49 protein-coding genes, 3 tRNA genes and 1 other annotated feature (1 of these 53 running past the window's edge) are annotated in these 57,671 nt (G+C 45.2%); of the genes, 29 read left to right on the top strand and 23 right to left on the bottom strand.

The features are described 5' to 3' along the window. The 6 genes from VJL_RS19045 to uvrY form a co-directional block, all read right to left on the bottom strand. Positions 1-87: transfer RNA gene (locus VJL_RS19045), tRNA-Leu, on the bottom strand. An 80-nt stretch (positions 88-167) separates the two neighbouring features. Beyond that, positions 168-243: transfer RNA gene (locus VJL_RS19050), tRNA-Gly, on the bottom strand. A gap of 21 nt (positions 244-264) precedes the next feature. Next, positions 265-338, bottom strand: a tRNA-Cys gene (locus VJL_RS19055). 399 nt (positions 339-737) lie between these two features. Next, positions 738-1,295: a CDP-diacylglycerol--glycerol-3-phosphate 3-phosphatidyltransferase gene (gene pgsA, locus VJL_RS19060; RefSeq protein ID WP_005530466.1), complete on the bottom strand. Its 558-nt coding sequence runs from the start codon at positions 1,293-1,295 to the stop codon at positions 738-740. Positions 1,296-1,341: 46 nt separating this feature from the next. Beyond that, a complete protein-coding gene (uvrC, locus tag VJL_RS19065) occupies positions 1,342-3,204 on the bottom strand; it encodes an excinuclease ABC subunit UvrC (protein WP_081094937.1) in 1,863 nt (620 codons plus the stop codon). Next, entirely contained in the window at positions 3,176-3,820 is a 645-nt protein-coding gene (gene uvrY / locus VJL_RS19070; RefSeq protein ID WP_005434947.1) for a UvrY/SirA/GacA family response regulator transcription factor, read from the bottom strand. Before uvrY ends, uvrC begins: the two co-directional genes overlap by 29 nt. A gap of 429 nt (positions 3,821-4,249) precedes the next feature. On the opposite strand from uvrY, the gene VJL_RS19075 reads away from it, so the two are divergent. Next, on the top strand, positions 4,250-6,613 hold the full coding sequence (locus VJL_RS19075) for a DNA polymerase II (protein WP_038880497.1): 2,364 nt from the start codon (positions 4,250-4,252) through the stop codon (positions 6,611-6,613). Positions 6,614-6,639: 26 nt separating this feature from the next. Here VJL_RS19075 and VJL_RS19080 read toward each other — a convergent pair whose 3' ends face one another. Then, entirely contained in the window at positions 6,640-7,407 is a 768-nt protein-coding gene (locus VJL_RS19080; protein WP_038880500.1) for a nucleotidyltransferase family protein, read from the bottom strand. Positions 7,408-7,594: 187 nt separating this feature from the next. Here VJL_RS19080 and efpL point away from each other — a divergent pair, with 187 nt between their 5' ends. Both efpL and VJL_RS19090 read left to right on the top strand, forming a co-directional pair. Further along, on the top strand, positions 7,595-8,161 hold the full coding sequence (gene efpL, locus VJL_RS19085) for an elongation factor P-like protein EfpL (RefSeq protein WP_005431209.1): 567 nt from the start codon (positions 7,595-7,597) through the stop codon (positions 8,159-8,161). Positions 8,162-8,163: 2 nt separating this feature from the next. Beyond that, positions 8,164-8,484 carry an HI1450 family dsDNA-mimic protein gene (locus VJL_RS19090; protein ID WP_005431208.1) on the top strand — a complete coding sequence of 107 codons (321 nt, stop codon included), beginning with the start codon at positions 8,164-8,166 and terminating at the stop codon, positions 8,482-8,484. Between the two features lie 164 nt (positions 8,485-8,648). Here the strand turns inward: VJL_RS19090 and rluB are convergent, their stop codons facing one another. Beyond that, positions 8,649-9,587: a 23S rRNA pseudouridine(2605) synthase RluB gene (gene rluB, locus VJL_RS19095; RefSeq protein ID WP_038871854.1), complete on the bottom strand. Its 939-nt coding sequence runs from the start codon at positions 9,585-9,587 to the stop codon at positions 8,649-8,651. Positions 9,588-9,932: 345 nt separating this feature from the next. Here rluB and VJL_RS19100 point away from each other — a divergent pair, with 345 nt between their 5' ends. After that, positions 9,933-10,643 carry a calcium-binding protein gene (locus VJL_RS19100; protein WP_038871856.1) on the top strand — a complete coding sequence of 237 codons (711 nt, stop codon included), beginning with the start codon at positions 9,933-9,935 and terminating at the stop codon, positions 10,641-10,643. Between the two features lie 112 nt (positions 10,644-10,755). Here the strand turns inward: VJL_RS19100 and VJL_RS19105 are convergent, their stop codons facing one another. Together VJL_RS19105 and rnm are read right to left on the bottom strand one after the other, a co-directional pair. Beyond that, complete coding sequence (locus VJL_RS19105) at positions 10,756-11,376, bottom strand: L-threonylcarbamoyladenylate synthase (protein ID WP_038871858.1); 621 nt, start codon at positions 11,374-11,376, stop codon at positions 10,756-10,758. A gap of 39 nt (positions 11,377-11,415) precedes the next feature. Next, positions 11,416-12,291, bottom strand: coding sequence for an RNase RNM (gene rnm, locus VJL_RS19110; RefSeq protein WP_038880503.1), 876 nt, complete (start codon positions 12,289-12,291; stop codon positions 11,416-11,418). Between the two features lie 94 nt (positions 12,292-12,385). Between rnm and trpL2 the strand changes: the two genes are divergently transcribed. From trpL2 to VJL_RS19185, 15 genes are all read left to right on the top strand, one after another. Beyond that, the gene (trpL2, locus tag VJL_RS19115; protein ID WP_038880506.1) at positions 12,386-12,511 is read left to right on the top strand and encodes a tryptophan operon leader peptide; all 126 of its coding nucleotides are present in this window, start codon (positions 12,386-12,388) and stop codon (positions 12,509-12,511) included. After that, positions 12,458-12,561: a sequence feature (Trp leader region), on the top strand. (Overlaps the previous gene by 54 nt.) Before the next feature lie 125 nt (positions 12,562-12,686). Further along, complete coding sequence (locus tag VJL_RS19120; protein WP_038880509.1) at positions 12,687-14,252, top strand: anthranilate synthase component 1; 1,566 nt, start codon at positions 12,687-12,689, stop codon at positions 14,250-14,252. 16 nt (positions 14,253-14,268) lie between these two features. Continuing rightward, positions 14,269-14,877 carry an aminodeoxychorismate/anthranilate synthase component II gene (locus VJL_RS19125; RefSeq protein WP_038880512.1) on the top strand — a complete coding sequence of 203 codons (609 nt, stop codon included), beginning with the start codon at positions 14,269-14,271 and terminating at the stop codon, positions 14,875-14,877. 37 nt (positions 14,878-14,914) lie between these two features. Beyond that, on the top strand, positions 14,915-15,925 hold the full coding sequence (gene trpD / locus VJL_RS19130; protein ID WP_038880515.1) for an anthranilate phosphoribosyltransferase: 1,011 nt from the start codon (positions 14,915-14,917) through the stop codon (positions 15,923-15,925). A gap of 13 nt (positions 15,926-15,938) precedes the next feature. Further along, a complete protein-coding gene (trpCF, locus tag VJL_RS19135) occupies positions 15,939-17,378 on the top strand; it encodes a bifunctional indole-3-glycerol-phosphate synthase TrpC/phosphoribosylanthranilate isomerase TrpF (protein ID WP_038880518.1) in 1,440 nt (479 codons plus the stop codon). Positions 17,379-17,442: 64 nt separating this feature from the next. Continuing rightward, positions 17,443-18,633 (top strand): tryptophan synthase subunit beta, encoded by a 1,191-nt coding sequence (gene trpB, locus VJL_RS19140; protein ID WP_005376781.1) that lies wholly within the window; start codon positions 17,443-17,445, stop codon positions 18,631-18,633. Further along, positions 18,633-19,439 carry a tryptophan synthase subunit alpha gene (trpA, locus tag VJL_RS19145; protein ID WP_038880521.1) on the top strand — a complete coding sequence of 269 codons (807 nt, stop codon included), beginning with the start codon at positions 18,633-18,635 and terminating at the stop codon, positions 19,437-19,439. The genes trpB and trpA overlap by 1 nt, the downstream gene beginning before the upstream one ends. Positions 19,440-19,776: 337 nt before the next feature. Continuing rightward, the gene (locus tag VJL_RS19150; RefSeq protein ID WP_038871875.1) at positions 19,777-21,036 is read left to right on the top strand and encodes a dicarboxylate/amino acid:cation symporter; all 1,260 of its coding nucleotides are present in this window, start codon (positions 19,777-19,779) and stop codon (positions 21,034-21,036) included. Between the two features lie 158 nt (positions 21,037-21,194). Then, positions 21,195-22,394, top strand: a complete 1,200-nt coding sequence (locus tag VJL_RS19155; RefSeq protein ID WP_038880524.1) for an acyl-homoserine-lactone synthase — start codon at positions 21,195-21,197, stop codon at positions 22,392-22,394. Further along, positions 22,387-24,930 (top strand): quorum-sensing autoinducer 1 sensor kinase/phosphatase LuxN, encoded by a 2,544-nt coding sequence (gene luxN / locus VJL_RS19160; RefSeq protein WP_038880527.1) that lies wholly within the window; start codon positions 22,387-22,389, stop codon positions 24,928-24,930. Before VJL_RS19155 ends, luxN begins: the two co-directional genes overlap by 8 nt. 94 nt (positions 24,931-25,024) lie before the next feature. After that, complete coding sequence (locus VJL_RS19165) at positions 25,025-25,267, top strand: hypothetical protein (protein WP_038871884.1); 243 nt, start codon at positions 25,025-25,027, stop codon at positions 25,265-25,267. Positions 25,268-25,399: 132 nt separating this feature from the next. After that, positions 25,400-25,972 carry a septation protein A gene (locus tag VJL_RS19170; protein WP_038880529.1) on the top strand — a complete coding sequence of 191 codons (573 nt, stop codon included), beginning with the start codon at positions 25,400-25,402 and terminating at the stop codon, positions 25,970-25,972. A gap of 137 nt (positions 25,973-26,109) precedes the next feature. Then, positions 26,110-26,505, top strand: a complete 396-nt coding sequence (gene yciA, locus VJL_RS19175; protein WP_038871890.1) for an acyl-CoA thioester hydrolase YciA — start codon at positions 26,110-26,112, stop codon at positions 26,503-26,505. A 120-nt stretch (positions 26,506-26,625) separates the two neighbouring features. Continuing rightward, positions 26,626-26,922 carry a YciI family protein gene (locus tag VJL_RS19180; protein WP_038871892.1) on the top strand — a complete coding sequence of 99 codons (297 nt, stop codon included), beginning with the start codon at positions 26,626-26,628 and terminating at the stop codon, positions 26,920-26,922. A 3-nt stretch (positions 26,923-26,925) separates the two neighbouring features. Continuing rightward, positions 26,926-27,327: a GspS/AspS pilotin family protein gene (locus tag VJL_RS19185; RefSeq protein WP_038880531.1), complete on the top strand. Its 402-nt coding sequence runs from the start codon at positions 26,926-26,928 to the stop codon at positions 27,325-27,327. A 103-nt stretch (positions 27,328-27,430) separates the two neighbouring features. Here the strand turns inward: VJL_RS19185 and metE are convergent, their stop codons facing one another. Beyond that, positions 27,431-29,713, bottom strand: coding sequence for a 5-methyltetrahydropteroyltriglutamate--homocysteine S-methyltransferase (metE, locus tag VJL_RS19190; RefSeq protein ID WP_038880533.1), 2,283 nt, complete (start codon positions 29,711-29,713; stop codon positions 27,431-27,433). Positions 29,714-29,976: 263 nt separating this feature from the next. On the opposite strand from metE, the gene metR reads away from it, so the two are divergent. Continuing rightward, the gene (metR, locus tag VJL_RS19195; RefSeq protein ID WP_038871949.1) at positions 29,977-30,888 is read left to right on the top strand and encodes an HTH-type transcriptional regulator MetR; all 912 of its coding nucleotides are present in this window, start codon (positions 29,977-29,979) and stop codon (positions 30,886-30,888) included. Positions 30,889-30,909: 21 nt separating this feature from the next. On the opposite strand, the gene VJL_RS19200 is transcribed toward metR, so the two are convergent. From VJL_RS19200 to VJL_RS19210, 3 genes are all read right to left on the bottom strand, one after another. Further along, positions 30,910-31,110, bottom strand: a complete 201-nt coding sequence (locus VJL_RS19200; protein ID WP_005445023.1) for a DUF4250 domain-containing protein — start codon at positions 31,108-31,110, stop codon at positions 30,910-30,912. 183 nt (positions 31,111-31,293) lie between these two features. Beyond that, the gene (locus tag VJL_RS19205) at positions 31,294-32,004 is read right to left on the bottom strand and encodes an HI_1241 family integral membrane domain (protein ID WP_038871898.1); all 711 of its coding nucleotides are present in this window, start codon (positions 32,002-32,004) and stop codon (positions 31,294-31,296) included. Between the two features lie 75 nt (positions 32,005-32,079). Continuing rightward, positions 32,080-34,536, bottom strand: a complete 2,457-nt coding sequence (locus VJL_RS19210; RefSeq protein ID WP_038880535.1) for an EAL domain-containing protein — start codon at positions 34,534-34,536, stop codon at positions 32,080-32,082. A gap of 409 nt (positions 34,537-34,945) precedes the next feature. On the opposite strand from VJL_RS19210, the gene VJL_RS19215 reads away from it, so the two are divergent. The 4 genes from VJL_RS19215 (at position 34,946) to VJL_RS19230 (ending at position 40,074) form a co-directional block, all read left to right on the top strand. Next, positions 34,946-37,309 (top strand): YgiQ family radical SAM protein, encoded by a 2,364-nt coding sequence (locus VJL_RS19215; protein ID WP_038880538.1) that lies wholly within the window; start codon positions 34,946-34,948, stop codon positions 37,307-37,309. Between the two features lie 309 nt (positions 37,310-37,618). After that, positions 37,619-38,101 (top strand): hypothetical protein, encoded by a 483-nt coding sequence (locus VJL_RS19220; protein WP_038880541.1) that lies wholly within the window; start codon positions 37,619-37,621, stop codon positions 38,099-38,101. Positions 38,102-38,416: 315 nt separating this feature from the next. Beyond that, positions 38,417-39,628, top strand: a complete 1,212-nt coding sequence (locus tag VJL_RS19225) for a hypothetical protein (protein ID WP_173400280.1) — start codon at positions 38,417-38,419, stop codon at positions 39,626-39,628. Beyond that, complete coding sequence (locus VJL_RS19230; protein ID WP_020197898.1) at positions 39,625-40,074, top strand: DUF1240 domain-containing protein; 450 nt, start codon at positions 39,625-39,627, stop codon at positions 40,072-40,074. Before VJL_RS19225 ends, VJL_RS19230 begins: the two co-directional genes overlap by 4 nt. 116 nt (positions 40,075-40,190) lie before the next feature. Here VJL_RS19230 and VJL_RS19235 read toward each other — a convergent pair whose 3' ends face one another. The 8 genes from VJL_RS19235 to VJL_RS19270 form a co-directional block, all read right to left on the bottom strand. Further along, positions 40,191-41,513, bottom strand: coding sequence for a CoA-disulfide reductase (locus VJL_RS19235; protein WP_038880544.1), 1,323 nt, complete (start codon positions 41,511-41,513; stop codon positions 40,191-40,193). 76 nt (positions 41,514-41,589) lie between these two features. Beyond that, positions 41,590-42,996, bottom strand: coding sequence for a cation:dicarboxylate symporter family transporter (locus VJL_RS19240; protein WP_038880547.1), 1,407 nt, complete (start codon positions 42,994-42,996; stop codon positions 41,590-41,592). Between the two features lie 40 nt (positions 42,997-43,036). Continuing rightward, a complete protein-coding gene (locus VJL_RS19245) occupies positions 43,037-43,420 on the bottom strand; it encodes a RidA family protein (RefSeq protein WP_038880550.1) in 384 nt (127 codons plus the stop codon). Between the two features lie 27 nt (positions 43,421-43,447). Then, the gene (locus VJL_RS19250; RefSeq protein WP_038880553.1) at positions 43,448-44,113 is read right to left on the bottom strand and encodes a helix-turn-helix transcriptional regulator; all 666 of its coding nucleotides are present in this window, start codon (positions 44,111-44,113) and stop codon (positions 43,448-43,450) included. A gap of 554 nt (positions 44,114-44,667) precedes the next feature. After that, on the bottom strand, positions 44,668-46,764 hold the full coding sequence (locus tag VJL_RS19255) for a methyl-accepting chemotaxis protein (protein WP_038880556.1): 2,097 nt from the start codon (positions 46,762-46,764) through the stop codon (positions 44,668-44,670). A gap of 389 nt (positions 46,765-47,153) precedes the next feature. Next, entirely contained in the window at positions 47,154-47,540 is a 387-nt protein-coding gene (locus tag VJL_RS19260) for a GtrA family protein (RefSeq protein WP_038880558.1), read from the bottom strand. A gap of 4 nt (positions 47,541-47,544) precedes the next feature. Further along, entirely contained in the window at positions 47,545-48,951 is a 1,407-nt protein-coding gene (locus VJL_RS19265; RefSeq protein WP_038880561.1) for an ArnT family glycosyltransferase, read from the bottom strand. Positions 48,952-48,953: 2 nt separating this feature from the next. Further along, positions 48,954-49,994 carry a glycosyltransferase family 2 protein gene (locus tag VJL_RS19270; RefSeq protein ID WP_081635011.1) on the bottom strand — a complete coding sequence of 347 codons (1,041 nt, stop codon included), beginning with the start codon at positions 49,992-49,994 and terminating at the stop codon, positions 48,954-48,956. Positions 49,995-50,146: 152 nt separating this feature from the next. Here VJL_RS19270 and VJL_RS19275 point away from each other — a divergent pair, with 152 nt between their 5' ends. Both VJL_RS19275 and VJL_RS19280 read left to right on the top strand, forming a co-directional pair. Then, positions 50,147-50,824, top strand: coding sequence for a response regulator transcription factor (locus VJL_RS19275; protein WP_038880564.1), 678 nt, complete (start codon positions 50,147-50,149; stop codon positions 50,822-50,824). Next, entirely contained in the window at positions 50,821-52,119 is a 1,299-nt protein-coding gene (locus VJL_RS19280; protein ID WP_038880569.1) for a sensor histidine kinase, read from the top strand. The genes VJL_RS19275 and VJL_RS19280 overlap by 4 nt, the downstream gene beginning before the upstream one ends. A 110-nt stretch (positions 52,120-52,229) precedes the next feature. On the opposite strand, the gene VJL_RS19285 is transcribed toward VJL_RS19280, so the two are convergent. Then, positions 52,230-53,468, bottom strand: coding sequence for a leucine-rich repeat-containing protein kinase family protein (locus tag VJL_RS19285; protein WP_038880571.1), 1,239 nt, complete (start codon positions 53,466-53,468; stop codon positions 52,230-52,232). 264 nt (positions 53,469-53,732) lie between these two features. Here VJL_RS19285 and VJL_RS19290 point away from each other — a divergent pair, with 264 nt between their 5' ends. From VJL_RS19290 to VJL_RS19300, 3 genes are all read left to right on the top strand, one after another. Beyond that, complete coding sequence (locus VJL_RS19290; protein ID WP_038871923.1) at positions 53,733-54,629, top strand: 1-aminocyclopropane-1-carboxylate deaminase/D-cysteine desulfhydrase; 897 nt, start codon at positions 53,733-53,735, stop codon at positions 54,627-54,629. A gap of 330 nt (positions 54,630-54,959) precedes the next feature. Beyond that, entirely contained in the window at positions 54,960-56,294 is a 1,335-nt protein-coding gene (locus tag VJL_RS19295) for a hypothetical protein (protein ID WP_038880574.1), read from the top strand. 96 nt (positions 56,295-56,390) lie between these two features. Further along, on the top strand, positions 56,391-57,671 hold the 5' portion of the coding sequence (locus VJL_RS19300; RefSeq protein ID WP_038880576.1) for a hypothetical protein. It continues 162 nt past the right edge of the window; 1,281 of the gene's 1,443 nt are visible here — the first part of the coding sequence; the start codon lies at positions 56,391-56,393; its stop codon lies off the right edge, out of view.

Genomic DNA, 57,671 nt, shown 5'->3' on the forward strand with positions numbered 1-57,671 from the left:
TGGTGCCCCGGGCCGGACTTGAACCGGCACAACGCGAACGTCGAGGGATTTTAAATCCCTTGTGTCTACCAATTCCACCACCAGGGCACACAAATTTCTTTGTGATGCCTTTACAGAAAAGTAAAACACCATCATCTGATACCGCTTAACGCCATATCATTTTTATTTGGAGCGACACACGAGGTTCGAACTCGTGACCTCAACCTTGGCAAGGTTGCGCTCTACCAACTGAGCTAGTGTCGCATTCATTCTCAAAGAGAATAATGGAGGCGCCTCCCGGAGTCGAACCGAGGTCCACGGATTTGCAATCCGCTGCATAGCCACTCTGCCAAGGCGCCTCATTTGTGAAGGAAGGTCAACTTCTTTCACCACCCTTTCGATCAATGCTCTCTTGGGTACGGGATGCATTCTACGGATTCGAGCGATCGAGTCAACACTATTTTTATTTTTTTAAATCGTTTGACCAGATTTTGTGCGAAAGACGGTAAATTGATTAGTTTTAATACTGATAATCTCCCAAATACACTTGTTTATCATGAATTTTGGGCTACTTTCCTTCCCTTTATCATGTATTCCGCTAGCCCCCAACAGTAGAGAAATTCGTACTTGAGTATCCGACCACGCCCCAGCGAGTAAAAACCAGACTTAGATCACAGTTATTATTTAAGGCAGCTTTCCCTCAAGCAATAAAAAAGCAGGCTAATAGCCTGCTTTCTAAATTCATCTGTTTCGATTACTTAGTGATGTTCTTCATTAAGTAAATCATCTTTCGCCGCAGCTAGGTATTGAACCATAGACCAGTATGTTAAGAACGTGGCAACGTAAAGCGCTCCAAAGCCAAGCCATACCATCCAGTCGTCGTAACGCCAGATCAGAACCCAAAGGGCGAACATCTGAGATACGGTTTTGACTTTGCCGACCCAAGAAACCGCAACACTCGCACGTTTACCGATTTCTGCCATCCATTCACGCAATGCAGAGATGATGATTTCACGAGCAATCATTGTGACGGCTGGAATCGTTACCCAAATCGAGTGGTAATGCTCAGTAATCAAAATCAGCGCTGTCGCCACCAGTACCTTGTCTGCTACTGGGTCAATGAAAGCACCGAATCGAGAGGTTTGGCCTAACTTACGGGCTAACATGCCATCTAACCAATCGGTAAAACCCGCAACCCAGAAAACCATTGCCGCAGCAAAAGGAGCCCAAGAGTAAGGTAGATAGAAAACAACCACGAAAACTGGGATTAGGAACAGTCTAAGTAGAGACAGAATGTTCGGGATATTCAAACGCATTTTATTATTCTCTTACACATTGCGTGTTAATGTTGCGGGATTTTCCTTATTGTTTCAATGCTTGGAAAATAATTTCTGCCAAAGAGTGACTAATTCCTGGCACTTTGGCGATTTCTTCGACACTTGCCCGCTTGAGTTCTTGTAAACCGCCCATGTATTTCAGCAAAGCTTGACGACGTTTGGGACCAACGCCTTCAATCCCTTCTAACGCACTGGTACGTCTGGTTTTTCCGCGTTTAGCTCTATGACCTGCAATAGCATGATTATGGCTTTCATCGCGAATATGTTGAATGAGGTGCAGTGCTGGCGCATCACTTGGCAAGTTAAACTCCTCACCATCTACGGTAATTAAGGTTTCAAGCCCCGGCTTACGGGTTACCCCTTTTGCGATACCGATCATCGTTGGACGCTTTGGCCAGTCTCCCCAATATTGCGAAATGATCTCATGAGCTCTATTTAGCTGACCTTTACCACCATCGATAAAGATGATGTCTGGGATCTTTTCTACGTCCAACTGCTTTGAATAACGACGCTCTAACGCCTGCCCCATCGCAGCATAGTCATCACCACCTGTAATGCCCGTGATGTTGTAACGGCGATATTCTTGTTTTACCGGGCCTTCACCATTAAATACCACACACGACGCAATCGTACTTTCGCCCATCGTGTGCGAGATATCGAAACATTCCATACGACTTATCGACTCCATTCCCAACACCTCACGCAGCGCTTTGAAGCGTTGGTTAATGGTCATCTTATGGTTAATCTTAGTCGTAATCGCCGTCAATGCATTGGTGTTGGACAGTTTGAGGTAACGAGCACGAGAGCCTGTCGGTGAAGTATGAAATTGCACCTTACGCCCTGCTACGTCACTTAACGCTTGCTGTATAGACAACACATCCTCACCTAGCTCTTGGTTCAAAATAATGCGAGAAGGGATGGTACGCGCCTCGTTATGACTCAAATAGTACTGAGTAAGAAAGCTATCGAAGACTTCTTGTTGACTGGTATTGTGCGGGATCTTAGGGAAATGACTGCGACTGCCTAGCACCTTACCCTGACGGATCATCAGGATATGGATACAAGCGATGCCGTTTTCTTGTGCAAAACCGAGTACATCCATATCGTCCATGCTGTCTTCAGAAACATATTGCTGCTCCTGAACACGGCGAATAGCTTGAATTTGGTCTCGGAACTTAGCCGCGTCTTCAAAGCGGAGCTGCTGACTGGCCAACTCCATCTTTTCGATGAGTTGCTCTAGCACTTGCTTATCTTTGCCTTGCAAGAACAACCGGACCAAACCCACCAGTTCAGCATATTCTTCGTCGGAAATAATGGTGCTGACACAAGGTCCTGCACAGCGACCAATTTGATACATCAAGCACGGTCGAGTTCGGTTAGAGTAAACCGTATCTTCACACTGTCGAACGGGTAAGATTTTTTGCAATAAATGCAACGTCTCGCGCACTGCACCAGAATCAGGATATGGACCAAAGTACTCACCTTTACGTTTTTTAGCACCACGATGCATAGATAATCGAGGATGTTTATGTCCACTAATAAAAATGTAAGGATAGGATTTATCGTCACGTAGTAGGACATTGTACTTGGGTAAATACTGCTTGATGTAGTTATGCTCAAGAATGAGCGCTTCCGTCTCTGTATGAGTTACTGTGACATCAATCTTGGCGATATTGCTAACGAGGGCGCGGGTCTTTTCACTGTCTACTTTTTTACGAAAGTAACTGGAAAGACGCTTTTGAAGATCTTTGGCTTTGCCTACGTAAATAACAACAGCCTCGGCGTTGTACATTCTGTAAACGCCGGGCTGATGAGTTACTGTCTTGAGAAAGGAAGCCGAATCGAAGGGAGGATTCACACTAAAGGGTCTCGGTGTCCAGCATTCCATGGCGAATCGCTAAGTGTGTTAACTCAACGTCACCGTTAATGTCCAGTTTGCTAAACAGACGGTAGCGGTAGCTGTTGACTGTTTTTGGACTTAAATTCAATTGTTCAGAAATATCCGTAACTTTCTGACCTTTGGTGATCATCATCATGATCTGTAATTCGCGTTCTGAAAGGTCTTTAAATGGGTTTTCAGAGGCTGGTGAGAATTGACTCAACGCCATTTGTTGCGCGATCTCTGGGGAGATATAACGCTGCCCACTATTAACAACACGAATTGCATTAACCATTTCATCAGGACCTGCGCCTTTGGTCAAATAACCAGAAGCCCCTGCCTGCATCACCTTAGTAGGGAACGGATTTTCCGTATGAACGGTTAGTACGATGATTTTTACATCAGGATTCACGCGAAGAATTTTTTTCGTGGCTTCCAAGCCGCCAATTCCTGGCATGTTCATATCCATTAAAACAACGTCGGCATGATTACTGCGACACCATTTTACTGCTTCTTCACCGCTGTCAGCTTCTCCTGCTACGTTCATTCCACGGACGTCTTCAATAATACGTCGTATCCCTGTGCGAACCAGCTCGTGATCATCTACAAGGAAAACATTTATCAAACTTGTATCTCCACACTTTTATTGGCTCTGCACCCACATAACTTGGTTAAATGTGGATATCAGTATGAGTGCCTATATAATAACGCATTAGGCAAAAAATTGCTTTCTATGAATATGTGCTCAAACGCAAAATTTGGCAAGAACTTATTCATAAACCACTCTATTATTTGAGTGAAAGACCTGCAAAGCCGAAATTTAAGACAAGCTAATTAACAACAGAAATTCCCATAAATCAAGCAACTAGGTTTCATATTGTTTAGCAGTGCGCAATATCAACCCTAAATGGTTATTCCATAAGCGAGCAAACGTGGCCTAACAAGCGAAAACATGGGCTCTTCTTCCCCCATACCGACTCAGGGTTTTACTGGTTATTTTTACAGTTCTTAATGTTAGAATAGTGAACTCAAAGAATTATAAGGTTTCTCTCTTTTGAATATCCAACAAGGCTTCCTACTCACTCGTCAAGCACGAGACATCAAAGGCCAAACGCAAATTGAACTTTGGCTTTCGACAGAGGACGGACCAACTCAATTGCTGATTCATGGGGAAAAACCGGTGTTCTTTGTTGAACAAGCGCACCTTGAACAAGTCAATATGCTGGCTGCTTCAAAACAGCTCGAGGTGTCAGTAAAACCACTCCAACTCAAAAACTTCCAACACTCAGCTCTCGCGGCTTGCTACACCCACAACACCAAAGACGCTTTCGCTTTGCAAGATGCTCTGACACAAAATGACATCATTCATTATGAAGGGGATGTGCGCTTAGCTGATCGCTACCTTATGGAACGTTTTATCAAAGGTAGTATTGAGTTTACGGGCAACCGACAGTTCCTTAATGGCTTCCAACGTGTCCAAAATGCGAAATGCCGTAGTGGCGAATATGAACCAAATCTGCACGTTGTTTCCCTTGATTTGGAATGTTCAGAGAAAGGCATTCTTTATTCAATTGGTTTAGACAGCCCTGTAGATTCTCGCGTAATCATGATTGGTGAACCGGAGCCCGCAGAAACAAAAATCCAATGGGTTAAAGACGAGAGAGCATTACTTGAAGCTATGATTGATTGGTTTAAGCAGTTCGACCCGGATGTCATTGTTGGCTGGAACGTCATTGACTTCGACTTCCGCCTCTTACACAAACGTGCAGAATGGCACAGTATGAAGCTAATGATTGGTCGAGCGGATCAAGCCAGCTTTTTCCGGAGTTCAGCGCAAAGCCAGCAAGGGTTTATCTCGATTCCCGGCCGTGTGGTTCTCGATGGTATCGATACCTTAAAGACAGCAACATATCATTTCCGTTCATGGTCACTTGAGTCTGTATCTCAAGAGTTGCTTGGCGAAGGTAAAGAAATTCATAACGTGCATGACCGAATGGACGAGATCAATCGCATGTACCGATTGGATAAGCCCTCTCTTGCAAAATATAACCTGCAAGATTGCGTTTTGGTAAATAAGATTTTCGACCATACCCACCTCCTCGACTTCGCTATTGAACGATCACGTTTAACGGGAGTGGAACTGGATCGCGTAGGGGGCTCAGTGGCAGCGTTTACTAACTTGTATTTGCCACAGATTCACCGTGCAGGTTATGTCGCACCTAACCTACACCCCGAGAACTGGATCGCTAGCCCAGGCGGTTATGTGATGGATTCTATTCCGAATCTGTATGACTCAGTGTTGGTATTGGATTTTAAAAGCCTATATCCATCGATCATTCGTTCTTTCTTGATTGACCCAATGGGCTTAGTCGAAGGTTTACAGCTTGAAATCGGCAAGGCAGATGATGAAGCCGTCCCGGGATTCCGTGGCGGTCAGTTCCATCGCTCGAAACACTTCCTACCGGAGATGATTGAGAAGCTGTGGGCCGCGCGTGATGTCGCCAAAAAGAATAACGAGAAAGCCTTTTCGCAAGCAATTAAGATCATCATGAACTCATTCTATGGTGTGCTAGGTTCGTCTGGCTGCCGTTTCTTTGATACCCGCCTTGCTTCAAGCATCACCATGCGTGGCCACGAGATCATGAAGCAAACCAAAGTGCTGATTGAAGACAAAGGCTATCAAGTGATTTATGGCGATACCGATTCCACCTTCGTATCTTTAAATGGCGCTTATAGCCAAGAAGAGGCGGATGAGGTTGGGAATACGCTGGTCGACTACATCAACCACTGGTGGACGGAACACTTACGGAGTGAATACAACTTAACGTCTATTCTCGAAATTGAATACGAGACCCATTACCGCAAGTTCTTAATGCCGACAATTCGTGGGGCAGAGACAGGCTCTAAGAAACGTTACGCCGGGCTGATTGGCGAAGGCGAACAAGAGCGCATTATCTTCAAAGGATTAGAAAGCGCTCGGACTGACTGGACGCCTCTGGCACAGAAGTTCCAGAACACCTTGTATCAAATGGTTTTTCACGGTGAAGATCCAAGTGACTACGTGCGAGAAATGGTCGAGAAAACCAACAGCGGCGAATTCGATGATCAATTGGTGTATCAGAAACGCCTACGTCGAAAGCTGCACGAATACCAAAAGAACATTCCACCACAGGTGCGAGCCGCACGCTTAGCAGATGACATCAATGCTAAACTTGGGAGACCGTTACAGTATCAAAACCGTGGTCGAATCGAATACCTGATTACCATAAATGGACCAGAGCCACACGAATACCTAAACAGTCCTATCGATTACCAACATTACATTGATAAACAACTAAAGCCGGTCGCCGATGCTATTCTGCCGTTTATCGGCACTGACTTTGAGCAACTGTCAGCGCCTCAAATGGGATTATTTTAGAAGATACTGCGCATAGATGGCGTGGCTTAACCTATTCGGAACTCGGTTTTTTGATACTGCTTTACAAGCCAACTTCCAAAGCCATCCATCAAACCAAGTACAGAGCGTTTGGGAATTGCTCGACCAGCCAGCAAGATACCCAAACGTTCGATCTCCAATTGCTTTTCAGGGTGATACTTCAAAAATACCTCACCGCATTCAACAGGATCATCAAACCAACGTTTATCTCGATACATCACCAACGAATAAGACGCTCGCAGTAATTTCTTCGCAATCACGATTTGTGCAGCTACCTGCTCTTTTACGCTGCTGGCTTGGCTAATCTTACTTCGATAGACTGAGATCCAATCTTCCACATCCATATTCCAGTGTTTAGCAATTTCCCAACTTGGAACATAATCGCCAAAACAATCGCCTAAGCTCTCACCATACACACAAACGCAACAATGCTTGAGCATAAACCCCCAAGTAAAAATACTGTCTAGGTTTGCTACCTCACTCACCAGCGCGGTACGAATAGAAACACCTTGAACTTGTGGGTGTCCCTGCTGCGCTCGCCATTTGATGGTGTTGAGTATTGTTGCTCGGTTGTTTTCAAAACTGGACTTCGTTACCACCACCAGATCAAGATTTGATTTACCTGCAATGGCACTTTTTCGCGCAACACTGCCATACACGTAAACACTATGCAGGTTAGCACCGAGGCCGCCTTTTAGGCACGCTAGCACCTCTCGAATAAGAGGTTCAAATTCTGGTTGGAAAGGTTGTTTTGGATTGATAACAGAGAGAGACATTGATTGAAACGCGATCTCGAGTTTTTAGCGAACGATGGTCAATATGATCCACTAGCTATGGTTTTGAATCAAGCCCATTCAGCCGTTTCATTAGGATTAAACAACAACGATTAATTTTGGTGCCAGACAAACAAGTTAGCGCTATAATCACCAAGTTTTGCTTAATAAGTGTAAATAGGAAAATACAATGCCAAAGGCAAGTGAAATCAAAAAAGGCTTCGCAATCGAGTCTAATGGTAAAACTCTTCTAGTTAAAGACATCGAAGTTACGACTCCTGGTGGTCGTGGCGGCGCTAAGATCTACAAAATGCGTTGTACAGATCTAAACACTGGCGCTCGTGTAGATGAGCGTTACAAATCTGATGATGTGGTTGAAACGGTAGAAATGAACAAACGTGCAGTTGTTTACTCATACGCTGATGGCGATGAGCACATCTTCATGGATAACGAAGACTACTCACAATACACATTCAAACACAACGAAGTTGAAGATGAGCTTCTGTTCATCAACGAAGACACTCAAGGTATCCACCTTATTCTAATCAACGGCTCTGCTGTTGGTATCGAGCTTCCTTCTTCTGTTGAGCTAGTGATTGAAGAAACTGACCCTTCAATTAAAGGTGCATCTGCATCTGCACGTACTAAACCAGCACGCTTTGCTTCAGGCCTTGTAATTCAAGTTCCTGAGTACATCGCGACTGGTGACCGCGTGATCATCAACACGACTGAACGTAAATACATGAGCCGAGCATAAGCATGTCTGATTTGATTTCTTACGACGACGTTATCGACGCTGCGTACGACATCTTCCTTGAAATGGCTCCAGATAACCTAGAGCCAGCTGATGTCATTCTGTTTACCGCGCAATTTGAAGATCGTGGTGCCGCAGAACTTGTTGAAACCGGTGATGACTGGGTTGAACATGTTGGCTTCGACATCGACAAAGAAGTGTATGCAGAAGTTCGAATCGGCTTAGTAAACGAGGAAAATGACGTACTTGATGACGTGTTTGCTCGTATGCTAATCAGTCGAGACCCAGAACATAAGTTCTGCCATATGCTTTGGAAACGTGATTAACGATTTCCTCATCATGATCAAAAACACCAGCCTCTCACTGGTGTTTTTTTATGTCAGTAAGTTAAAGTTACGTGTGATTGGCAAACACGAAAGATTACGGACGCGAAACGCTAGATAAGAAAAAGGCTTGCCAAGTGGCAAGCCTTTCTAATTTTCGCTATCGATTAACGATGCTTGTTGCGTGCACCCTGATCACCTGCGCTCTTCTTTGGCTTACGGCGAGAAGGGTTGTTGCTGCGGCCTTTAGGCGTATTTACGCGCTCTTCGTGACGCTTAACAGCGCGACGGATTTTTTGGCTACGAGCACGTTCACGTTTACGTGAGGTGTTGTCTTTGTTCAGATCAAGCATGGTTTCTTTTTCTGGACGAAGCTCTACCAATTCGCGTAGGTAGTTTACTTCTTTAAGATCAAGTTCCATCCAACCACCACGAGGCAGTTTCTTATCCAGATAGATATCACCGTAACGAACACGTTTTAGGCGGCTAACCGTCGTATCTTGCGATTCCCACAGACGGCGAACTTCACGGTTACGACCTTCGTTGATAGCAACATAAAACGTGTGGTTCATACCTTCACCACCCGCATATACCACATCTTCGAAACGTGCCATACCATCTTCAAGTTCAACACCACGAACTAAGTTTTTCACTTTCTGTTCAGTTACTTCGCCGAAAACACGAACAAGGTATTCACGCTCAACCTGACGGCTTGGGTGCATAAGGCGGTTCGCCAGTTCCCCATCTGTTGTAAACAGCAGCAAACCTGATGTGTTAGCATCAAGACGACCTACTGAAATCCAACGAGAACCACGGATCTTTGGCAGACGATCGAAAACAGTGCGACGACCTTCTGGGTCGTGACGAGTACACAGTTCACCTTCTGGCTTGTAATAAGCCAAAACACGACAGATCACTTCTTCTTGTACCTTCGCAGACACAACGTGACCATCGATACGAACTACGCTGTTCTCATCTTCTAGTCTTTCACCAAGTTTAGCTACGACTCCGTTCACGCTAACGCGACCAGATTTAATTAACGATTCAATCTCGCGACGAGAACCGTGACCTGCGCGTGCTAATACTTTTTGTAACTTTTCGCTCATTTATCTACCTATGTGTCGTCTTCACAGACGTCGAGACCAGAATTGGTCTTCATTTTGCAAGTTACCCATGTAAATGGGATTTTTTCGGTCGGACATTATACGAGATTCTCCCATTTAATGTAAGTGAAATCGTCCAGATTCTCTCGTTAAAATCTCGCTCTAAAACTCACACTTAACTCATCATCTTCTCCAACTTAGTACTAAGCCGCACTAGGGTAGAACCGCACTATTATGGGTCTGTCCACACCTCTGAATTTTTGGTGCACCTGATAAAATTATCAAGGTTATAAGAAAGATAACTGTTCAGCTTGCTAGCTCCCTTAATCAGATGAAAAGGAATAATAAATGTCTCATACAAATCTTGACCTAAATTGGATATTTGGCACCTCAGAAGACGACAACATGACCGGAACAAAAGGCTCAGATACCAACGACGTTTTCGTCGGTTTTGGTGGCGATGATAAGTTTGTTGGTTTCGACGGAAATGACTATGTCTTTGGTTGCCGTGGTGACGACACTCTATTAGGCGGCAGAGGTGATGACTTACTGGCTGGTGGTTCAGGCGACGATTACTTGTCTGGCGGCTTGGGTAATGACTCTCTATTTGGTGGTTGTGGTGACGATACGATTTTCGACTACTCTGGCAACAACTTCATCAATGCCGGTTGGGGTGATGATACGGTCGTCGTTGGTGATGGCAACTCTGTGATTGCTGGTGGATGTGGTGATGACACGTTCGTAATGACAAACCGTCTTGCGGTTGGCGTTCCAGATCAGCCAGTTTCCTCAAACGACATTGAAGTGAAAGCAGAGATCCTAGACTTCAACATTTGCCACGATAAGCTTGTATTTGATATGGGTCTCGATACCAACGACGATGGTATTCGCGACACGTTCCTCGATTCCGCAGATGACCTAACGCTGTCATACAACGACTTTGGTTGGGCTGTGTTCTCTAGCGACGAGTTTAATGTGGAAGTAACGTTGAAAGGTATTGATGCGGGTTACATGAACTACATTGAGCACCACAATATCGATATCTTTGACTTCGCATAATCCACGAATGTGAACTTCTACTCATTGATTCAAAAATTAAAGGGAGGCGTCTTCGCCTCCCTTTCTTATTTAGCTTTGTGCTAGTTTCGTATTTGCTTTTGAGTTGACGAGCTTACTCAAATGGCGCTGGGTCACCAGAACCTACGCGCGCTATCACTTGCTCACCATCACTAAAGTCAATCACTGTTGTCGGTTGCTCACCCAGATACCCACCATTAAGGATGACATCAACCGCGTGCTCTAATTTGTCACGAATATCCTCAGGGTCCGATTCCGTCACGTCACTACCTGGCAAAATTAGCGATGTTGACATCAACGGCTCGCCAAGCGCTTCTAATAAGTCCAATGCGATACGGTTATCTGGAACACGGATACCAATCGTTTTGCGTTTTGCGTTCATCAAACGACGCGGCACTTCTTTTGTGCCTTTGAAGATAAAAGTGTAAGGACCCGGTGTGTTGTTTTTTAGTAGTCGGAATGCCGAGTTATCCACTCGTGCGTACAGAGAAAGCTCCGACAAATCGCGGCACAACAACGTAAAGTTATGCTTGTCATCCAGACGACGGATCTGACAAATTCGTTCCAGCGCCTGCTTGTTCTCCAATTGACAGCCTAGTGCGTAACCTGAATCGGTTGGGTAAACCACCACACCGCCGTTACGAATGATTGCTACTGCTTGATTGATCAAGCGAGCCTGTGGGTTTTCTGGATGAACGTAAAAAAACTGGCTCATTGTAATTCCTCATTATCGAACCTCTCGGCTCTATATTTTTTATGGCGTTTCGACTTCGTCAGGTTGAGCATTCAACGAAGGATCAATACCCCAATCTTTCCAAACTGGTTCTACACCCGCAGGCAACCAGAGGTTTCTTCCCAACTCCATCCACGGTGACGGATAGTGAAAATCACTGCCTTGAGAAGCTAATAGTTTGTATTGTATAGCATAATCAGCCAAGTTGCGTCTTTCTTGTTGTGCTTGTTGGGGCTGAGCCACTTCCATAGCATCACCACCCGCCTCCACAAACGCAGCCAGCATTCGCTTCACCCATTTGGCGGTAAGTTGATATCGCCCTGGATGTGCTAAAACCGCTTGTCCACCAGCAGCATGAATCGCGTCGACAGCGTCTTTCATCGAACACCAGTTTGGTGGGACATAACCTGGATTGTTACGCGTCAAAAACTTCTTGAACACCATCTGCATGTTCTTTGCGTAGCCATTGTCCACAAGCCATTTAGCAAAGTGAGCTCGTGTGATTGGCGCATCACCGGCAATTAACTGAACTTCTTCGAGCACCCCATCGCGAGTGGCTTTCTGTAGACGCTCTGCAATCAGCTGCGCCCTTGCTACGCGATGCGTTTTCTGTTGCTGAATTAACTCAACCAATGCTGGGCTTTCCGGATCAATATTCAAACCCACAATATGGATGTCTTTGTTCTGCCAAACAGTCGAGATCTCGATACCGTTAATGATTTTGAGCGGCAGATTATTTTCTTCAACGTATTGCTTGGCCGGAGCTAAGCCGTCAACCGTATCATGATCCGTGATCGCCAAAACCTCGATATCAAAACTTAGTGCCCGATCCACCAAATCACTCGGTGCAAATCGACCATCCGAGGCTGTAGTGTGGCTGTGTAAATCAATTCTCATCTTTTTGTCGTTTTAATGCTGTTTTGGGGTTGACTTTTTATCTCTGCACTAGTTAACTAGTACACAAATACGAAGTACCTATTTAAGGCTCACCATGTTACAAGAATTTAACCAAAACCAGAAAGCGAAAGTTTCGGTTCGTCTGAATAAGATGAATTCCGTAGACGTTGCTTGGTGGCGCACTTGGACAAGTTCTTGGTGGGCGAACGTGTACTTCTAGTTTAGAGAATTAAATGTCACAAAGCCCGCTACTTCAGCGGGCTTTTTGTTTTGTCGTCCATCTCACATTCAACTGCTTAAACATTCATCGAATATGACCAAAACTTGATTGGGTGAACGTTTGCTTTATGCGACTATGTACGGCAGGAAGATGTAAACAGCTATAAGGAGGTCTTGTGAACAAGGCCATTGAAATTAAGAAACTTGGACAGCTTGAAGTGCTAACGGCTTCCGTCCCTTATACTCAAGACCCGACTCGCTTGTTCCACACGCTATGTGAGAACAAAACTGACAGCCTATTGCTGGAATCTGCTGAAATCGATTCAAAGCAAGACTTGAAATCCCTGTTACTGGTTGATTCGGCAGTTCGTATCGTCTGCTTTGGTCACACTGTCACCATGCAAGCTCTCACGGATAACGGCAAAAACCTACTAGCACACTTAAACCAAAATGTCCGTGGTGATGTCTCTCGTCAATTTGACGTTGACACATTAACGCTAGAATTTACACAACCATGCGACACACTGGATGAAGATTCTCGTCTACGTGAAGCGTCATCTTTTGATGCACTTCGCTTGGTTCAGCACAGCTTCGATATCTCAGAGCAAGACAAACATGCAATTTTCCTTGGTGGTCTATTTGCCTACGACTTAGTTGCGAACTTCGAACCGTTGGGCAATGCAGAAGCAACTAACCAATGCCCAGACTACGTGTTTTACGTAGCAGAAACGCTATTGGTTGTGGATCATCAGACAGAGTCTTGCCATTTGCAGGCAACTTTGTTTGTCGATGATTCTCAAAAGTCAGCGTTAAAAGCAAGAATCGAAGAAATCAGTACTCAATGTACTTCTCCTAAGCTGCTACCTAGTGCCGCCCAACTTGAGAATGTTCACGCCCAACCTAGCATCGAAGATAAAGACTTCTGCCAAATCGTTCGTGACCTTAAAGAGTACGTAGTGAAAGGCGATGTATTCCAAGTCGTACCATCTCGTCGATTCACGCTACCTTGCCCTTCTCCATTGGCAGCCTACAAAGAACTTAAACAAAGCAACCCAAGCCCTTACATGTTCTACATGCAAGATGAGCTATTCACTTTGTTTGGCGCATCACCAGAAAGCGCGCTTAAGTACGAAACCGATACCAACCAAATTGAAATCTACCCAATCGCAGGCACTCGTCGCCGTGGCAAGCGCCCTAACGGCGAGATTGATTTCGACCTAGATAGCCGCATCGAACTTGAACTGCGCACCGACAAGAAAGAAAACGCAGAACACATGATGTTGGTTGACTTGGCACGTAACGACGTCGCTCGTATTGCTCAAGCTGGCACTCGCCACGTAGCAGACCTTCTAAAAGTCGACCGCTACAGCCACGTAATGCACTTGGTATCTCGTGTGGTCGGTCAACTACGTGAAGACCTAGACGCACTGCACGCATACCAAGCGTGTATGAACATGGGCACGTTGACAGGCGCACCTAAGATTCGCGCAATGCAGTTGATTCGCGATGTAGAAGGCGCACGTCGCGGTAGCTACGGTGGTGCTGTGGGTTACCTAACTGGTGAAGGCACACTCGACACCTGTATCGTGATCCGCTCAGCGTACGTTGAGAACGGCATTGCTCAAGTTCAAGCTGGTGCTGGCGTGGTATTCGATTCTGATCCACAAGCGGAAGCAGACGAAACGCGCGGCAAAGCACAAGCAGTAATCTCTGCTATCCAAGCAGCGCATAAGTCACAATAAGGAATAGGGTTCAGAGATGGCTAATATCATTTTTATCGACAACTTTGACTCGTTCACCTACAACCTTGTGGATCAATTCCGCTCGCTAGGTCACTCAGTCAAGATTTACCGAAATAACATCCCAGCACAAACCATTGAACAAGCGGTGAACGAGCTTGAAAACCCAGTGGTTCTGCTATCGCCTGGTCCTGGTGCACCGTCAGAAGCAGGCTCAATGCCAGAACTGATTCAACTGATGAAAGGCAAAGTTCCAATGATCGGCATTTGTCTTGGTCACCAAGCGATTGTTGAAGCGTACGGCGGTACCGTTGCTGGTGCAGGCGAAATCATTCACGGTAAGGTCTCCATGATGGAGCACCAAAACCATGCGATTTACCAAAACCTACCATCACCACTTGCGATTGCGCGTTACCACTCGCTAGTTGCGACCAAGGTTCCTGAGAGCCTAGCCATCACAGCAGAAGTGGATGACTTGGTAATGTCTGTTGTACATGAAGAAGATAAAGTTTGCGGGTTCCAGTTCCACCCGGAATCTATTATGACGACCTACGGAGCAACACTGTTGGCCAATGCCATTGAATGGGCACTTGAAGAACAAACTTCAGCGAACCCACTCACTGCTTAAAAAGCACTTGGCACATAAGAAATTTAGGAGAGGAAATATGGAAGCAATCATCAACCCTATTATTACTAAACTGTACGAGCAAGAATCGCTTACTCAGAAAGAGAGCCAACAGCTATTCGACATCATTATCCGTGGTGAACTAGGCCCAATTTTGATGGCGTCAGCACTGACTGCACTAAAAATCAAAGGCGAAACACCAGATGAAATTGCAGGCGCGGCGAAAGCACTTCTGGCAAACGCAAACCCATTCCCTCGCCCAGATTACGATTTCGCAGATATCGTAGGTACTGGCGGCGACGGTCACAACACCATCAACATTTCAACCACTGCGGCGTTTGTTGCTGCAGCATGTGGTCTAAAAGTAGCGAAACACGGTAACCGCAGCGTCTCCAGCAAATCAGGCTCTTCTGACCTTCTTGATTCATTTGGTATCAATCTAGCAATGAGCGCAGAAGATACGCGCAAAGCGGTAGACGATATCGGTGTTGCTTTCCTATTTGCACCTCAATACCACGGTGGTGTGCGCCATGCGATGCCAGTGCGCCAAACCATGAAAACACGTACCATCTTTAACATTCTTGGCCCACTGATTAACCCAGCTCGTCCAAACATCGAATTGATGGGTGTTTACAGTGAAGAACTGGTTCGTCCTATCGCAGAAACCATGCTACAAATGGGTATGAAGCGCGCCGCGGTGGTACACGGCAGTGGCTTGGACGAAGTAGCAATTCACGGTGAAACAACCGTTGCCGAAATCAAAGACGGTAAGATCACAGAATACAAACTAACGCCTGAAGACTTCGGTCTAGAAGCACACCCACTAGAAGCGATCAAAGGTGGCGATCCTGAAGAAAACAAAGCGATCATTACCAATATTCTGACGGGTAAAGGTACAGACGCACAATTGGGTGCAGTGGCAGTAAACGTTGCTCTGCTAATGCGTCTATTCGGCCACGAAGATTTAAAAGCCAACACGCAACAAGCGATTGAGGCAATGAATTCAGGCAAGGCGTACCAATTGGTACAACAACTTGCCGCACACGCTTAAGGAATTGAAGAAGATGACTGACTTCAACACTCAGCAAGCTGACAACCTGTCTGAACACGTTTCTAAGAAAGAAGCAGAAATGGCAGAAGTACTGGCGAAAATTGTCCGCGACAAATATCAGTGGGTAGCAGACCGTAAGGTGTCTCAACCGCTAAGCACATTTCAGTCTGATTTGCTGCCATCGGACCGCAGCTTCTACGATGCTCTGAGTGGCGAAAAGACGGCATTCATCACCGAATGTAAGAAGGCATCTCCTTCTAAAGGTTTGATTCGTGATCACTTCGACTTGGATTACATCGCATCGGTTTACAACAACCATGCAGATGCCATTTCAGTCTTAACAGACGAAAAGTACTTCCAAGGTAACTTTGACTTTCTTCCTCAAGTGCGTGGTCAAGTCAAACAACCAGTTATTTGTAAAGACTTCATGGTAGATACCTACCAAGTTTACCTAGCGCGTCATTACAGTGCTGATGCTGTCTTGCTAATGCTGTCTGTCCTCAATGACGAAGAGTACAAAGCGCTAGAAGAAGCAGCACACAGCCTGAACATGGGCATCCTGACCGAAGTCAGCAACGAAGAAGAGCTTCATCGTGCCGTTAAGCTAGGCGCACGCGTTATCGGCATCAATAACCGTAACTTGCGCGACCTAAGTACTGATTTGAATCGTACTAAAGAACTGGCGCCGACAATTCGCGAATTAGCACCAAATGCGACCGTGATTTCAGAGTCTGGCATTTATACGCATCAACAAGTTCGTGATTTAGCGGAATACGCAGACGGATTCTTGATTGGTAGCTCGCTGATGGCAGAAGACAACCTTGAACTTGCAGTACGCAAAGTCACGTTGGGTGAAAACAAAGTCTGTGGCTTAACGCACCCAGATGACGCAGCAAAAGCGTATCAATCTGGTGCAGTATTTGGTGGCCTGATTTTTGTCGAGAAGTCGAAGCGTGCGGTTGACCTTGAGGGTGCTCGCTTAACCATGAGCGGTGCTCCACTGAATTACGTTGGCGTTTTCCAAAATCACGATATCGATTTTGTTGCTTCTGTCGTGACCTCTTTGGGTTTAAAAGCAGTGCAACTGCACGGCCAAGAAGACCAAGTTTACGTAAACCAACTCAAAGCCGAACTGCCAACAACAGTAGAAATTTGGAAAGCTTACGGTGTGACAGATGCGAAGCCAGAACTGCTTGCAGACAACATTGACCGCCATCTACTAGATGCGCAAGTCGGCACTCAAACAGGCGGAACCGGCCAAGTGTTCGACTGGTCACTGATTGGCGACCCAAGTCAAATTATGCTAGCAGGCGGACTGTCGCCAGAAAATGCTCAACAAGCAGCGACACTAGGTTGCTTGGGATTAGATTTAAACTCTGGTGTAGAAAGCGCACCAGGCAAAAAAGATTCACAGAAGTTGCTCGCGGCATTCACCGCTATTCGCAACTACTAAAGCTGGATATCAGCTAAAAAATTTAAAGCTATTCGTAGCGAAAAATACGAGAAGGAATATAACGATGGCAAAACTGAATGCCTACTTTGGCGAATACGGCGGTCAGTACGTTCCGCAAATTCTAGTTCCAGCACTGGAGCAACTAGAGCAAGCGTTTATCGACGCGCAAGAAGATCCAGAATTCCGCAGCGAATTCATGACGCTTCTTCAAGAGTATGCGGGCCGTCCAACGGCTTTGACTCTAACTCGTAACCTAACCAAAGGTACGAAAACTAAACTGTACCTAAAACGTGAAGACCTACTTCACGGTGGCGCGCACAAGACCAACCAAGTGTTAGGTCAAGCTCTGCTTGCGAAACGCATGGGTAAAAACGAAATCATCGCTGAAACGGGCGCAGGTCAACACGGTGTTGCAACGGCACTTGCGTGTGCACTGCTTGGCCTTAAGTGTCGCGTTTACATGGGTGCAAAAGACGTTGAGCGTCAGAGCCCGAACGTATTCCGTATGAAGCTAATGGGCGCAGAAGTCATTCCTGTTCACTCGGGTTCAGCAACACTTAAAGACGCATGTAATGAAGCGCTACGCGACTGGTCTGCAACTTATGAAGACGCGCACTACCTACTAGGTACAGCGGCAGGTCCTCACCCATTCCCAACCATCGTGCGTGACTTCCAACGCATGATTGGTGAAGAAACGAAGAATCAGATTTTGGCTCGTGAAGGTCGTCTTCCTGATGCGGTTATCGCATGTGTGGGCGGTGGTTCAAATGCGATTGGTATGTTTGCTGACTTCATCGAAGAAGAAAGCGTTCGCCTAATTGGTGTTGAGCCAGCAGGTAAAGGCATCGATACAGACCAGCACGGTGCACCACTTAAACATGGCAAAACGGGCATCTTTTTTGGTATGAAAGCACCGTTAATGCAAGATCCTAACGGCCAAGTTGAAGAGTCTTACTCTGTATCTGCGGGTCTTGATTTCCCTTCAGTTGGTCCTCAGCACGCGCACCTAAACGCAATTGGTCGTGCAGAATACGACAACGTGACAGACGATGAAGCGTTAGAAGCATTCCAAGAGATTGCACGCCATGAAGGCATTATCCCTGCCCTAGAATCTTCTCACGCAGTGGCACACGCACTGCGTATGGCTCGTGAGAATCCTGAGAAAGAACAATTGCTGGTAGTCAACCTATCTGGTCGTGGTGATAAAGATATCTTCACTGTGCATGCCATCCTAGAAGAAAAAGGAGCGATCTAATGAGCCGTTATGAAAAGATGTTCTCGCGTCTAAACGAGAAAAACCAAGGCGCATTTGTACCGTTCGTAACGGTTTGCGATCCAAACGCAGAGCAGTCTTACAAAATCATGGAAACACTGGTTGAATCTGGCGCAGATGCCCTTGAACTTGGTATTCCATTCTCAGATCCGCTAGCCGATGGCCCAACCATCCAAGGCGCTAACATTCGCGCGTTAGATTCAGGTGCAACACCAGATATCTGCTTCGAGCAAATTGGTAAGATCCGAGCTAAGTACCCAGAGCTGCCTATTGGTCTTCTGATGTACGCGAACCTTGTTTACTCTCGTGGTATCGAGAACTTCTATGAGCGTTGTGCAAAAGCAGGCATCGATTCTGTTTTGATTGCAGATGTACCAACTAATGAAAGTGCCGAATTTGTTGCTGCTGCAGAAAAGTTTGGTATTCACCCAATCTTCATCGCACCACCAACGGCAAGTGATGAAACACTGAAGCAAGTATCGAAGCTGGGTGGCGGCTACACTTACCTACTATCTCGTGCAGGTGTTACTGGCGCAGAAACCAAAGCAAACATGCCTGTAGGTCACATGCTGGATAGACTGAACCAATTTGATGCGCCACCAGCATTACTTGGTTTTGGCATCTCTGAGCCAGCACAGGTGAAACAAGCACTAGAATCTGGTGCCGCTGGTGCGATTTCTGGCTCAGCCGTGGTGAAGATCATTGAAGCGCACGTTGAGCAACCACAAATCATGCTAGATAAGCTAAGTGAATTCGTTTCTGCTATGAAAGCAGCAACACAAAAATAACGTATTACTACTCGCATGAATATGAGATCGATTCCTTATTTACCATTCGGAATCGATCTTTTTTTTAACATCCATTCTCTAAATTTCCCTCTTTCTTACCATATATTTTATAAACATCACCTAGTAAAAATATCAGCACGATCGATGGCAATCGTTTGCTTGTGATTAAAAAACTACCATTCATCAATGAATTCCCGATCAGTTGATAAGTTTGTACGGAAATTGTATTGCTAATTGTGAATGATAAGTGTAAAAAGCAAGGCGATATAATTATCCAAATAACAACTTTATATTGGTGGGTAATTTTAGGATTTTACATTTTATTAGCACAGAGGTTATGGAAGTGTTAAACAAAAAGAGTTTGCTAAACAACATTGGCGTACAAGTCGTCATTGCAATGATCGTAGGTACTGCCGTTGGTGCCTTCATGGGTCAAAGCGCGACAGTATTTGCACCACTAGGTGCTATCTTCATCAACCTGATCAAGATGCTTGTGATCCCTCTGGTCGCAGTAGCGCTTATCTCAGGTGCAGCAGGTCTAGGCAACAGCCAATCTGCAGGTAAAGTGGGCTTGGTAACGCTAGGTTACTTTGGTCTAACGTCTGCCCTAGCTGTCGCACTAGCACTGTTTATGGGTGAAGTATTCCAACCAGGCATGGGCATCGACGTTTCTGGCGTTGAAGGTATGTTCTCAGCTGAATACGCTTCAAAAGGTGAATTACCTACTTTCTGGGCAACCATCACTGGTATGATCCCAACTAACGTTTTCCAATCACTAAACGAAGCGAACATCCTTCAGATCCTTGTGTTCTGTATGTTCTTCGGTATCGCGATTTCAAAACAAGAAAAATCACGTCGCGAGCCAATCATCAATGGTGTCAACTGCATCGTTGACGCTATGGTTTGGATGATCAACAAAGTGATGATCATTGCGCCTATCGGTGTATTTGGTCTGATGGCTGAAGCGGTAGGTACGTTCGGTTTTGGTGCCCTAATGGTGGTCTTCAAACTGTTCGTCGTTTACGTAGCGGCAATCCTAGTGTTCGGCTTCGTGGTTTACCCAGCAATGGTACATATCTTCACTAAGACATCGGCGAAGAAATTCGTATCAGCAATGAAGAAGCCACAAGCAGTTGCCCTTTCTACCGCCTCTTCAATGGCAACGCTGCCTGTAACAATGGATACGTGTGAGAAAGAGTTGGGCGTAAGAAACTCAACCGCTTCATTTGTTTTACCGCTTGGCGCAACCATCAACATGTCAGGTAACGCGATTTACTACGGCCTAGTGGCAATCTTCTTTGCGCAACTGTTCAACATCGACCTAGGCATGGGCGCTTACGTTGCGATCATCGTCACTTCGACACTGGGCGCAGTAGGCCAAGCAGGTGTTCCTGGTCCTTCATTCCTAGTAGTCGCGGTACTGCTTGCTGCTGGTATTCCAATCGAAGGTCTCCCACTATTGTTTGCGCTTGACCGTATCTTCGACATGATTCGTACCGCACTAAACATCACAGGTGATGCAGCATGTGCCGTTATCGTGGATGCACTTATTGAAGAAGAAGCACAACAAACTGAGCTTCAAAAGCAAGAAGCATAATTTAAATTAACGCTCATTCAAGCCGCTCCATCGAGCGGCTTTTTTTACGATAAACCTGCCTTAGGTAACCGTTTAAATAGAAACTAATGGCATATTTTGTTTTAAATGATATAAGAGCGGCATAAATAAAAAACCATAAACCTTGGCTAGGTTATCTCATGAATTTTACGTCGTCTTTAGGGGTGCTATCTGCGAGCAGCATGCCTATTGAAAAAAAGCAGCTCGCGCTGATCAATGCGGTTCTTAGTGGTTTCGATACGCAAGAACGTCAAGTTATATTCCAATCCGTTACTGACTACCGAAGAAATCAACTCATTGCACTCTTCCCAGAACATAAGGCTAAGAGCTTTTCAGTGCTGTTTGAATCGATGGACTATCGTGATTTAGTACAACGTTACCCTTCCACCTTATCGCCTTACATTACGGCGTTAGAGCTTGTCGCATCTCAGTGCTTTACGCACTGGCTGGAGTTTTGGTGTGAATGTGAAATTGCAGCAATCAAGACGAAGCCTCCTGTACAGGAAATCTCTACAATAAGTACCAAACTGCCCTTTGAAGATAGCGCTTATTACGGTGCCATGATTGAACGCATAGAAGATGCTCAACTTATGGTAAAAACACCCTCTCACTCTCAAGCGATATCACTGAGTGATGCAGTCACGTTAAGTAATCTTGAGCTTTTTATACAAGGTGAAAAGTGGTACGAAATGCTGCCGTTACTGTCGCTGTCGCAAACAGGGAAGCACTTTATATTACTAAAACATCCAGACAATGAAGCGGTCCCTACCCTTGTTGCCTCTGCTTTGGTTCAGGATTGGGCTATTCACAACCGTTGGTTGAGCTACGCACCACAATTTAGCAACGAACAATGGCACTACTGTTTACCAAACCATGGGTACGAAGAACTAACGCGATTACAGCTTTTTACATCATCTACACTGTTAAAATGTTACTCTCTCCCAGAATTTGATCGCGAATTCAAGTTACTATTATCCGATACACAATCCGTGTGTGAAGTCCTGCGCTTGACAGTAAGTGGAAATGCCCAGCAGAAACTCTACTTTCTCTACCTTGCACAAAAAGAGCTAATGAACGTACTGTATCAAGCTGGTTATAAAGTAGGCTTCACCATCATTGAGCAACCTTTCATGCTCAACTTTTATCAGTCGATCGATAAGAAAGCGTATTTCCATTCTGGATATTGCGATCTCAATAATGACGGCAAAGAAACTTACCGGGGATTCTGGAATTTCGAAATGATGGTCAAAGCATTCAATCAAACCGATTTCCGCGCCTACAAACGCGCAGTGAGAGCCAACCGAAAACGAGCGTCATCCGAAAGGGATGAATATGTTTGATTTCGGTTTAGAGACAATCATCTACGCAAAAGCCATTACGCTACTTGCCACGGTAGCAGTGGTTTTTATGTGGCTGATTTACTACTGCTTTCGCTTAAAACAAAAAAACGAGGTTATCTTTGGGACGCATCACGCGCCTTACATTGCTTACTCTGTTTGCATCATTGCTTGGATAAGCAGCAATGCGTATTTCCATACTGAGCTCTTGCCTGATTTGGGGCCGGATGTCGGCATCTTTATGGCAAAGTTTGCTAACCTTGCGTCCTTCTTCGCATTTGCGTTCGCCTATTACTTTTCTTGCCAACTCTCTGCCGAGCAAAGAAAGGGCAAAGTACACCCTTGGCAACAACTGATCTTCGTCACCCTGACGGTCTACTCATTATTTATCAACTTACAACCGAACTTAACGGTAGAGCATGTCGAAATCGTTGGGCCTAGTGAGTTTGTCATTGAGTTTGGCCCACAGACCTCCTACTTCTTCATAGGTTTGGTAAGTTTCGTTGTGCTCACTTTGGTCAACTTAGTCGCCATGCGCGCTAACAGCAGCAGACTAACGCTAGCCAAAACCAACTACATGATCGCAGGCATCTTGGTGTTCATGCTATCAACGGCAACCATACACCTTGGCATGACTTACTTCATGGGTGACTTTTCACTGACTTGGCTACCACCAGCGTTGTCTATCAGTGAAATGTTATTCGTAGGTTATGCGCTACTCACCTCACGTTTTTATAGCGTCAAATACCTCGCATACATGTCACTCAGCGCATTGCTCGTATGCGCGATATTCGTTTTGCCTTTAGGTGCAATCTTCATCCCAATGACAGATAGCAAACAATGGTTAATCGCCACACCAATCTGCGCCCTAATCGGCATTACTTGGCATCTACTTTATAAACGAGTAAGCCGTTATTCATCGTTTTTGATTTACGGCAATAAGAAAACACCCGTGCAACAAATCTTAGCGCTTGAGGATGAGTTCAAACTGTCGATTGATGATGCGATGAGACGTTTGGGAATATTACTGCAAATCCCGAACGACAAGCTCCGCTTGGTGACCAGTAATTACACTGAGACATTTTACGAAGACTACTTGTCGTCAAACAAATCTGTCTTAGTGTTAGACGAACTCTCTGACGAGATTGACTATGCAAGCTCATCAAAGGGCTCCGTAAAAGCCTTGTACGAAAAAATGAGTTCAAACAATACGGCTTTGGTTATGCCACTCTTCGGGCAAGGCAAATCCGTGACGCACCTATTGGTCTCACCACATAAGATCAACAATCAGTTGTTCTCAAATGAAGAGATCTCTGCGTTGCAAACCTTGCTTACACGTGTTCAAAGCACCATTGAGGCCGATCGACGTATTCGTCAAAGCCGTGCGCTGGCTAACTCAATTGCCCACGAAATGCGTAATCCTCTCGCTCAAGTTCAATTGCAATTTGAGGCTCTGAAGCAGCATATTGAAAACCAAGCACCAATTGAGCAGATAAAAATTGACATCGAAAATGGTCAGGCGGCCATCCAACGTGGCCGTCAGTTGATTGATATCATTCTTCGGGAGGTCAGCGACAGCGCCCCTGAACATGAGCCCATTGCCCTCTCTTCAATTCATAAAGCGGTCGATCAAGCGGTCAGCCACTACGGTTTTGAAAATGAGAAGATAATTGAGAGAATTCGTTTACCACAACATACTGATTTTGTGGCCAAGCTAAATGAGACCTTATTTAACTTCGTTATTTTTAACCTCATTCGTAACGCAATTTACTATTTTGATTCCTATCCAGATAGTCAAATTGAAATCAGCACCAGTACGGGGGCTTATGAAAACGTGCTTGTGTTCCGCGATACCGGTCCTGGTATCGACGAAACCATCTCTCACAAAATCTTTGACGACTTCTTCTCTTACCAGAAAAGTGGTGGTAGCGGCTTGGGGCTTGGTTATTGCCAACGCGTAATGCGTTCATTTGGCGGGAGAATTGAGTGCCACTCAAAACTGGAAGAGTTCACCGAGTTTCACCTTTATTTCCCTGTTGTCCCCAATGCGCCAAAAGCTGAAACCTTACGCACGCCTTATTTCACGGATTGGAAGAATAGTCACACTGAACAAAAAGCCAAATCGAACGTAAAAATAGATAAGAACGCACCAACCGTACTCATCGTTGATGATAAAGAAGTGCAACGAGCATTAGTGCAAATGTATTTAAACCAACTTGGTGTGAATAGCTTGCAAGCCAAGAACGGAGAGAATGCGGTCGAACTGTTTGAAGCTAACCACATCGATTTGATATTAATGGATGTGCAAATGCCTGTAATGAATGGATTTGAAGCCAGTGAAAAGATAAAAGCGCTATCGCCTAACACGCCGATCATTGCGCTCTCAGGAGAGTCTGGAGAACGCGAGCTTGAAATGATTGCCAAGCTCATGGATGGGCGTTTGGAAAAGCCGACGACTTTAAATGCCCTCAGGCATGTCCTGAACAATTGGCTCAACAAAGACACCGCGTCGAATTCTTTCGAAATTGAGAACGAATAATTGGCATCTGATATGCATTACTGAAGTACAAACGAATTATCCATAGATTCAAGCCCTCTCTTTATTAGCGGGGAAACTTGATAAGGAGATGACCATGATGCTTCATCGACATACTTATTACGGCTTGATTCACCACGGTATTAAAACCTTACTTTTAGACCGTGTTGGACACTATACAGAAGAAGAATACCATCAGTACCTCAACCTGATGACGGGAAAATCAACCTGCTTCACCATGTCCCATGACGAACTAGAAGCAACTGTCGATAACCTGTTACGCGAAGGCTATTTGGAAGATGTGAAAAACCTCATCACTCGTTACCAAAACGTTGCCTGAATCTCTTCCTTCTGTCCAACAAAATAGCCGCTGAATGCGGCTATTTCTTTCCTCTATATTCTATAAATATTCACATTGCCTCAGATTCCGCTAGACTGTCCTCAACTCAATAACTAGGTAGTTTTTTGCATCATGAAGCAAATCCTTGATTTTATTCCACTCATTGTCTTCTTTGTCCTATACAAGATGCACGATATCTATGTTGCGACAGGCGCGCTTATCATCGCAACGGCTATTCAAATCGTGTTGACGTTTGCTCTATACAAGAAAGTAGAAAAGATGCAATTGGTTACTTTCGCAATGGTGGCTATCTTCGGTGGCATGACCATATTTTTCCACGATGACAACTTCATCAAATGGAAAGTAACCATCATCTATGCACTGTTCGCTGTTGGCTTAGCCGTAAGTCATGCTATGGGCAAGTCCGCGATCAAAGGCATGCTTGGTAAAGAAATCACTTTGCCTGAAGAGATCTGGACCAAAATCAACTGGGCATGGGTTGGCTTTTTCTCGTTCTGTGCCGGCCTAAACGTATACGTAGCGTTTAAGCTCCCACTCGATGTGTGGGTTAACTTCAAAGTGTTCGGTTTACTGATCGCGACATTCGCTTACATGATCGCTACGGGCTTCTACATCTACAAGCACATGCCAAAAGATCAAAAAGAGAAGAAAGAAAACTCATCCGATGTTTCGGTTGATGATTAAAAGCTCAATTTTGCTATAATCTTCTTACATTGATTATTTACAGCGACCTCAGGGTCGCTGTTTTGTTGTTTGCGCCAGAAATCTTGGTGCATTATTTGCTCCATTTTTGAGCTTAATAAAGATTGTAGGATGTCATCATGAATCAAGAAGGTCATACACCAAAAGGCCAATTATTGCTTCGCACCCTTGCTATGCCCGCTGATACTAATGCCAATGGCGATATCTTCGGCGGCTGGATCATGTCCCAACTCGACTTAGCTGGTGCGATTCTGGCTAAAGAAATCTCCTTAGGCCGAGTTGTTACTGTCTCGGTTTCTAGCATCACATTTAAAAAACCTGTCAGCGTCGGCGATGTTGTCTGTTGTTACGGAGTATGCTCAAAGATCGGCAGAACTTCGATGAGTGTAGACCTAGAAGTATGGGTGAAGCCTGTTAAAGTCGACGGTGTAGAAGAGCGCTTCATGGTTTGTGATGCCACATTCAACTATGTTGCGATCGATAGCGAAGGTAAACCACGCCCAGTTCAAAAGTAATAACTTGGTTTAATATAACGAATTGCTAGGAACAACCTCACAAATTCCATTGTTGACTTGTGAGTGGCACAAAAAAGGCGTTAAATTAGGACTTTACCCTACCAATTAAGGAAATATGCTATGTGGTACGTCATTTTTTCTCAGGACATCGAGAACTCATTAGAAAAACGTCTGAGTGTTCGCCCTCAACATCTTGAGCGCTTGCAGCAACTTCAAGACGAAGGACGTCTACTCACTGCAGGTCCAATGCCAGCCATTGATTCCGATAATCCGGGTGAAGCAGGCTTTACTGGCTCGACAGTCATAGCAGAATTTTCCTCTTTGGAAGAAGCTCAAACATGGGCTGATGCCGATCCATACATTGCAGCGGGCGTTTACGAAAATGTCATCGTAAAACCGTTCAAGAAAGTGTTTTAAGTTATGAAAAAATTACTGTGTCTTTTCCTCGTATTCGGTGCACTAGCAGGTTGTTCATCAAGTGATGACAAGCAACATCAACTTGAGTTGATGGCTTCTAACCGCGCTGGTGTTCTTTCTGCAGGTTTACCGCTTGAATACGGTCCATTAAAAATCTTACGCATTTCTTCCAACAAAAATGTGGTTGAGATGATGATGATTTATAACGATGATGCGCTTGGTGCCAAGCCGTTAAATCAAGTAGTGAACACCAGTATATACACTTACTGCAATACACCAGCGGTGCGTGAGCAAATTGATATGGGCTTGATGTACCGAATCAAAGTACGCAACTCCCGCGGCCAATTAATGGCGGATGAGTTGGTGTCAGCGCAAACATGCAGCGCAGGTCAAAAAGTACAGTAATACGCGACTCAATCTTCTTGAGTTAGACGCTCGATAAAATAAAAAAGCGAGGATAGATATCCTCGCTTTTTTGTTTCTGCGGCCAGTTTGAAAAACTAAGCGCTTATACGAGTTCAGCTCTGAGCTTCTTAGCAGCAGAGACAAGGTTACCTAATGCGGCTTCAGTTTCTGCCCAATTACGCGTTTTAAGTCCACAATCAGGGTTCACCCACAAGCGTTGCGCCGGTATTTTTTCAGCTGCTTTCTTGAGTAAGCCTTCAATCCACTCCTCCGTTGGAATGTTCGGAGAATGGATGTCGTACACACCCGGACCAATTTCATTCGGATAATTAAAGTCTTCGAACGCTTTCAGCAATTCCATATTGGATCGCGATGTCTCGATAGTAATCACGTCGGCATCAAGCGCGGCAACTGAATCAATGATTTCGTTAAACTCGCTGTAGCACATGTGAGTATGAATTTGCGTTTCTGGTTTTGCGCTAGCCGCAGAGATCTTAAACGCATCGACGGCCCAATTTAGATATTCTTTATGGTCACGCTTCTTCAATGGTAAGCCTTCACGAATCGCTGGCTCATCGATTTGAATAATGTTGATACCCGCCTCTTGCAAGTCAGAGACCTCATCACGAAGTGCAAAGGCCAACTGGTCTGCAATTTGTTTGCGAGTAATGTCTTCACGTGGGAATGTCCAACACAGAATCGTCACTGGACCGGTCAACATGCCCTTCATTTGCTTGCTGGTCAACGATTGTGCATACGTCGACCATTCCACCGTAATCGGTTTTATGCGCTCAATATCTGCGACCACAATCGCTGGTTTGACACAACGAGAACCATAGCTCTGTACCCAACCAAATTGAGTGGTTTGGAAGCCCGCCAGGTTTTCAGCAAAATACTCCACCATGTCATTACGCTCAGCCTCACCATGCACAAGAACATCAAGATCGAGCGCTTCTTGGCGTTTCACCGCATCAGCGATGTGTCCTTTCAATGCCTGTTTATAATCTGATTCTGAAAGTTGACCACTGCGGAACGCACTTCTCTGAACCCGAATTTCTCCCGTTTGTGGGAAAGACCCGATAGTCGTAGTCGGCAAGATTGGCAAGCCAAGCACTTCAGCTTGGTGTACGGCACGCTCTTCATAAGGTGCACTGCGCTGACTGAGCGCCGCCGTGATTTGGTTCAAACGAGACTGAACGTGTGGTTTGTTAACATGTGAAGCGGCTTTACGATCTTTAATGGGTTGACTATACGTATCACAAGCTAAAATCGCATTTTGGTCTCCATCAAGCGCACGGCCAAGCAAGGCAACTTCCGTTACTTTTTGTTTGGCGAAAGAAAACCAACTTTTTACTTCGTCACTTAACTCCGTTTCTAACTCTAGGTCTACCGGGCTGTGTAGCAATGAACACGAACTGGCTACCCATAAATTGTCGCCAAGTTTTTCTTTAACGGGCTGTAAGCGCTCTAATTGAGCACTTAAATCCGATCGCCACACATTACGTCCATTCACCACGCCCGCAGACAATACCCAGCCACTAGGCAGTTTTGCTACCACTTCTTCGAACTGCTCAGGCGATGCAGATAAATCGACATGAAGTCCATCAACACTAAGCTCGATGATTTTATCCAACGTGTCCGTGACCGAATCAAAATAAGTGGTTAGCAACACTTTTACGTCACTACGAATGACCTGATAAGCTAGCTTGAACGCATCCAACCATTTACTTTCCAGCTCAAGCGAGAGAATCGGTTCGTCAATTTGTACCCATTCCACACCTTGACTAGCAAGTTTAGAAAGAATGGCTTGATACGCGGTGAGTAGCCTTGGCAATAAAGTCAAACGATCAAAATCTTCTTCCACTTCCTTACCTAGATAGAGGTAACTGAGCGGCCCAAGCAAAACAGGTTTTACTTTGTGGCCGGCTTTGACTGCCTCATTCACTTCTTCAAAAAGCTGTGGCCAACTGACTTCAAACGTATCGTCCTTGCTGAACTCAGGCACAATGTAATGGTAATTGGTATTAAACCACTTCGTCATATCAGAGGCTGCCGCCGCCCCACAGTCGCAAGCAGATTGAGATTGACCACGACCGACTTTAAATAGTGTGTCTAAATCTGGAAACCCGCTTGCGTGTCGCTTTGGTACATGGCCCAATAGCAATGTTGTGGTTAAGACATGATCGTACCAAGCAAAATCACCCGCAGTTGTGAAGCTCAAACCCGCCTCTGTTTGTGTGTTCCAGTTTTGTGCTCGCAAGCTTGCCCCTGCTCGCTTAAGCTCCGCCTGATCGATTTCACCACGCCAGTATTTTTCCTGAGCAAACTTAAGTTCTCGTTTTTCACCAATGCGTGGGTAACCAAGAATATGCGTTGTCGTTGCCATGTCCGTATTCCTTATTCAGTGTCTGATGTTGAGGTCAGAGCATCGAGAGAAAACCCATCAAGATGTCTGGATGGCTAAAACTATCGCTCTGGCAACCGCATTGAACAACATCCAATTATTCAACTTGTTTATTAAAAAATTTCATATTGAGCGATCTCACTCGCACTAGACTAAAACAAATGGACGTCTAGACGTTTACATATCCATTTTTTATGGGTAAGTTAATAAAGCTCATGGCAGACATAAAAGGATGAATGGGATTCATGATAGAGTTGAAACACTTACGCACACTCACTTCACTGAGGGATACTGGTTCATTAACGGCAACCGCAACCGCTTTACACCTGACGCAATCTGCCCTTTCTCATCAAATCAAAGATCTTGAATCTCGTATTGGTGGGCAGCTTTTTTTGCGCAAAACCCGCCCCGTTAAATTCACTTCAGAAGGTGAAATTTTGCTTCGTCTCGCTGATGAAATCTTGCCAAAACTCGCCAAAGCAGAAAACGAGCTTGCAAGCCTGAAAGAGGACGTGAACGGTCGTTTGCACATGGCGATTGAGTGCCACTCTTGCTTCCAATGGTTAATGCCAGCACTGAAGGAATACCAATTAACTTGGCCAAGTGTGACGCTCGATTTCTCTTCCGGCTTCGGTTTTGAACCTCTACCAGCCCTGTTGGCTGGCGAGCTTGATTTGGTCATTACATCAGACATTCAGCCACGCTCCGAAGTCCATTATGAACCGTTGTTTGACTTCGAAATGCGCTTGATTACTTCGACTAGCCACCCATTAGCGAACAAAAACGTCATTGAGCCTGAAGATCTTGCTGATCAAACCATGCTTTCTTATCCAGTACAGAAACAAAGATTGGATGTGGTCAAACACTTCTTACACCCTGCGGGAGTTGAGCCAGCCAAGTGGAAACAAGCGGACAACACGTTAATGCTCGTACAAATGGTGTCAGCAGGATTGGGGGTAGCAGCATTACCAAATTGGGCGATTTCTGAGTTCTCGCGCCAAGGTTTGATTACCAGCATGCCTTTTGGAGAGGGGTTATGGCGTAGATTGTTCGCAGCAACACGTAACTCAGAAAAAGAGAAGCGTTACTTACAGGCTTTCTTTGCAACAGCTCGCCAGCAATGTAAAAGCCACCTTGATGGGATCAAGATGGCTTAAAGATCGACCATTGAAACGAAACTAACGTTCGTAAGATTTAAATTGATTGGTCAGTGGGTCATATTGATAGCCAAGCATATCGAGCTTGCCCACTACCGATTCCACATCCATCTCGTACATCGATACCAACTCTTCAAAGCTATCACATTCTAAGCGCAGCTTTTCATTAACGATACCCAACAAGATAATGCTGTCCCAGTTACTTACGTTGCTTAAATCCATCGCGATACTCCTCTAAGACAAGGTATTTGACCCCAATTCCGTTGAGCACGTGCGTCAAGACTCTCTTGAAATGAATGAGGCTATAACTAAAGCGTAGACTTAATCGAATGTTTTGAAAGTGAGCTCGATCTAAATCCCGAGCTCACAAAAAGAAAAGAAGACAGAAGTGTTAGTTCGTTCGGTCTATGCCCCCAATAGGAACAGCCCCTGTAAGCTTGTCATTGAAGCCAAAGCAAGAAGCAACGCTGCCGCCAATTGCACTTTGTTTGGCGCTTTATGAGTGAAGATATGCCAGCACCAAACCACGATTGCCATAATCAGCATCGCCAGTGACGCTAGAATATGTTGTGTCACGCCATTCAATGTCGCTTCATCCAACTGATAAGCAGAAAACAACGTCATCACGACCAACAGCATGCCCGAAACAACACCCGTAACCGGTAAGATTCGGTGAAATGCTTGCAAGCGGCTACGTGCGATAACCAGAAGTAACTGCGCAAACACGGCACCTAAGAAGAAGATCATCAATGCCACTGAAGCGCTTGCCGCCCAATGCGGTTGCTCAAATAGTTGAATGCTCACGTACGCGAACGCCAAACCGTTCGCTAGATGCAGAGCCCATAATGGCCCTTTCTCACGTGTCTTCTTAGTCTGAACTTGAGAGTAAAAATAAAAGATCGCGAATACGATCATGAAAGCTTCAATACGAAGCGACGCCACTGCCAACCAAAGTACGCCAATTGATGGCAACATCTTATGCAGGCGACCACGTTGACCAGGGCAGATATCACCCTTAATCAAAAGTAAGGTCAACAGCGCTTGAGCGCCAAATAGCATTGGAGGAAAAGTTAACAGCAATTGTTGAATCATGTTGAATGCAAACTCAAAAGTCATTTTGGGGTGGCGATAATAGCAAATCACCTATCGCCAAACCACCTAAACGCAACACGCTCAAACCGTTTATTTGTGCTAGGTCGAAGACAAATAACTCAACGCATCTTCTTGAGTTAACAAACCACGGTACTGATTTTGTGAATCACAAAGTATCCATGGAAAGACCGTTCCTGCTGTCACTAGCTCTCGAACGGTCGAGACAGGCAAGTTCGCATCCACCAGCTCAAACTCTGTACTCATGATTTGATTCACTGGTCGCTTCCAAATCCTATTCTCACGTTCCGATTCCAAATCAGTCCCCATCGTTGGTGTTAAGTGCAAGTTGATTTGAGCTTTAGTAATCAGACCAACGCATTGCTTTTCATTAATGACCACCAAAGGCGCCGTCGGGCTCAAGTTCATGTACTCAACGGCGAGTGACAATGGCTCACCCGGATCAAGTCGACGAACATCGGTATGGCTGAGAGACATCAGTGGTGCATCTTGCGTCGGTTTTACTTTCACGTTGTTAAAGTGCTTTTTGTGACACTGTGGCTTGTCCAGTAGCACCACAGGTACCGCTTGAGAAAACAAAAAACCCTGCATAAAATCAACACCAAGGTCTGCAAGCTCTGTTAGTTCTTGTTGCGACTCAACCCCTTCAGCAACCACTTTCACGCCAAGCTTGTGTGCTAACTCAGTGATCATTTTGACGATGTTGTAACGAGTGCTCCCTTCTTCGATACCTCTGATAAATTTTCGATCTATTTTGAGCAGATCAAACTGCCCTTCTTCAAGGTAAGAAAAGGAAGAGTAGCCAGTACCAAAATCATCAATAGCGATCTTGATGCCCTTGTCACGCAGTTCACTCAAAGCAAGGGTATGCTCTTTATCTTGTTCAAAATACGCAGTTTCCGTGAGTTCGATAGTGATTCGATTCGGATCAACACCACTTCCAGCAATCAAATCATAGGAACTTTGCAAAACTTGCAGCGCATCCAACTTGGTATTCAGTGAACGATTCAACGTTAATCCTATTTCTTCTCCATAAACTTTCTGGATATGAGGAAGTTGCTTGAGTGCTGTGCGGCAAACGAGATCATCCAACGCAGCAATCAACTCTAAATCCTCGACAACTGCGATCATCTCTTGGGTATCATAGGTTTTATTCTGATGATAGAAACGCGCTAACGCTTCGAACTTCACCACTTTTCCCGTACGTGTTTCAATGATCGGCTGATAATAGACATCAACAAGTTGGCTCTCAATTTGTGTTCTTAGAAAGGCTTCGAGATGATGACGCTTGACGAGTTCATCATGCAGTTCACTATTATAAAAACTGAAGTAGTTCTGGCCTCCACTCGGAGAGGAAACCATCGCTTGCGCTGCATGCACCAGTGCTTGTTTTGGATTATCAGTATCGTAACCGAGCACCGACACACCAGTTTGTCCTTCTACTATTGCATCATGCATACTTGATCCCAACTCACTTCTTAATTCCGAAAAAAAGCCTCGTAACGCAATCTGAATAAGACGCAGTGGGCTTAACCATTGGCATCGAGGCGTTTGCAAACACACTACAAATACGTCCCGCGACAACTGACCCGCAATACTGGCGTGGCGACTTCGCATCACAAAATCGGAAAAACCTAACTGCTGCTCAAGTAGGGACTGCTGTGAGAATTTCGGTCTAATTGTCACGATGATATTGAGATCTTTGTGGCTATTTTCATCCACTAACCGTGCTAACTGTTGTTCAAACTCTTCGCGAGGGGGAAGAAACGTAGTCCACTGTTGAGGTTGGTCACTGGCCTTTTTCATCCACAATAATGAGGCAGAAATATCGGTAGAAAAACCGAGGTAAAGCGTACGACCAGAATTGAACACTAACCGATAAATGCAAAGATGATGCGCTTGGTTACTCCCATTCACGGTACGACTAAGAAGGTTACCACTCCAAAAACCTTCAGTATCAATGTCTTGCCAGATCTGTTCGTAAAACGCTTTACTATGATGTTCAGAACTTAAAATATATGTTTTCAGACCAACAAGGTCACGGTTTTCATAACCCATTTGCTGCTCGAACGCTGGGTTGCAGCCTAATATGCGAGTGTCTTGATCAGCGACCAAAACGCCTACGTTGGGTAAATCGAAAATGGTTTCCAGAATTTTGGCTAACTCTTCGCACCCGGTAATACTCAATTGCGGGATGATGGCACCTTGCACGATATGACCATTAAGGCACTCAAAGCTCAACGCTACATGCACGAGTCGGTCATTATCTAGCATCAGGCAACCAGAAAACTTACCATGCCCACCATTTTGTTCTACATCTAAGATGTGTTGCTTCGCGCTGTCACCCTGACCAAGCAACATGTATTGAAAAACATCATCCAAACTATTCACTGTCTGTTTTAAGCCCAAAACAGACATCATGCTTTGCTGGTCACATTCAAACTCATGTGTCTCTATATCATAAGACCACTCGATCACTTGAGAATGACCGGACGCAGGCTGCACTTCTCCTTGTGCTACGGATAGCATTTCACTCATAACCTAGCCCCCTATTGTATCGGCTTAAGACTTTGAGAGCGCCACCCATGTATGACGATTGTTTGCTGTAGTTTTTTGATTGCAAATCGGTCAATACCATTTGAAACATCAACGATGTTTACGGCACGCTTCAGTCAACAAGCGCGTGCATTTTAGTATGCACTAATACAATTATAGGAACAGAATTCGATAAGCACACCATTGCTTATTGCTAATTTTTACAAGGTTAAAAAACTCAATAACCATAAGGGATTGAAGGACATAATGGCGTAAAACTCAGTGATGGAATTGAGAGTGATTTTCATCTCCAAATAAATCTAGTCGAACAAAGCTTTATATAATCACTTGGGTATAGATACCTGATCATCAAATCGCTATAATTCGCGCTCCCTGGAACAGAGAGCAAAATATGACCAACGACATTACTCCTATTCATGAGTACAAAAAATACTGGGCTGAGTGTTTTGGTACGGCACCTTTCTTGCCGACCAGCCGCAAAGAAATGGACGCCCTAGGATGGGATAGTTGTGACATTATCATTGTCACGGGTGACGCGTACGTGGACCACCCAAGCTTTGGTATGGCAATCATTGGTCGTCTGTTGGAAGCACAAGGATTCCGTGTCGGTATCATTGCTCAACCAGAATGGAACAACAAAGACGCTTTCATGCAGCTTGGTAAGCCAAATCTGTTCTTCGGGATCACTGCGGGTAACATGGACTCCATGATCAACCGTTACACGGCGGACAAAAAGCTTCGTCACGATGATGCTTACACTCCAAACAATGAAGGCGGCAAGCGTCCAGATCGTGCAACCTTGGTGTACTCACAGCGTTGTCGTGAAGCCTACAAAGGCACACCTATTGTTCTTGGTGGTATCGAAGCCAGCTTGCGTCGTGTTGCTCACTACGATTATTGGTCAGACAAAGTTCGTCGCTCTGTTCTGTTCGATGCAAAAGCAGACATTCTTCTTTTTGGTAACGCTGAGCGTGCCCTCGTAGAAGTCGCGCACCGTCTTGCTGATGGCGAAGACATCTCGACCATGACCAACATTCGCGGTACTGCGGTTAACCTGCCAGCCGAACCAGAAGGTTACACCGTTATTGATTCTTCTCGTATTGAGAAACCTCGTAAAGAAGCGTTCGTACCAAAGAACCCTTACGAAGTGGAAACTCAGTGCGATACCAAAAAAGAAGAGCCTGTTGCACAGCCAATCACTATTCGCCCATCACGTCATGATGCAGCGAACACAGCGGTGCGCCTACCAGCCTTCGAAAAACTGCACAACGACCGCATTCTTTATGCGCATGCAAGCCGTGTGCTGCACTTAGAAACCAACCCATACTCGGGTCGTGCTCTATTGCAACGTCATGGTGACCGTGAGCTTTGGGTGAACCAAGCGCCAATCCCTTTGACTACAGAGGAAATGGATTACGTATTCGGCCTATCGTACGCGCGTGTTCCTCATCCTATGTATGGCAAGGCAAAGATCCCTGCTTATGACATGATCAAAACTTCGGTTAACATCATGCGTGGCTGTTTTGGTGGCTGTTCTTTCTGTTCGATTACCGAGCACGAAGGCCGTATCATCCAAAACCGTTCACAAGAGTCCATCATCAACGAGTTAGAAGAAATCCGCGACAAAGTGCCTGGCTTTACCGGTACCATTTCTGATTTAGGTGGTCCAACGGCAAACATGTACCGTCTTGGCTGTAGCGATCCAAAAGCAGAAGCAAACTGTCGTCGCCCTTCTTGTGTGTTCCCGGGTATCTGTAACAAACTGAATACCGACCACAAACACACCATCGATCTTTACCGTGCGGCGCGTAAAGTGGAAGGTGTGAAGAAAGTTATGATCGCATCTGGCGTACGTTACGACCTCGCGATTGAATCACCAGAGTACGTGAAAGAGCTTGTGACGCACCACGTCGGCGGTTACTTAAAGATTGCACCTGAGCATACAGAAAAAGGTCCACTGGATCTGATGATGAAGCCGGGCATGGGTACTTATGACCGCTTTAAAGAGATGTTTGAGAAGTACAGCGCGGAAGCAGGTAAAAAACAATACCTAATCCCTTACTTCATCTCAGCACACCCAGGTACAGAAGACGAAGACATGCTGAACTTGGCACTATGGTTGAAGAAGAACAACTTCGAGTGTGACCAAGTACAGAACTTCTACCCATCGCCAATGTGTAACGCAACGTCGATGTACTACTCAGAGACTAACCCTCTGAAACGCGTGAAGTACAAACAACGTGAAGATGTGCCAGTGGCGAAAGGTGAACGTCAGCGTCGCCTACACAAAGCCCTACTTCGCTACCACGATCCAGCGAACTGGCCAATGATCCGCGAAGCGCTGATCAACATGGGTAAAAAACACCTGATTGGTGATAAACCGAACTGTTTGGTTCCAGCAGAAGACATTGATGCGCAAACTCCAGCACAGCGTCGTAAGTCTGGTCGTCACGGTGCAAACCGTTTTGCGACCAAACACACCAAGAACCAACCGGGTTTCGGTGGTCACTTGAATAAACGCTCTGAAGGCGGCTCTCGCGACGGCAAGCCATCTGGCAACCGCAACGGTTCAGGTAAAGCGCAAGGTGGTCAAAACGGCCAAGGTCGTGGCAACCAAAACGGTCAGCGTCCTAATACGGGATCACGTCCTGGTAGCAACAACCAAAGCCGCTCAAACGGTGCAGGTTCACAAGGTCAAGGTCGTCCTCAAGGACAAGGCAAACCAGCAGGTCAACGCAAACCTAAGCGCCGTTAATTCAATAGAGCTTGAATAGAAAAAAAGGGCTTCAGAGGTAACTCTGGAGCCCTTTTGTTTTGTCTTTCGTTTGTGACTATCACTGCGATGCCATTAAGAACTTCACACTAAAAACTACCCCCTCAGAGAACCGCCTTTCTAGAGCATCCGAGTATCCCTTTCTATAATCGGATTAAGGTAAGCAAGCACGTGATATCTAGTCATGTACATGAGCGCAGGAATACAAATTACTGAATTGACGCAACATTGACATAATTGATCTAAATCAATTTTACTGTGTTTCGCATAATTAAAACAGGAAGTCTAAGTATGTCAAACAAGAACTATGTAACCACCTTAATGCTGTTGTGTGCCTTCGCCTCGAGTGCGAATGCGGAAAGCAAAGATGACATTGATAACATTAAAAACAAAATTGGCGATATCCAAGATAGCCTCTCTCAATCGCAAGACACCATGCAATTCGTGAGATCGGTTTCTGGTTCAACCTTTGTGCCGGAACCCAAACACAGTAAAGATATGCCTTCTTACAGTTACTTCTCGATAGAGAGCTACGACATATTCAGCAGCCCTTCTGGCAAGCGTATGATTCAAGCCGTTATCACCAACAACTCAGGCGGTGGTATTAAGCTCAAAACATCTCAAATCAAAGCGTACTTTGGTGGCCAAGTGTACTTATCTCCTTCTTCGATTGAGCAGGATGATAAATTCGCTCAAGGAGAAACGAAGTCCGTCACTTTGCATTTTGGTGAGAATAGCGCTTCGATTCTTGGTCTCATGACCAGAAACTACTAAGCGATTTTGGGGCTAAGCTCCCCTAAAGTAATCGATGGTAATAAAACTGATGATCTAAACTTCATATTCCCTTTTAAAGCTATCAGCTTCCCCCAAAATCATCCTAGAAACCGATACTAGTGAGGCCCCAGAGGTAACTCCGGGGTCTTTTGGGAGTTATATAGGTTTTGTAATCTAGGTGCTATCTAGCCAATCACTAACGGTACATAAATCACACATCATTTGTTTTAGTTATTTCGCTTACGTTTTTAGGCAAACCGGAGATTCCTGTAACGTTACAATTCTCTCATCCAAGCCAAAAATCTGGTGCCAAAAATGAGCAACGAGAAAAGTATATTTCCCGAAGGATCAATTGCATACGAAAACGAACAAAAGAACGCTTGCCACACAAGTCATTCTGAAGCTGAAGAACAAACATTTTTCCCAAAAACTTCAATAGCCTATGAGAATGAAACTAGAGCTAACCGAATAACTCCTGGCGTTGGCAAAGGATTCCTTACTCCCCAGAAAAAAAGCACGTACTTTACTACCCCACAAAAACCTGTAGCCAATATCAGTCCTGAAAACATGTATTGGCCTCCCTACGACTTTATGTCTGGGGAATATATAAACACGAAAAAGCTGCCTGACGAGACTCTTCGACAACAATTGGTAGGAAACCAAGAACATGTGATGTATTTGACATTAGATGAAGCGTTTAAAGTTTTACAAAGTTGGGGTTGGAAAGATACTCATAGCACTTGGAAGTCAATGACAACCTCCACAGGGGCTCAAATACTCATCAATTATGGCGTCAACGGTAAAGATATCGTAACAACTTCGATGGTTATCGCTCAGTTTAATATTCATGGGCTAAAAGCTACCAAGTTGGGACTAAAGGCAACCTTTGGTATGAGGATGGCAACATATTACAATCAAGTTGGCACAGAGATGATTAAGTTGTCAGGGTACTCTGGATTAAGAAGAATTTTAACAGGTACAACGTATAGACTGGATAACCCCAAAGTTGTGCAACTCGGTATTGGAAAGTATGGTCTCGCAAATTCAATAAAATCTGGAACCGTTTTAACCATTTATGTCGCAGCAGGCTTCAGAATTCTGGACTATGCACTCAATGACGAGGTATTTTTAACAGACTTAATCGGCTCTTTAGCAGTAGACATAGTGAAGATCGGAATATCTTCTGCGGTTTCAGCAATTGCCGGATCTCTTATGCTAACTTCTGTCGCTCTCGTTTCTGCACAACTCGCAGTTGTTGTTGTTGCAGGGTTAGTAACATCCATTGTATTAAATGAGTTAGATAAACACTATGGTGTGACTGAAAGGGTCATTGAGTTGCTCGAAAGAGCAGAGCAGGAAGCCGTTGAGAAAGGAAAAGAGCTACAAAAAAGCGTTAAAGATAGTCTTCTTGACCTTACAGCAATGTTTATCGCGGATGCCTTAGAGACCGGAAAAGAAGTCATCGAGTCTGAAATAAAACAATTTATTCGCGAGTCAATAAACGACCTAGTACCAAAAACAATATGAATAACAGCCAAAAATCAAACAAAGAAACGTACAAACTTTACCCAGGAATTTTGCTATTAATAGGTTTATCTGGTTTCTGTTTTTACTTTGGATATCAAAAAATTCTAACGCTAGCTTCTCAAATTGGCGACGTTGCGGTCTACTCAAGGTTTGACTTAGCGATGATTCCATTTGGCTTAGTATTACTTGGAGGGTTAATCAGTGCTTTGTTTTTTGCATTTAAAAAGAAACGCTGGGATGAAGTATATGGAAACGGCTTACAATATTTGATCTTAGGTTCTCTTGCTGTTGCTATCGTATTGACTCTGATAACCCCTTCGATTTATCAGGCACGCTATGAAAATGCGGGTCTGAAAGAGTGCTCTCGCTCCCCCGAAGGCTACCTACCATTCTTCGCAACTAAGTTTGCTAGAGAAGAATCCCTTTGCATCGAAGTTTCTAAGTAAATTGATAAATCGATACGCGCAAAAATCTGCTTAATAATTCACAACAAGCATTAAAAAGGGCTCCAGAAACAACTCTGGAGCCCTTTTGCTTTGTTTGATTTACGTGGATAGCTAACTTATTTCGCTACGTTACCTGCAACGTTTAGTGCATCCCAAGTACGTGCGAATGGTGGTGCGTAGCAGAAGTCCATGTAGCCTAGTTGCTGTGTGGTCATCTTCGCAGTGATGGCAACAGCGAGTGCATTGATTCGGCCTACAGCACCCTTCTTACCCACGATTTCGCCACCAAGCAGTACATTGGTTTCTGGGTGGTAAACCAGCTTCACTTTAATGTCTTCTTGGCCTGGGTAGTAGTCGGTTTGGTTCTTATCTGAAATGGTTGAAACCTTCACTTCCAAACCGTGTTCTTTAGCTAGAAGTTCCGATACGCCTGTGCATGCCAGTTCGTAATCCAACACTTTCAAGCAAGACGAGCCCAAGAAACCACTCATGTAAGTGTCTTTGCCTGCAAGTTTGTCGGCCATCATGCGCGCTTGCTTGTTCGCTGTGGTTGCCAGTGGAACATACACTGATTTGCCTAGCGCCATATGGTGAACCACGGCACAGTCGCCAACAGCGTAAATGTGTGCATCTTCTGTTGCGCCAAACTCGTCTACTAGTAGTGCACCGTTCGCGGCTTTTGGTAACTCGAACGCTTCTGTGTTTGGTTTGAAGCCAAGTGACATGATCACAACGTCTGCTTCAACATTGCCGTTGTCGGTTTCTACGATGTAACCGCCCTGCTCTGCGTCGCGAATGGCTGATACGCTGCAACCGGTTTTAAGCTCAGCGCCAGATTCACGAATCGCGCTTTCTACCACCTCAATCATTTCAGGGCTGAACTGACGGCTCATCACGTGTTGTTCACGCTCAATGAGGGTGACGTGCTTGCCTAGTAGGTGTGCTGCATCGAACACCTCTAGGCCGATAAAACCACCGCCGATCACGCAAATGCGTTGTTTGTTGTTGTCCTTAAGCGCTTCTTTGACTGCCAAGCCATCTTCCATGCTGGTTAGCGTGTATACGTGCTCTGAGTTGAACTCACCGAACGATGGCACGATTGGACGTGCGCCCGTGGCAATCACCAACATATCGTAATCGATGGTGCTTTCTTCCTCTTGGTGACGAACTTTAATCTGCTTTTCTGTGCGGTCTAGTGCCACCATTTCGGTTTCAATACGCACGTCCAAGCCAGATTTAATCGCTTGCTCTGGCGTACGAGAAATCATGCGCTCAGTGTCATCAAACATGCCACCAGCAAAATAAGGTAAACCACACGCACCGAACGAGATGTAATCGCGCTTATCCAGCACAATCACTTCATCTGATGGCTGATTACGTTTGTATTTCGCTGCGAAACTCATACCTGCAGCGCTACCGCCTACGACAACAACTTTCATATTTATTACCTAAATAACCTGAACTCAGGAAAAACGGAGAGCACCCGCGTTGGGTGCTCTTTATTAAGTTTGGAAATTACACTGCTGCTTCTTTTGTTACTGTTGCAGTAACGTCAGCATTGTATTGCTCAGTGTTTAGTGAGCCATTCTTCTTCGCGGTTAGTACACCTGACAACATTGAGCCAGAGATGTTAAGCGCGGTACGAGCCATGTCGATAAGCGCTTCGATAGAAACCAGAATCGCCACAACCGTAATGTCTAGACCCATGATGGTTAGTACTGCTACAGCTGCGAATGTTGCACCGCCACCAACACCTGCGATACCGAATGAAGCAATCGCGATGACAGCAATCAGTTGTAGGATGAAGCCTAGGTCAACTGGCATACCCATTACTTGAGCTGCCATGATAGCGAGCATCGCTGGGTAGATACCTGCACAGCCGTTCTGACCGATGCTGGTACCGAAAGTTGCTGACATGTTTGCTGTTTCTTCGTCCACACCTAGACGTTGAGTTTGAGTTTCAACGTTTAGTGGGATTGCCGCCATGCTTGAGCGAGAACCGAAGCCAAATACTAGCACTGGCCAGATTTTCTTCATGAACTTCGCAGGAGACAGACCGAACATAGACACCATCACGAAGTGGATAGCGAACATTACACCGATTGCCACATAGCTTGCTAGTAGGAAGCGCCCCATTTCTGCTAGTGCGAACAAATCGTTTGTCATCATGAACGTGGTCATCAGAGCAAATACACCGTAAGGCGTCAGCTTCAGGATCTCACGTACCATTGAAAGTACGACTTCTTTTGCAGAGTTGATGAAATCAACGAAGTTTTGCACTTTCTCAGGCTTACGGTTTTTCACTTGCAGGATACAGTAACCAAGGAACATACCGAACAATACTGTTGATAGTGTTGAAGTACGCTCAGAACCCGTTAGCATGTCGAAAATGTTAGCTGGAATGATAGATAGTGCCATACCAGACAAACCGCTGTTCGCCATCGCATCTTGCGTTGCTACTAATGCATCACCACGAGCTTCAATCGCACCATTCGTACCGATTGTACTAACTAGTGCGTTTGCATCGATACCGAATAGGTAAATACTTGCGATACCAACGGCTGCTGAGATTGCACAAGTGAAAAGTAGAATACCGATGATTTTTGGTGCGATACGCGATAGCGCACCACCGCCTTCTACGTTCATGATTGAAGAGATCATCGCCACAAATACCAGCGGGATTACAATCATTTGTAGAAGCTTGATGTAGCCTTTACCGAACACGGAAATCAGTTCAGCAAAGCCTGCGGTTGCCACGTTGCCCACACCAAATACAAGTTGAATCGCACCGCCGAATAACAGACCAGCAGCAAGCGCACTCAGTACGCGGAAGTTAAAGCTTTTCTTTTGTTTTTTGAAGTTCGCAAGTAATGCATAGAACCCAAAGAACAGGATGCTCAATCCAATAAATGAAACGCTCATGAGAATCTCCTATTGATACCCATTTATGTCCGAAAATCGGTTATTTTTTGTATGCAATGGCTTCAACTTCAACCAATGCGTCTTTTGGTAGTCTTGCTGCTTCAACGCAAGAGCGAGCTGGTGCGTTTTCTGTACCAAATACCTCTGTGTACACTTCGTTAAATGCGGCGAAGTTTTCCATGTCTGATAGGAAGCATGTTGTCTTCAATACTGTGTCTAGGCCTGCACCGCTTGCTTCTAGAACCGCTTTTAAATTCTCAAGAGACTGACGTGCCTGCTCTTTGATGCCGCCTTCAACAAACTGCATGGTTTCTGGAATCAGTGGTAGTTGACCTGATGTGTAAACCATGTCGCCATAAGCCGTACCTTGTGAGTAAGGGCCGATAGCGGCAGGTGCTTGTTCAGTGGCAATGATCTGTTTCACGATGTAACTCCTAAGTTATTAATTTTATTATGATTTAAATTCACGGATAAACTTGTAAACCGCCTGACGACTGATCCCAAGCTGCTCTGATACTTGTGTGGTCGTCTCTTTTAGCTCAAACACGCCGTTATCAAACAGACAACGAATGATGGCTTTGTTACGGCCTTTGCAAGAAATCGTCTCGTCTTGCTCCACCTCTGTGATCGCGGCGCTCAAGGCTTTTTGAATGACCTCATTAGCATTTTTGCTAAACGTCTCGCTGACTAAGGTTTGAGACACATTGCACTGCGGCATAAGCGTTTTAACGATTTCTGGGAATGGGAAGGATAAGTTCATATTGATGCAAAGCATGCCAATCGGCTTTTGCTCAGGGCCCGCCAAAATGCATGTGGTCGATTTCAGTAACGAACCATCCGTAGCATTAGTGAAGTAACTCTTTGGCGAGACCTCTCCGGTTTTCTCGAATGTGCTCCACATACGTAGACCCAAATCCGTGATAGGCGAGCCGATTTCGCGGCCAGTATGATGACCATTGACGATTTTCACGACTGAATTTTCTAAGCTTTCAAATGAATGAATGACCACTTCGCAGTACGGCCCGATTAAATCGGCAATCGTGTCTGCTAAACGAAAATAATTGCTTAAACATTCTCTGTCTTCGTCGGTGAATCGAACTTGCTTTACACTCATCATCTCGGTTTACATTTTTGAACTCAATGACTAAAAAGTACTCCTTTCGAGTTAGTTGAGCAATACAGGGTAAACTTCTGTAAACCTAAAAAATGCGTCTAAAACACCGCCAAAAACCGAAGAATTGATCGAAATCACGCACAATAGTTGAACAAGATCACCAAAAACATATGAATTGGGTTTAATTTCTTAAACCTCATCAAAGTTTAAATATTTAAAATCAAAGATTGCATTTTTGAACACTTTAATGATCTAGAACAAGTTCTTAAAGTCAGTAAAAATCGCGTACGGTAATAACAAGTTTAAAAGGCGATAATATTTATAAAATGCCATTCATTTACGATACAAAACAATGGTTGTGAATGAATAAAACATCAATAACTGCCCTCTCCAACCTTAGTCCATGCTGATAAGACGACGTGAATTTTAAAAAGACGCAAACGTTGAAGAAAATACCGAGAAAAAGCGGTTATCGAAGTGCAAAAATGAAAGTACAGAACAAAAAAACCGAGCAGATTTACCTGCTCGGCTTTGTATGAAAAATGAGGAAAGACGAATTAAGACAGCTTGAACTTACTCAGCTCACCGTGAAGATCGCTCGCTTTTACCGTCAACTCGTTACTGATTTCTACTGAAGAGGTCATCGTATCCATCACCTCTACCGCCGTGTCGTTGATGATCACTACATTGCGGTTAATCTCTTCTGATACTGAGCTCTGCTCTTCTGCTGCCGAGGCGATTTGGTTGTTCATATCATTGATGACTTCAATCGCTTGGTTGATTTCAGACAGCGCTAGGTGGGCAGCTTGCGTTTCACCTTTAGTATCATTAGCTTGCTTTTGGCTTTGTTCCATCAAGACCACAATTGATTGAGTTTCTTGTTCTAGACGGGCCAGCATCGTACGAATCTCTTCAGTTGATCCTTGAGTACGATTTGCAAGGTTACGAACCTCATCGGCAACCACCGCAAAGCCTCGACCCGCTTCACCTGCACGTGCAGCTTCAATAGCCGCGTTCAGAGCCAGCAGATTGGTTTGCTCTGCAATGCCACCAATCTCACTCAAAATACCTTGAATCGCCGTGCTGGAATCGACCAAGTTCTGTGTTTGTTGCTGCGCATCGTTGACTTGCATTGCCAAGCTATCTACCGCACTCGCAGCATTGTCCATGCGAGTCATACCATTTAGACTGTTGCTTTGTACTTGGCTCGCCGCCGCTGCCGCTTGGACCGCAGAGTTGGCCACTTCTTGCGCGGTTGCACTCATTTCATTGATGGCCGTCGCTAATGAGTTCACCTCATTCACTTGCGTATTCAATTGATCGCGAGAAGCCGCAGCACGCGTTTGACCTTCGGTCGCATTCTTATCGACTTGATCAGCAGTCACCATCACGGTCAGCAGCATCTCCTGCATACGCGATAGGAAAGTATTGAACCAATGTGCCAATTGCGCAGTTTCATCTTTACCTTTCACTTCGATACGGTAAGTTAAGTCACCTTCACCTTGCGCGGCATCTTTAAAACGCTCAACCAGATTGTTTAGTACTTTACCCAGAGAGTTCGCGATCAAAGCCATCGAGGCAATGCCTAGAAGAGCAGCGATGATCCCCGCCCACACACCTTTTTCAAGCGCTTTTGAATTCTGTTCATCACTCCATTGCGCGTAGTCATCGACGCTTCTTGCAAGGTGGCTACTGGGAACCGACACCATGACTACCCATGGAGCGTCACTCGTATCGATAGAAGTAATCGCATATTCATCACCGCCAAAGGTCACAAGACCAGCGCCTTGACGTTTTGCAATAGATTGGATGTTAGACCATTCAGAGGCCAGTTCAGAAGAGACCTGCTTACCGACCATATCAGCAGCGCGGCTGTTCGCTAGGGTGATGCCCTTCCATGATGTGATGAGGATTTTACCTTTGCCATCAAACAAGTTACGTGCAGATTGCTCGCTCTGGCTTTGTAGCTCATAAAGAGACAGATCAAACCCAAGAGAGCCAATGATTTTGCCACCTTGTTTGATTGGTTGACTGATCGTTGTGATCAGCTCTTGCTTACCACGTACAGGATAAAAGTACGGCTCCATGACGAACGTTTTGCCCGTTTCATAAGGCATTAAATGCCAATCGTCTTTACGTTCACCACTGCTGTTTAGCTCCGTGTTGCTAAAGCTCTCCATCGCCACTGCATCAAAGCTATTTTGGTCATTTGGCGAGAAGAAAGGCGCCAGATAGCCTTGGCTGTTAAAACCCTCTTCTGGATTAAACGTCACTTGTTCTGGCCACGTTTTGTCTTGCCAAACCATGTAGCCCGCAAATACGGCTTTATTCTGTGCTTCTAGCGCGGCAGTAAACTGTTTAACAATAAGGTCTGCGCTTGCGTTGGTTTCTGCACTCAACTCAATGATCGAACGTACTTGTTTTAAGTTTGCCAATACAGGATCAAGTTGGTTAGCAATATCCAACCCCTGCTGAATCGCGGTATTTTGCAAATCGGTGCTAGTCGCATCCGTCAATTGCGCTTTTACTTTCTCGTTCACTTGCTTGTTCACGTCAGTAAATGCGTTGGTTGTCATACCCATTGCAATCAATAAGGTGAAGGCCATTGCACCGCCCGCACTGACTGCGATTCGCGTACGTATACTGTTAAACATAGTCACCTCTGTAACTGATGATAGATTGGCATTATTTTCTGAAATTTCATGGATTTTAAACAACAGAGGTGAACAGAAGACGTCAAGATATGAATGGAAAGAGAATGGAAAGATCAAACTTATTAACAGGGTTACGTATGAGGCCAGTTTTATATTTTAAGTGCATGAGCCCCACAATAAATAAAACCTAGAGAATCGATCATTAAGTCATTGTATTTATAGAATTTAAATTCAACATTCAAGATGAATCTTATACGAAAGTACCCATAGCTATTCACTCTCCTATACTGAGTATTAGATTAGCCAAACCGTGACTTGAGTCACGTTTAATTTTCTTCATCTCCCTGTTTTTAATGCAGTTATTCAGTATTAAAGCAAATAAGCCAGGATCAATGTTCGCTAAATACCCATTTTGTACTGAGTAAGTAGTTACTCATCATGCCTACCAATATTCCGAAAACCAACGCGACGTACACCATATAGTTTTGAGCCCCAAACATAAGCGTCAAACCTTTGAAAGCCGCAAAGTTCGGCACTGCACTAATACAAGCACTCACCATAAACTTTTGCCATTGAGCAAACGGATCGGTTTTTTCTGCTTGAGAGAAAGTCAGCCAGCGATTGCCAAGCCAAGTCGTGGTTGCCGCAAACAAAAATGCTATCCCACGAGCCAACATCAGCTCCAGACCAAACCAATGGAACAACAGCGAAAAGATAAGGGTGTCGACTATAAAGCCGACACCACCAACCAGAGCAAACCTGATTAATTTGTGCATTCCGTTACCCAATCACACAGGTGTAGAGTGAGCGTTTCGATTTTGCTGTGAACTCGTTGGTACAACTCAACGCATTTTCATGAATCATGCTATCCACTTGCTGCGATTTACCAATCAGATGGAATTTCTTTAGATTGTTTAAGTCATTCTTATCTTGAAGTTTTTTCGCCTGACCATGACTATAGAACTGGCCTGAGAACGGACGCTTACCAATGTAAAATACCGGAGCGTTGTCATTAATTTGCGCGAAGATGATGCGGTCGCTGCGGCTGTCTGCTTTACCCATATTCAAAACCAACATCGCAATCATAAGCAGGGCTGGTAACACCGCCGCCGTTCCGGTCAACCATTTAAAATCGTGTTTATCCACCAGCATCGCAATCAAGATACCCAATGCAGGCACACCCGGTAGTACGTAAGCAGGCAAAATATTCCCAGCCATGGTGAACAAGATCATTGGGGAAATCAGCCAACACATCAGGAAGCTAAATAGGCCTTGATGATCAGTCTCAATGGCTTTGAGTACCTTACGACGTTTCCACGCCAAGATAGGCAATACAATTGACCAAGGCGCAGCCGACTGCAGCCAGAATACCCAGATCATCCCACGTGGTTGATCATGAGCAGAGCCATACAGGTCCCCTTCCCAACCGCTGACAACAAAACGCTTAAAGTGCTCACCAACAATAAAGTAATCAATAAAGCCCGGCGTTGCCATTTCTGCCATGATGTACCAAGGCAGAGCAACCGCCAGCATAAGCGCCAAACCCGATACGATAGGAAACCGCTGCCACAAGGCTTTAAAAGCGCCAAAGAAACCATGCTGAATCACAAGCCAAGGAAATACTGCGATGCCCATGATCACTATCGCTACGGGACCTTTTGCCAACAACCCACAAGCCAAACCAAAGAAACCGAGGTAACCCCACAATCGGCTGTGTTTGTCTTTGCCGAGCCAACAATAGTAAAAGCCGACCATCGCCATGGTCATTGCCAACGTCAGTGCCATGTCGGTCATCACTGCGCCCGCCGCAATTGAAAAGATGCCACACGTCGCTAATACCAACGCTGCGATGACTGCATTAAAGCCTGCACGATGCGCCATGAAAGCAACAAAAACAATCGTAGCAACACCCGCTAACCAATGAGGCGCGCGCACTGCAAATTCATTCAATCCAAACAGCTCAATGCCGTAAGCACTCATCCACGTGAACAGGGGTGGTTTCCCCCAAAAAGGCACGCCGTAATCAAACTGTGGGGTAAGCCAATTGCCGGTTTCCACCATTAAGCGCGCCATTTCGCCGTAGCGGGCTTCTGTAGTGTCCATCAAAGGGTAAGCGGCGAGTGAAATAAGACGGAGTAAAAGAGCAAACGCCAACAACAGCCACAGATGGGTTTTATTAATACTCATGATTACGCGGTTTCTCCCAGTTTAAACTTCATGGTTTGGATGGATTGATGTTTTGCAGGCTGCTCATAAACAGACTGAACAAGATAAAGAGGACGTTGCTTGGTCTCGACAAAAATGCGGCCAATGTATTCGCCTAAAAGACCAATCGACAGCAATTGCACACCGCCCAATGCAAGTTGGACGACCATCATGGATGGGTAGCCAGTGACAGGCTCACCAAACACAACGGTTTTCATCACAATGAATGCACCATAAATAAAAGCACTGACCGCCACTAAGGCACCAACAAGTGTCGCTAAGCGCAAAGGGCGAATGGAAAACGAGGTAATGCCGTCCATTGCAAGGCCAATCAGCTTGAGGTAGTTCCATTTGGTTTCACCACAGAAACGAGCATCACGCTCAAACTGCACCGTCACTTGCTTGAAACCAGGCCAAGAAAAAATGCCTTTCATGTATCGGTTACGCTCTGGCAACGCATTGATGTGTTTAACCACTTTTGCGCTCAATAAACGGAAATCGCCCACGTTCTCCGGCACATCCAATTTCGCCATGCTGTTAAGCACTTTGTAGAAACAAGCGGCCGAGAAGCGTTTGAACCAAGTTTCACCGTGGCGTTCACTGCGCTGCATGTTCACTACGTCATACCCTTCACGCCATTTTGATACCATTTGCGGGATCAACTCAGGCGGGTCTTGCAAATCGGCATCAATCACGATCACCGCTTCACCTTGGCAGTGTTCCAAACCCGCACTCATGGCGGACTCTTTGCCGAAGTTACGGCTTAATGCAATACAACGAACGTCGCTAGAAGATTGAGAAAAGCTTTGCGCGATCATTAGGCTGTCGTCTTTGCTGCCATCGTCGACATAAACGATTTCGCAGCGTTCTGGCATTTCATCCAAAACGGCGGCTAAACGACGATGAAATTCAGGCAAGACTTCTTGCTCGTTAAAGAATGGCACCACAACAGACAAAACTGTTTTAGGCTCAGTGTTTTGGCTCACCTTTGAAAAGGCTGCAGCGTGAATGTTGAAGGTTGACATGCTACTCTTCCACTAAATCCGATGAATGAATCCAGTCTACAAACATCAATGTGAAAGAGATGTTGTTGACATCTTTTTCACGTTCTTAGTGAATAATGTTCGGTTAAGACGAAGTCTTATTTTCGAAAACCCGCCCACTTGGAGAGAAATACATGAAACGCGTACTTTTAGTCGAAGATAATCGAGAAATCGCAGGCATGTTGTTCGATTATTTCGAGTGTGCAGGTATGGAACTCGATTATGCAGACAACGGCGAGCTCGGCCTGAAACTGGCGATGGAAAACACCTTCGACATCATCTTGCTCGATCTCATGTTGCCACGCATGGATGGCCTGACCATGTGTAATAAACTTCGCGATGCGGGCAACAACACACCGGTACTTATGCTGACCGCACTTGATAGTCGTGACGATATGCTCAAAGGCTTCCAACACGGCGCCGATGACTACCTGACCAAACCTTTCGATCTGGATATTCTTGAAGCGCGCATGATGGCACTGATTCGTCGTTACCGTGGCACGGTCGCATCGAGCAAGTTGGAATACGGTGAAGTGTCTATCGACCAAAGAACGCGTAAAGCGTACCGCCAAGATAAACTGCTAGCGCTAAACCCAACCACTTACACCATTCTGGAAATGCTTGTGAAAAGCGCGCCAGACGTAGTGACACGCGAAGAAATCGCCTTCCAGCTATGGCAAGAGAACGAACCGAACAACGACGTTCTGCGCAGCCACATTTACCAGCTACGTAACCAACTCGATAAGCCATTTGAACAACATGTGCTGATCACCGTGCCGAAAGTTGGCTTTCGCTTGGAGCCAGATGCATGATCAATCGCTTACTTGCTAGCACGCAAAGCACACAAAGTATGACAGGGCGGCTCGCTCTGTTTTTCTCTTTGGTGTCGGTCGTGATTGGCATTTTTTGTTTTCTTCTGATTACAGGCGCACTGCTTTGGTCTGAGGATCGTGTCGGTGAACGCCGTATCATGATCGATAAAAAAGAAGCCATCGAGCACTTTCAGTCTCACCCTGAGCAAGGCGTGATTAAACTCGACGTTCTCACTACCGCATACAATGACATCCAGCTCATACCAGAACAGTTCCAACAATACCTGATTGGAAAAAGCCGATTTTTAGACGAAGTGGGTGACGAGCCAAGCTCCAGAATGATCTACATGAGCACGTACACTTACAAAGGTGTCGAACACCCCATCATTCTGATTTCCTTAATCGATGAAATCGAAATTACCTCTGAAGAATTCATTATGGTCGTCGCCATGGTGCTTTCTATCGTTGCGGTTTTGATTTTCTTGTTTGGCAGTTTATTGCTCCGTCTGTCGCAACGTTTGATTGAACCAGTCAACACCCTGAAAAACCAGCTAGACCAACATCAAGGTGACCCTTCACAAACGTTCAATGTGCCAGACAGCTCAGCCAAAGAGTTCCAAGCCCTTGCCGATGAGCTGAATGAATACCGTCATAAAATTAATCAGGTCATCAAACGCGAACAAGCATTTGCACGATACGCGAGCCATGAACTGCGCACACCATTAACCGTGATGAAAGGCTCAAGCAGCTTGCTGGCGAGAAGCGCGAACACGGATTTCCAAACCCGCCAAGTGAACCGAATTCAGGATGCGACGCAGCAAATGTCGACCATGGTGGATGCCCTACTCGGCTTAGTGCGTTATGAACGCAATGCGGACGATTCACCGGTGCGCAGTATCACCGAAGAAGAGCTGAAACAAATCATCTTCCAAAGCCAAGCTCAGGCGGATGAGAAAGCACTCAGCTTTGATGTACAGATCGACGGAAACCCAAAAACGCGCGCGACCAATGCTGTGTTGACCATTATTCTTGGCAACCTGATTCGCAACGGCATCGCCGCGACACCATCGGGATCAATTCATATCAGCATGGGGGAAAACACCATCTCGGTACGTGATGAAGGCGAAGGCTTTTCGACCATTCCACATTCTGATGGGCACGGATTGGGTTTGATGATTGTGGATGATTTATGCCAGCGTTATGGCTGGCAATTTAAGATTGGTACACATCCAGAGGGTGGATGTGAGGCAATGATTGATCTTGCGTCAGAGCATCAAGAGACTTGCTCAGAGTAACTTCCTCAGCACTTGATTCAATTAAGAGGTATCTCATTGGCTCAGTATTAAAACGAGCAATTCGATACCTCTTTCTATCGTCTGTCGACCTTTCGCGGTTAAATAAAGTCTTATGCCGCAAGCGCAGCGAGTCGATTGAATGCCTGTGACGCCAATTCCGACACTTCACACACAGAAAACACATCTTCGATAAAGCACTTCAACGCTCTAGATTCAATGGCTCTGATTGCGGCTTGCTGCTCGTCTGATAAGTAACCGTAAATGCTCGCCGCACCAAAGTCGCCGAAGATCATCTCACCTTGCTCATTCACCAAAGTATTGTGCGCATACAAATCGCCATGGCACACCTTGTTGTCGTGCAGGTGATTAAATACGTCCACCATCTGCTCCACAATAGAATTGACTTGCTCGACTGTCAGTGTAAACCCTTGTGGGAATGTATCTCGGGTGCAGGTTTCCAACGTTGGCGGCAAACCCAAGTTGTAGTAACTGTTTGGGATCAGCTCCATCACCAACGCCAGTTCATCGCCATCATCAACTTGTGCGATGGATTTCACCAAGTTGTTGTGATGCCCTGCTTGCAAGCATGCTTCAAGTTCATCATGTGGGTAACCATCACTGGTCACTTCGCCCTTAAACACTTTTACCGCCACTTCATTCGGGAAGTCGTATTGAACGTCAGTCCAGTTAGCATGAGAAATCACGCCACTCGCACCTTGCCCGAGAACATGGTTAAGTGAGTAACTGTTTGTGGTCACTCTCGGCACACTATTTAGCGACGATGGGTGTTTGCAGAATGGGTTACCTGCAAAAGCAAACCACGCCAACTTAGGCAGCTTCATCAACACATCAGGGAACTGCTCTAGCTGGTTCGCAGAAAGACGAATCAATTCCAAATTAACCAAGTTTTCCATGCTATTTGGCAGTTGCTTGATGCGATTGCCCGCCAGTGCAAGCTTTCTTAGGCGCGGTCTTTCACCCAGACTGTTGGGGAGAACTTCAATCTCGTTATCGGTCAGAATAAGCCAACGTAACTGAGTTGGTAGTGAGGCTTCACTCACCACTTTGATCTTGTTGGTTTTAAAGCCAACCATTTCTAGGTTTGGCAACTTGCCTATGACTTCTGGTAAGTGCGTAAACTGGTTGTTGGAAGCAAAGATGATTTTTAGCTTGGTCAACTGTTCCAGTTCTGGTGGCAAATCTGACAGTGCGTTACCAGATAAATCTAACACTTCAAGCGTTTCTGCAAGCTCTAAAATTTCCATAGGAAACTCAGTTAGCCCTTCCGCCAACTTCAGTTGTTTCGTTCCTACTAATTGTCCTGTTTTTAATTGTTCTAGAGTTTGCAAAACCAAGCCTTCTGATTGAGTTGAAATAAGCGGCGTAGTTTACGTGTCTTAACCTTGAAAGGCGAGGAACGTTAAGAATGTCACAAAGAAAAAACACTCAAAAAAGGACATTAACTGAAACAGGGCGTGAAGAAAGGTTGCCACTTTAACAAGAAGTCGAATCCGGCTACCGCTCAAACACAGACTTTTGATCTGGATTTAATGGCGTTACACTACGCGCCCTTTTGAACGGCAGGTCGCGTGGTTGGACACGTCAGCAGTAGCATGAAACTCTCTGAAAGCCCGATAACTCAACATAACTTTTACGGTCACACCTTTTTTCTTAAACGTGATGACATGCTTCATTCTCACTTTTCGGGCAACAAAGCACGTAAATTTATGGCGCTGATGGAAGCGCAAAATAGCCAAATCAAAACACTCATCAGTTACGGTTCAGCTCAATCCAACGCGATGTATTCCCTTGCCGCTCTGGCGCAAATCAAAGGCTGGAACTTCGAGTTCTACGTTCAACATATTCCGTCTTGGCTTAAAGACTCCCCTATCGGCAACTATCGAGGCGCGCTCGATTTAGGTATGAATATCACGGCGATGCAGGACATCGAGTCCACTTTGCATCCAACCGAGTATATCGAGCAAGTACGTGGGTTGGACGACACAACCTTGGTTGTCCCAGAAGGCGGAAAAGCGACGATTGCCGAAGCCGGGGTAAAACAACTGGCGCGTGAACTGCTTGATTGGACACGCCTTGAAGGCAAAAAACAGTTTGCCGTAGCGTTGCCATCGGGAACCGGAACCACCGCGTTGTACCTGAGTAAACACCTAAAGCCACATGGAATCGAAGTCCTTACCTGTGCTTGCGTAGGGGATGCCGACTACCTGACTGAGCAATTCAATACACTGGAAACTGAAAACCACCCAACCATACTTTCGGTGCGCAATAAACACCATTTTGGCCGTTTATACCAAAGCGACTACGAAACCTGGAATGCCTTGTACGACCATACCAACCTCGAGTTTGACCTGCTTTATGATCCTTACATGTGGCAATGTTTGCAGCCTTGGTTAGCAGAAAACGAGGATAAAACGCTCATCTACATCCATCAAGGCGGGTTGCTTGGCAATGAGTCCATGCTGCCGAGATACCAAAGAGAGTTTGAATAAGCTTGTTAGTACTTCTAATAAGCCACAGCGCTAGTGAGTGATTAACAGTTATTGGTTATTAAGTTTTCGTCAATAATAACCAATAATTAGCGCTTCACGCTTTGCTAAAATAAACCTTAAATATATCTACCCTCCCTTCGCATTAATAATATTTATTGCATCACCTCCTCGCTTTAAAAAACATTATTATCATTAAATACCTTACCCTGCGTGACTTTCGTTCTGACTATAGATTTAGTAAGTAAGCAAAAGGAATTGGTTGTTTTGTCTATAGTGCGTTCTTTTATTTGCCGCTAAGCTATCACCAATTAAATTCAAGAGGCGATATTAATGAAGCGTCCAACATCAACACGTGTGAGGGGAGCTGGCTACGCGCCACTTATCGATTCAGTAACGTCTTCGTCAAGTAACCGCTCACGCACAAACTACTCATCAACGTCAAAGAACGCGACTCAAGCAAGCTACGGTGCGGTTGTTAGCAACAGTCAATCTCAAGCCGAGGCTGGATTCGAATGTCGAATAAAAATTCATGCTCCCAAAGATGACTTAAATACCCTGCAGTCTGGTGTTTTTTCTTTAGCGAAAACACAAAATGAACCGTTGATAAAACGCTGGAGCAAATTGGAGCAAAATCAACCATCACTCTGCACGGTGTTATCTGCCGAGTGTTTCGAAGCCGAAGACAAAACCCTTTTACATGAACTTTTTCAAGACATCGGCCTGAATCAAAAATTTAAAATCACCCCCAAGCCAGTTGGTAGTGAATATATTAATGCTGAGTTCTTACCATTTATTCCAGCGGTAGAAACCAAGGGGTTATTAGGATGGGCAGCGCAAGGTTATTACTATTATTTCCATGACGGGAAGCTAATGTATGAAATGGCGATCCTAGGGAATGATAAATTCTCTTGGCAAGTGACGGCTTCTACGGCCAACGGCATGACAGATGAGCTCATTAGCCCAAAAACGTTTAACATGATACTCGCCCCTGTCGCTATTGAAGGTAAGAAGGCAGCGGCGCAACATATTTTCTATCGTCGCGAAAAACTTACCAATGACGCGCTTGCAGAAATCAACCAAACTTGGCTCGATCAACACGCCACTTTAATCGATATTGCTGCACTTAAAGCTGTGGGGAAGCAGCCTTTGCTGCCACGAACCAAAACAACCACTGAATCGGACATTAAACCCGTCCACATAAAAAATCATAAGGTGAGAACAAAAGACGACGGAAAACAAGAATGGTGGACAGACATTGCTCCTCTCTACGGTTTGTCAGCAAAAGCGCTGCTCAAACTCAATCCGACGTTTGAAAGTGATCCTATTTCATTAAAAGTTGGCGATGTGCTAACGGTCAACATTACGCAGCCGCCTCAAGCAACGGGCAATTCTGACCAAAGTTGCCCACAGAACGACTTCATCGTCGGGCATGCCTATCCGATTGGGGATATTTGGGGAAAATATTCAAAGCGAGATGTATGGGGCGAGTATTGCGGTGCAAACCAACCATCAACCGTCATCAATATCTTTAACCATCCCAACTTGTCACAGAATACACCTGTGTTGAATGTACAGAAGGTGGAAAATCGGTTGTTACGTGTGGCCGTTTCTTTTATTGAAGACGACATACAACTGACGCATATAACCAGTGTATCAAAGGCTTAACGGCCGCCAGCTGCGCTCGAACAAAGCGCCTAACCAAATGCCAATACGATAAGAATCAGCCTATCGTCGCCTGAATTTAAAAAAGTGAACACGTTTATGTACGGTGAAAATAACCAACCGGCTTCTTCCTCAAGCCAAACAAAAAAAAGAAAGAATGACGCGTCTCACCATTCACAAGAAGGCGCTCCGGCGAAACGATTACGAGACGTTCAAAACTTAGCGAAGTGGAACGAGTTCCAACTCAACTGGCAAAACCACGTTGAAGAAAATGACTTGGCAATCCAAGACAGACCGCCAGAAGCGCTAATTCGTTTTAACTACCGTTATGTCGTTAATGACAACACCGGCGCATTGAAGTACGAGCCAGTCACCGTCGATCAGGTTTTAAATAACTATGATGAGCTAGAGCGCGTTTATTATCGCCGACAAATCAATGACCCAAGCCCAATGCAAACTCGGCAACAAAGCCGCGATTCTGCTTCGGAAAGCATGTCTCAATTTGATATTAAGATCCCACCTCAATCCAACTCAGGTACCGCGTTAATGGTACCTTCTGTCGGAATGCCGGAAGAGTTTAAATCCAAAGAAAAGCTGCAAGAACTGTATTGGTACACTGAGGGGATGAGTCGCCCCGTCTATCTGCTCGTCCACCAAAGTGAGCTGAACTTATATCAAGAACAAATGGGGACACTACTTCAAGCCGCTGGCGTAGGTTTGGTTGGGTGGTCATTCGAGTCCGGTACCGTTGGTTTCGGTGCAACAAGAAAAGCTGTCGTGGATTTTTGCAAACTCAACCACCTTAAAAAAATCACCATGATGGACTGCAACGTACTCATGTCTGAAATGGATCTTATCTCAGCCGCAGAAGAGGCGACATCAGAAGTCAAAGATGATACCACGCTGTATATTGCACTTGGCGTCACAAGTGGTGACACCTACGAGAAAGGCGCAAAAGCACCAAACAGCTTGCTCAATGAAGGGGCAGTAAAAGGCCGACCAATCGAACAGTTCACTATGCTCAACCGCAATGTGTTGTTTGACCCTGCATTTATCTCTTCTTCAGAAGATATTGATGTCTCCAACGAAATGAAGTTCTTCAACAGCATTGATCAGCAAAAATCCATTGCGTTAAAAGATCTGAAGCTGCACCAAAAGCTCGATGACGAACTCGAAAGTCAGTATCCAAGAATCAACAAGCTGCGATTAAAGGCAACATCCAACGTTTACAATGACAAGTTTAAAGCGCATCTGACTCAAATATCTGAGAACGAAAAAAACCTCGTCATTCAAGTGAAAACTGGTACAAAACCAAACGTACAAAAGCATAACGTGACGGTTCAGGCGTTCAGTGAATACATCGCCTCAACGTTAGGAAAG

The sequence above is a fragment of the Vibrio jasicida CAIM 1864 = LMG 25398 genome (assembly GCF_000400365.1).
In the GTDB taxonomy this organism is placed as follows: Bacteria; Pseudomonadota; Gammaproteobacteria; order Enterobacterales; family Vibrionaceae; genus Vibrio; species Vibrio jasicida.

What these genes read in the sequence shown, in the direction of transcription:
- VJL_RS19260 (WP_038880558.1), bottom strand. Translation starts at nt 47,540, where the DNA reads ATGCACAAATTAATCAGGTTTGCTCTGGTTGGTGGTGTCGGCTTTATA.
- VJL_RS19185 (WP_038880531.1), top strand. Translation starts at nt 26,926, where the DNA reads ATGAAAAAATTACTGTGTCTTTTCCTCGTATTCGGTGCACTAGCAGGT.
- rluB (WP_038871854.1), bottom strand. Translation starts at nt 9,587, where the DNA reads ATGAGCGAAAAGTTACAAAAAGTATTAGCACGCGCAGGTCACGGTTCT.
- VJL_RS19265 (WP_038880561.1), bottom strand. Translation starts at nt 48,951, where the DNA reads ATGAGTATTAATAAAACCCATCTGTGGCTGTTGTTGGCGTTTGCTCTT.
- VJL_RS19230 (WP_020197898.1), top strand. Translation starts at nt 39,625, where the DNA reads ATGAATAACAGCCAAAAATCAAACAAAGAAACGTACAAACTTTACCCA.
- VJL_RS19280 (WP_038880569.1), top strand. Translation starts at nt 50,821, where the DNA reads ATGATCAATCGCTTACTTGCTAGCACGCAAAGCACACAAAGTATGACA.
- rnm (WP_038880503.1), bottom strand. Translation starts at nt 12,291, where the DNA reads ATGAGAATTGATTTACACAGCCACACTACAGCCTCGGATGGTCGATTT.
- trpA (WP_038880521.1), top strand. Translation starts at nt 18,633, where the DNA reads ATGAGCCGTTATGAAAAGATGTTCTCGCGTCTAAACGAGAAAAACCAA.
- VJL_RS19165 (WP_038871884.1), top strand. Translation starts at nt 25,025, where the DNA reads ATGATGCTTCATCGACATACTTATTACGGCTTGATTCACCACGGTATT.
- trpL2 (WP_038880506.1), top strand. Translation starts at nt 12,386, where the DNA reads ATGTTACAAGAATTTAACCAAAACCAGAAAGCGAAAGTTTCGGTTCGT.
- VJL_RS19220 (WP_038880541.1), top strand. Translation starts at nt 37,619, where the DNA reads ATGTCAAACAAGAACTATGTAACCACCTTAATGCTGTTGTGTGCCTTC.
- trpCF (WP_038880518.1), top strand. Translation starts at nt 15,939, where the DNA reads ATGACTGACTTCAACACTCAGCAAGCTGACAACCTGTCTGAACACGTT.
- luxN (WP_038880527.1), top strand. Translation starts at nt 22,387, where the DNA reads ATGTTTGATTTCGGTTTAGAGACAATCATCTACGCAAAAGCCATTACG.
- yciA (WP_038871890.1), top strand. Translation starts at nt 26,110, where the DNA reads ATGAATCAAGAAGGTCATACACCAAAAGGCCAATTATTGCTTCGCACC.
- VJL_RS19105 (WP_038871858.1), bottom strand. Translation starts at nt 11,376, where the DNA reads ATGAGCCAGTTTTTTTACGTTCATCCAGAAAACCCACAGGCTCGCTTG.
- VJL_RS19205 (WP_038871898.1), bottom strand. Translation starts at nt 32,004, where the DNA reads ATGACTTTTGAGTTTGCATTCAACATGATTCAACAATTGCTGTTAACT.
- VJL_RS19210 (WP_038880535.1), bottom strand. Translation starts at nt 34,536, where the DNA reads ATGAGTGAAATGCTATCCGTAGCACAAGGAGAAGTGCAGCCTGCGTCC.
- uvrC (WP_081094937.1), bottom strand. Translation starts at nt 3,204, where the DNA reads ATGGAATGCTGGACACCGAGACCCTTTAGTGTGAATCCTCCCTTCGAT.
- VJL_RS19080 (WP_038880500.1), bottom strand. Translation starts at nt 7,407, where the DNA reads ATGTCTCTCTCTGTTATCAATCCAAAACAACCTTTCCAACCAGAATTT.
- VJL_RS19295 (WP_038880574.1), top strand. Translation starts at nt 54,960, where the DNA reads ATGAAGCGTCCAACATCAACACGTGTGAGGGGAGCTGGCTACGCGCCA.
- VJL_RS19150 (WP_038871875.1), top strand. Translation starts at nt 19,777, where the DNA reads ATGGAAGTGTTAAACAAAAAGAGTTTGCTAAACAACATTGGCGTACAA.
- VJL_RS19235 (WP_038880544.1), bottom strand. Translation starts at nt 41,513, where the DNA reads ATGAAAGTTGTTGTCGTAGGCGGTAGCGCTGCAGGTATGAGTTTCGCA.
- VJL_RS19250 (WP_038880553.1), bottom strand. Translation starts at nt 44,113, where the DNA reads ATGATGAGTGTAAAGCAAGTTCGATTCACCGACGAAGACAGAGAATGT.
- VJL_RS19155 (WP_038880524.1), top strand. Translation starts at nt 21,195, where the DNA reads ATGAATTTTACGTCGTCTTTAGGGGTGCTATCTGCGAGCAGCATGCCT.
- VJL_RS19170 (WP_038880529.1), top strand. Translation starts at nt 25,400, where the DNA reads ATGAAGCAAATCCTTGATTTTATTCCACTCATTGTCTTCTTTGTCCTA.
- trpD (WP_038880515.1), top strand. Translation starts at nt 14,915, where the DNA reads ATGGAAGCAATCATCAACCCTATTATTACTAAACTGTACGAGCAAGAA.
- trpB (WP_005376781.1), top strand. Translation starts at nt 17,443, where the DNA reads ATGGCAAAACTGAATGCCTACTTTGGCGAATACGGCGGTCAGTACGTT.
- VJL_RS19240 (WP_038880547.1), bottom strand. Translation starts at nt 42,996, where the DNA reads ATGAGCGTTTCATTTATTGGATTGAGCATCCTGTTCTTTGGGTTCTAT.
- VJL_RS19200 (WP_005445023.1), bottom strand. Translation starts at nt 31,110, where the DNA reads ATGGATTTAAGCAACGTAAGTAACTGGGACAGCATTATCTTGTTGGGT.
- VJL_RS19180 (WP_038871892.1), top strand. Translation starts at nt 26,626, where the DNA reads ATGTGGTACGTCATTTTTTCTCAGGACATCGAGAACTCATTAGAAAAA.
- VJL_RS19225 (WP_173400280.1), top strand. Translation starts at nt 38,417, where the DNA reads ATGAGCAACGAGAAAAGTATATTTCCCGAAGGATCAATTGCATACGAA.
- efpL (WP_005431209.1), top strand. Translation starts at nt 7,595, where the DNA reads ATGCCAAAGGCAAGTGAAATCAAAAAAGGCTTCGCAATCGAGTCTAAT.
- VJL_RS19275 (WP_038880564.1), top strand. Translation starts at nt 50,147, where the DNA reads ATGAAACGCGTACTTTTAGTCGAAGATAATCGAGAAATCGCAGGCATG.
- pgsA (WP_005530466.1), bottom strand. Translation starts at nt 1,295, where the DNA reads ATGCGTTTGAATATCCCGAACATTCTGTCTCTACTTAGACTGTTCCTA.
- metE (WP_038880533.1), bottom strand. Translation starts at nt 29,713, where the DNA reads ATGGCAACGACAACGCATATTCTTGGTTACCCACGCATTGGTGAAAAA.
- VJL_RS19100 (WP_038871856.1), top strand. Translation starts at nt 9,933, where the DNA reads ATGTCTCATACAAATCTTGACCTAAATTGGATATTTGGCACCTCAGAA.
- VJL_RS19270 (WP_081635011.1), bottom strand. Translation starts at nt 49,994, where the DNA reads ATGTCAACCTTCAACATTCACGCTGCAGCCTTTTCAAAGGTGAGCCAA.
- VJL_RS19090 (WP_005431208.1), top strand. Translation starts at nt 8,164, where the DNA reads ATGTCTGATTTGATTTCTTACGACGACGTTATCGACGCTGCGTACGAC.
- VJL_RS19215 (WP_038880538.1), top strand. Translation starts at nt 34,946, where the DNA reads ATGACCAACGACATTACTCCTATTCATGAGTACAAAAAATACTGGGCT.
- VJL_RS19290 (WP_038871923.1), top strand. Translation starts at nt 53,733, where the DNA reads ATGAAACTCTCTGAAAGCCCGATAACTCAACATAACTTTTACGGTCAC.
- metR (WP_038871949.1), top strand. Translation starts at nt 29,977, where the DNA reads ATGATAGAGTTGAAACACTTACGCACACTCACTTCACTGAGGGATACT.
- VJL_RS19255 (WP_038880556.1), bottom strand. Translation starts at nt 46,764, where the DNA reads ATGTTTAACAGTATACGTACGCGAATCGCAGTCAGTGCGGGCGGTGCA.
- VJL_RS19125 (WP_038880512.1), top strand. Translation starts at nt 14,269, where the DNA reads ATGGCTAATATCATTTTTATCGACAACTTTGACTCGTTCACCTACAAC.